At 44.2% G+C, this 57,671-nt stretch carries 45 protein-coding genes and 3 pseudogenes (2 of these 48 cut by a window edge); 13 read left to right on the plus strand and 35 right to left on the minus strand.

Annotation, left to right across the window (positions count from 1 at the left end):
- Both L1D60_RS21505 and L1D60_RS21510 read left to right on the plus strand, forming a co-directional pair.
- Positions 1-2,535 carry the 3' portion of a VCBS domain-containing protein gene (locus L1D60_RS21505; RefSeq protein ID WP_275665798.1) on the plus strand. The gene continues 582 nt to the left of window position 1, outside the view, so 2,535 of the gene's 3,117 nt are visible here — the last part of the coding sequence; its start codon lies beyond the left edge, outside the window; its stop codon occupies positions 2,533-2,535.
- Positions 2,536-2,554: 19 nt separating this feature from the next.
- A complete protein-coding gene (locus L1D60_RS21510) occupies positions 2,555-3,640 on the plus strand; it encodes a VCBS domain-containing protein (RefSeq protein WP_239842956.1) in 1,086 nt (361 codons plus the stop codon).
- On the opposite strand, the gene L1D60_RS21515 is transcribed toward L1D60_RS21510, so the two are convergent.
- The gene (locus L1D60_RS21515) at positions 3,608-3,808 is read right to left on the minus strand and encodes a hypothetical protein (RefSeq protein WP_239842904.1); all 201 of its coding nucleotides are present in this window, start codon (positions 3,806-3,808) and stop codon (positions 3,608-3,610) included. The two genes, L1D60_RS21510 and L1D60_RS21515, sit on opposite strands and share 33 nt — an antisense overlap.
- Between L1D60_RS21515 and L1D60_RS21520 the strand changes: the two genes are divergently transcribed.
- Genes L1D60_RS21520 through L1D60_RS21535 form a run of 3 tightly spaced genes read left to right on the plus strand, consistent with a single transcriptional unit; the run spans position 3,765 to position 12,921 of the window.
- Positions 3,765-4,349: a VCBS domain-containing protein gene (locus L1D60_RS21520; RefSeq protein WP_239842957.1), complete on the plus strand. Its 585-nt coding sequence runs from the start codon at positions 3,765-3,767 to the stop codon at positions 4,347-4,349. The genes L1D60_RS21515 and L1D60_RS21520 overlap by 44 nt on opposite strands.
- Positions 4,350-4,351: 2 nt before the next feature.
- Complete coding sequence (locus L1D60_RS21525; protein WP_239842958.1) at positions 4,352-5,044, plus strand: VCBS domain-containing protein; 693 nt, start codon at positions 4,352-4,354, stop codon at positions 5,042-5,044.
- 38 nt (positions 5,045-5,082) lie between these two features.
- On the plus strand, positions 5,083-12,921 hold the full coding sequence (locus L1D60_RS21535) for a VCBS domain-containing protein (RefSeq protein WP_239842959.1): 7,839 nt from the start codon (positions 5,083-5,085) through the stop codon (positions 12,919-12,921).
- Between the two features lie 136 nt (positions 12,922-13,057).
- Here L1D60_RS21535 and L1D60_RS21540 read toward each other — a convergent pair whose 3' ends face one another.
- The 6 genes and pseudogenes from L1D60_RS21540 to L1D60_RS21565 form a co-directional block, all read right to left on the minus strand.
- Positions 13,058-14,371 carry an HlyD family type I secretion periplasmic adaptor subunit gene (locus L1D60_RS21540; protein ID WP_039975270.1) on the minus strand — a complete coding sequence of 438 codons (1,314 nt, stop codon included), beginning with the start codon at positions 14,369-14,371 and terminating at the stop codon, positions 13,058-13,060.
- Positions 14,364-16,514, minus strand: coding sequence for an ABC transporter transmembrane domain-containing protein (locus L1D60_RS21545; RefSeq protein WP_239842905.1), 2,151 nt, complete (start codon positions 16,512-16,514; stop codon positions 14,364-14,366). Before L1D60_RS21545 ends, L1D60_RS21540 begins: the two co-directional genes overlap by 8 nt.
- A complete protein-coding gene (locus L1D60_RS21550; RefSeq protein WP_239842906.1) occupies positions 16,511-18,148 on the minus strand; it encodes an ABC transporter transmembrane domain-containing protein in 1,638 nt (545 codons plus the stop codon). Before L1D60_RS21550 ends, L1D60_RS21545 begins: the two co-directional genes overlap by 4 nt.
- A 104-nt stretch (positions 18,149-18,252) precedes the next feature.
- A complete protein-coding gene (locus L1D60_RS21555) occupies positions 18,253-21,105 on the minus strand; it encodes an HD domain-containing phosphohydrolase (RefSeq protein WP_239842907.1) in 2,853 nt (950 codons plus the stop codon).
- Between the two features lie 104 nt (positions 21,106-21,209).
- Positions 21,210-21,338, minus strand: a pseudogene (locus L1D60_RS21560) (biphenyl 2,3-dioxygenase); the annotation flags it as partial.
- Positions 21,339-21,363: 25 nt separating this feature from the next.
- Positions 21,364-21,537 (minus strand): annotated as a pseudogene (locus L1D60_RS21565) (LysR family transcriptional regulator); the annotation flags it as partial.
- 77 nt (positions 21,538-21,614) lie between these two features.
- Here L1D60_RS21565 and L1D60_RS21570 point away from each other — a divergent pair.
- Positions 21,615-21,800: pseudogene (locus L1D60_RS21570) on the plus strand (zinc-binding alcohol dehydrogenase family protein); the annotation flags it as partial.
- A 286-nt stretch (positions 21,801-22,086) separates the two neighbouring features.
- On the opposite strand, the gene L1D60_RS21575 reads toward L1D60_RS21570, so the two are convergent.
- The 18 genes from L1D60_RS21575 to L1D60_RS21660 all read right to left on the minus strand — a co-directional run bounded on the left by L1D60_RS21575 (position 22,087) and on the right by L1D60_RS21660 (position 33,325).
- Entirely contained in the window at positions 22,087-22,503 is a 417-nt protein-coding gene (locus tag L1D60_RS21575; RefSeq protein WP_239842960.1) for a GNAT family N-acetyltransferase, read from the minus strand.
- Positions 22,504-22,628: 125 nt separating this feature from the next.
- A complete protein-coding gene (locus L1D60_RS21580) occupies positions 22,629-23,594 on the minus strand; it encodes a D-2-hydroxyacid dehydrogenase family protein (RefSeq protein ID WP_239842908.1) in 966 nt (321 codons plus the stop codon).
- 81 nt (positions 23,595-23,675) lie between these two features.
- The gene (locus tag L1D60_RS21585) at positions 23,676-24,101 is read right to left on the minus strand and encodes a bifunctional diaminohydroxyphosphoribosylaminopyrimidine deaminase/5-amino-6-(5-phosphoribosylamino)uracil reductase RibD (protein ID WP_239842909.1); all 426 of its coding nucleotides are present in this window, start codon (positions 24,099-24,101) and stop codon (positions 23,676-23,678) included.
- A gap of 115 nt (positions 24,102-24,216) precedes the next feature.
- Positions 24,217-24,714: a GNAT family N-acetyltransferase gene (locus L1D60_RS21590; protein WP_239842910.1), complete on the minus strand. Its 498-nt coding sequence runs from the start codon at positions 24,712-24,714 to the stop codon at positions 24,217-24,219.
- A 69-nt stretch (positions 24,715-24,783) separates the two neighbouring features.
- Positions 24,784-25,155, minus strand: coding sequence for a VOC family protein (locus L1D60_RS21595; RefSeq protein ID WP_239842911.1), 372 nt, complete (start codon positions 25,153-25,155; stop codon positions 24,784-24,786).
- An 81-nt stretch (positions 25,156-25,236) separates the two neighbouring features.
- Positions 25,237-25,773: a GNAT family protein gene (locus L1D60_RS21600; protein WP_239842912.1), complete on the minus strand. Its 537-nt coding sequence runs from the start codon at positions 25,771-25,773 to the stop codon at positions 25,237-25,239.
- Entirely contained in the window at positions 25,766-26,329 is a 564-nt protein-coding gene (locus L1D60_RS21605; RefSeq protein ID WP_239842913.1) for a nucleotidyltransferase family protein, read from the minus strand. The genes L1D60_RS21600 and L1D60_RS21605 overlap by 8 nt, the downstream gene beginning before the upstream one ends.
- A 95-nt stretch (positions 26,330-26,424) precedes the next feature.
- A complete protein-coding gene (locus L1D60_RS21610) occupies positions 26,425-26,823 on the minus strand; it encodes an ACT domain-containing protein (RefSeq protein ID WP_239842914.1) in 399 nt (132 codons plus the stop codon).
- A gap of 28 nt (positions 26,824-26,851) precedes the next feature.
- The gene (cutA, locus tag L1D60_RS21615; protein ID WP_239842915.1) at positions 26,852-27,175 is read right to left on the minus strand and encodes a divalent cation tolerance protein CutA; all 324 of its coding nucleotides are present in this window, start codon (positions 27,173-27,175) and stop codon (positions 26,852-26,854) included.
- 64 nt (positions 27,176-27,239) lie between these two features.
- Positions 27,240-27,755 (minus strand): adenylate kinase, encoded by a 516-nt coding sequence (locus L1D60_RS21620; RefSeq protein ID WP_239842916.1) that lies wholly within the window; start codon positions 27,753-27,755, stop codon positions 27,240-27,242.
- Between the two features lie 241 nt (positions 27,756-27,996).
- Positions 27,997-28,446, minus strand: a complete 450-nt coding sequence (locus L1D60_RS21625; RefSeq protein ID WP_239842917.1) for a YHS domain-containing (seleno)protein — start codon at positions 28,444-28,446, stop codon at positions 27,997-27,999.
- Positions 28,447-28,522: 76 nt separating this feature from the next.
- Complete coding sequence (locus tag L1D60_RS21630; protein ID WP_239842961.1) at positions 28,523-28,915, minus strand: lysozyme inhibitor LprI family protein; 393 nt, start codon at positions 28,913-28,915, stop codon at positions 28,523-28,525.
- A gap of 54 nt (positions 28,916-28,969) precedes the next feature.
- Positions 28,970-29,449: a GNAT family N-acetyltransferase gene (locus L1D60_RS21635; protein ID WP_239842918.1), complete on the minus strand. Its 480-nt coding sequence runs from the start codon at positions 29,447-29,449 to the stop codon at positions 28,970-28,972.
- 35 nt (positions 29,450-29,484) lie between these two features.
- Positions 29,485-29,898 (minus strand): VOC family protein, encoded by a 414-nt coding sequence (locus L1D60_RS21640; RefSeq protein WP_239842919.1) that lies wholly within the window; start codon positions 29,896-29,898, stop codon positions 29,485-29,487.
- Positions 29,899-30,009: 111 nt separating this feature from the next.
- Complete coding sequence (locus L1D60_RS21645) at positions 30,010-30,591, minus strand: HD domain-containing protein (protein ID WP_239842962.1); 582 nt, start codon at positions 30,589-30,591, stop codon at positions 30,010-30,012.
- Between the two features lie 72 nt (positions 30,592-30,663).
- Positions 30,664-31,428: a carbon-nitrogen hydrolase family protein gene (locus L1D60_RS21650; RefSeq protein WP_239842920.1), complete on the minus strand. Its 765-nt coding sequence runs from the start codon at positions 31,426-31,428 to the stop codon at positions 30,664-30,666.
- Positions 31,429-31,564: 136 nt separating this feature from the next.
- Positions 31,565-32,332 carry a nucleotidyltransferase domain-containing protein gene (locus tag L1D60_RS21655; RefSeq protein WP_239842921.1) on the minus strand — a complete coding sequence of 256 codons (768 nt, stop codon included), beginning with the start codon at positions 32,330-32,332 and terminating at the stop codon, positions 31,565-31,567.
- A gap of 147 nt (positions 32,333-32,479) precedes the next feature.
- Positions 32,480-33,325 (minus strand): enoyl-CoA hydratase/isomerase family protein, encoded by an 846-nt coding sequence (locus L1D60_RS21660; RefSeq protein ID WP_239842922.1) that lies wholly within the window; start codon positions 33,323-33,325, stop codon positions 32,480-32,482.
- 213 nt (positions 33,326-33,538) lie between these two features.
- Here L1D60_RS21660 and L1D60_RS21665 point away from each other — a divergent pair, with 213 nt between their 5' ends.
- A complete protein-coding gene (locus tag L1D60_RS21665; protein WP_239842923.1) occupies positions 33,539-34,429 on the plus strand; it encodes a LysR family transcriptional regulator in 891 nt (296 codons plus the stop codon).
- Between the two features lie 191 nt (positions 34,430-34,620).
- Positions 34,621-35,655: a metal-dependent hydrolase gene (locus tag L1D60_RS21670; RefSeq protein WP_239842924.1), complete on the plus strand. Its 1,035-nt coding sequence runs from the start codon at positions 34,621-34,623 to the stop codon at positions 35,653-35,655.
- A gap of 63 nt (positions 35,656-35,718) precedes the next feature.
- On the opposite strand, the gene L1D60_RS21675 is transcribed toward L1D60_RS21670, so the two are convergent.
- Positions 35,719-36,243 carry a GNAT family protein gene (locus L1D60_RS21675; protein WP_239842925.1) on the minus strand — a complete coding sequence of 175 codons (525 nt, stop codon included), beginning with the start codon at positions 36,241-36,243 and terminating at the stop codon, positions 35,719-35,721.
- A gap of 131 nt (positions 36,244-36,374) precedes the next feature.
- Between L1D60_RS21675 and L1D60_RS21680 the strand changes: the two genes are divergently transcribed.
- A complete protein-coding gene (locus L1D60_RS21680) occupies positions 36,375-37,925 on the plus strand; it encodes a glutamate synthase-related protein (RefSeq protein WP_239842926.1) in 1,551 nt (516 codons plus the stop codon).
- Between the two features lie 85 nt (positions 37,926-38,010).
- On the opposite strand, the gene L1D60_RS21685 is transcribed toward L1D60_RS21680, so the two are convergent.
- A complete protein-coding gene (locus L1D60_RS21685) occupies positions 38,011-38,436 on the minus strand; it encodes a DMT family transporter (RefSeq protein WP_239842927.1) in 426 nt (141 codons plus the stop codon).
- Positions 38,433-38,894: a DMT family transporter gene (locus tag L1D60_RS21690; RefSeq protein WP_239842928.1), complete on the minus strand. Its 462-nt coding sequence runs from the start codon at positions 38,892-38,894 to the stop codon at positions 38,433-38,435. Before L1D60_RS21690 ends, L1D60_RS21685 begins: the two co-directional genes overlap by 4 nt.
- Before the next feature lie 93 nt (positions 38,895-38,987).
- On the opposite strand from L1D60_RS21690, the gene L1D60_RS21695 reads away from it, so the two are divergent.
- Together L1D60_RS21695 and L1D60_RS21700 are read left to right on the plus strand one after the other, a co-directional pair.
- On the plus strand, positions 38,988-39,881 hold the full coding sequence (locus L1D60_RS21695; RefSeq protein ID WP_239842929.1) for a LysR family transcriptional regulator: 894 nt from the start codon (positions 38,988-38,990) through the stop codon (positions 39,879-39,881).
- Between the two features lie 152 nt (positions 39,882-40,033).
- Positions 40,034-40,504, plus strand: a complete 471-nt coding sequence (locus L1D60_RS21700) for a Dps family protein (protein WP_239842930.1) — start codon at positions 40,034-40,036, stop codon at positions 40,502-40,504.
- 255 nt (positions 40,505-40,759) lie between these two features.
- Here L1D60_RS21700 and L1D60_RS21705 read toward each other — a convergent pair whose 3' ends face one another.
- On the minus strand, positions 40,760-43,402 hold the full coding sequence (locus L1D60_RS21705; RefSeq protein ID WP_239842931.1) for a hypothetical protein: 2,643 nt from the start codon (positions 43,400-43,402) through the stop codon (positions 40,760-40,762).
- Positions 43,403-43,779: 377 nt separating this feature from the next.
- Here L1D60_RS21705 and L1D60_RS21710 point away from each other — a divergent pair, with 377 nt between their 5' ends.
- Complete coding sequence (locus L1D60_RS21710) at positions 43,780-45,045, plus strand: flagellin (protein ID WP_239842932.1); 1,266 nt, start codon at positions 43,780-43,782, stop codon at positions 45,043-45,045.
- Positions 45,046-45,150: 105 nt separating this feature from the next.
- Here L1D60_RS21710 and L1D60_RS21715 read toward each other — a convergent pair whose 3' ends face one another.
- From L1D60_RS21715 to L1D60_RS21725, 3 genes are all read right to left on the minus strand, one after another.
- The gene (locus tag L1D60_RS21715; RefSeq protein ID WP_239842933.1) at positions 45,151-46,203 is read right to left on the minus strand and encodes a hypothetical protein; all 1,053 of its coding nucleotides are present in this window, start codon (positions 46,201-46,203) and stop codon (positions 45,151-45,153) included.
- Positions 46,204-46,430: 227 nt separating this feature from the next.
- On the minus strand, positions 46,431-47,951 hold the full coding sequence (locus L1D60_RS21720) for an MFS transporter (RefSeq protein ID WP_239842934.1): 1,521 nt from the start codon (positions 47,949-47,951) through the stop codon (positions 46,431-46,433).
- Positions 47,952-48,110: 159 nt separating this feature from the next.
- The gene (locus L1D60_RS21725) at positions 48,111-51,284 is read right to left on the minus strand and encodes a hypothetical protein (RefSeq protein WP_239842935.1); all 3,174 of its coding nucleotides are present in this window, start codon (positions 51,282-51,284) and stop codon (positions 48,111-48,113) included.
- A 504-nt stretch (positions 51,285-51,788) separates the two neighbouring features.
- Between L1D60_RS21725 and L1D60_RS21730 the strand changes: the two genes are divergently transcribed.
- Positions 51,789-52,805 (plus strand): LacI family DNA-binding transcriptional regulator, encoded by a 1,017-nt coding sequence (locus L1D60_RS21730; protein ID WP_239842936.1) that lies wholly within the window; start codon positions 51,789-51,791, stop codon positions 52,803-52,805.
- A 79-nt stretch (positions 52,806-52,884) separates the two neighbouring features.
- Here the strand turns inward: L1D60_RS21730 and L1D60_RS21735 are convergent, their stop codons facing one another.
- The 3 genes in view from L1D60_RS21735 to L1D60_RS21745 are tightly spaced (at most 59 nt apart) and all read right to left on the minus strand, a layout consistent with a single transcriptional unit that may run on beyond the window.
- The gene (locus tag L1D60_RS21735; RefSeq protein ID WP_239842937.1) at positions 52,885-56,337 is read right to left on the minus strand and encodes a hypothetical protein; all 3,453 of its coding nucleotides are present in this window, start codon (positions 56,335-56,337) and stop codon (positions 52,885-52,887) included.
- 59 nt (positions 56,338-56,396) lie between these two features.
- Complete coding sequence (locus L1D60_RS21740) at positions 56,397-57,401, minus strand: ABC transporter ATP-binding protein (protein WP_239842938.1); 1,005 nt, start codon at positions 57,399-57,401, stop codon at positions 56,397-56,399.
- Positions 57,391-57,671: the end of an ABC transporter ATP-binding protein gene (locus L1D60_RS21745; protein WP_239842939.1), read on the minus strand. It continues 694 nt past the right edge of the window; the window shows 281 of its 975 coding nt (coding positions 695-975); its start codon lies off the right edge, out of view; it ends in the stop codon at positions 57,391-57,393. Before L1D60_RS21745 ends, L1D60_RS21740 begins: the two co-directional genes overlap by 11 nt.

A 57,671-nucleotide genomic window follows, 5' to 3' on the forward strand; every position in this document is an offset into this window, starting at 1 on the left:
GTCGACAACCCAGATAACACCTTTACGCCAGATTCAATCAATGGAACTCACGGTGACCTAACTATTGATGCCAATGGTCATTGGGTGTTCACTGCCAACAGCGCCTTTAACCARCTCAATGTCGGCGATAARGTCGAAGARACATTCACRGTAACGTCTRTTGATGGCACWCCATCCACGATCAAGGTGACCATTAACGGCACTAACGATGCCGCRACCGTCAGCAGTGCAACTGTCGCTGTCGATGAAACGGATTCTGCCATCACGACTTCAGGCACCCTAACCAGCACGGACGTCGATAATCCTGACAACACCTTTACGCCAGAGTCCATCACAGGCACACACGGCGACCTAACCATTGATGCCAATGGGCATTGGGTCTTYACYGCCAACARTGCATTCAACCAACTCAATGTYGGCGATAAGGTCGAAGARACATTCACRGTRACGTCTGTYGATGGCACWCCATCCACGATCAAGGTAACCATTAACGGTACTAATGACGCGGCGACGGTGAGCAGTGCTACTGTCTCCGTTGACGAGACAGATAAAGCAATTACGACTTCGGGCTCTCTTTCCAGTGTTGATGTCGATAATCCAGACAACGCCTTTACGCCAGATTCAATAACTGGAACTCACGGTGACCTAACCATTGATGCCAATGGGCATTGGGTGTTTACCGCCAACAGTGCCTTCAACCAACTCAATGTCGGCGATAAGGTCGAAGAGACATTCACGGTCACGTCTGTTGATGGCACACCATCCACCATAAAAGTCACTATCAACGGCACTAACGATGCAGCAACCGTTAGTAGTGCAACTGTCTCCGTTGACGAGACTGATAAAGCAACAACCACTTCGGGCACCCTAACCAGTACCGATGTCGATAACCCAGACAACGCCTTTACACCGGATTCGATCACTGGCGCACACGGTGACCTAACCATTGATGCTAATGGTCATTGGGTATTTACCGCCAACAGCGCCTTCAACCAACTCAATGTTGGCGATAAGGTCGAAGAGACNGATTCGATCACTGGCGCACACGGTGACCTAACCATTGATGCTAATGGTCATTGGGTATTTACCGCCAACAGCGCCTTCAACCAACTCAATGTTGGCGATAAGGTCGAAGAGACATTCACAGTAACGTCTGTCGATGGCACACCATCCACCATAAAGGTGATCATTAACGGTACTAATGACGCGGCGACGGTGAGCAGCGCATCTGTCGCTGTCGATGAAACAAACAAAGCTGTGACAACGTCTGGCACCCTAACCAGTACCGATGTCGATAATCCTGACAACGCCTTTACACCGGATTCAATCACAGGTACACATGGTGATTTAACCATTAATGCCAATGGGCATTGGGTATTTACTGCCAACAGTGCATTCAACCARCTCAATGTTGGCGACAAAGTCGAAGAGACATTCACGGTCACGTCTGTTGATGGCACACCGTCCACGATCAAGGTAACGATTAACGGCACTAACGATGCCGCAACCGTCAGCAGTGCAACTGTGGCTGTTGATGAAACTGACTCTGCGGTAACGACCTCTGGCACCCTAACCAGCACCGATGTCGATAATCCAGATAATGCCTTTACACAAGATTCGATCACGGGCACACACGGCGACCTAACCATTGATGCCAATGGGCATTGGGTGTTTACTGCTAACAGTGCATTCAACCAACTCAATGTTGGCGACAAGGTCGAAGAGACATTTACAGTAACGTCTGTTGATGGCACTCCATCCACGATCAAGGTAACCATTAACGGCACTAACGATACCGCGACGGTCAGCACTGCATCTGTCGCTGTCGATGAAACGGATTCTGCCATCACGACTTCAGGCACCCTAACCAGCACGGACGTCGATAATCCTGACAACACCTTTACGCCAGAGTCCATCACAGGCACTCACGGCGACCTAACCATTGATGCCAATGGGCATTNTGCATCTGTCGCTGTCGATGAAACGGATTCTGCCATCACGACTTCAGGCACCCTAACCAGCACGGACGTCGATAATCCTGACAACACCTTTACGCCAGAGTCCATCACAGGCACTCACGGCGACCTAACCATTGATGCCAATGGGCATTGGGTATTTACCGCCAACAGTGCATTCAACCAACTCAATGTCGGCGATAAGGTCGAAGAGACATTCACGGTAACGTCTGTTGATGGCACTCAGTCCACTGTTAAAGTGACTATCAATGGCACCAATGACGCCGCCACCGTCAGCAGTGCAACTATATCCGTTGACGAAACTGACTCAGCGGTGACAACATCAGGCACCCTAACCAGCACCGACGTCGACAACGCAGATAACGCCTTTACACCGGATTCGATCACGGGCACACACGGCGACCTAACCATTGATGCCAACGGTCACTGGGTATTCACCGCCAACAGCGCCTTTAACCAGCTCAATGTCGGCGACAAAGTCGAAGAGACATTCACAGTAACGTCTGTTGATGGCACACCATCCACCATAAAAGTCACTATCNGTCGACAACCCAGATAACACCTTTACGCCAGATTCAATCAATGGAACTCACGGTGACCTAACTATTGATGCCAATGGTCATTGGGTGTTCACTGCCAACAGCGCCTTTAACCAGCTCAATGTCGGCGATAAAGTCGAAGAGACATTCACGGTRACGTCTGTTGATGGCACACCGTCCACGATCAAGGTAACGATTAACGGCACTAACGATGCCGCGACCGTCRGCAGYGCATCTGTCGCTGTCGATGAAACAAACAAAGCTGTGACAACGTCTGGCACCCTAASCAGTACCGATGTCGATAATCCGGATAGCACCTTTACGCCAGAKTCCATCACAGGYACACATGGTGATTTAAYCATTRATKCYAATGGGCATTGGGTATTTACCGCCAACAGCGCATTCAACCAACTCAATGTCGGCGATAAGGTCGAAGAGACATTCACGGTGACGTCTGTTGATGGCACACCGTCCACGATCAAGGTAACGATTAACGGCACTAACGATGCCGCAACCGTCAGCAGTGCAACTGTCTCCGTTGACGAGACTGATAAAGCAACAACCACTTCGGGCACCCTAACCAGTACCGATGTCGATAACCCAGATAACGCCTTTACGCCAGATTCAATCAAGGGAGCTAACGGCGACCTAACTATTGATGCGAATGGTCATTGGGTGTTCACCGCCAACAGCGCCTTTAACCAACTCAATGTCGGCGACAAAGTCGAAGAGACATTCACAGTAACGTCTGTTGATGGCACTCCATCCACGATCAAGGTAACCATTAACGGTACTAATGATGCGGCGACGGTGAGCAGTGCTACTGTCTCCGTTGACGAGACTGATAAAGCAATCACCACTTCAGGCACACTAACCAATACCGATGTCGATAACTCAGATAACACCTTCACGCCAGGTTCGTTCACTGGTGCACACGGCGACCTAACCATTGATGCCAACGGTCACTGGGTATTCACCGCCAACAGCGCCTTTAACCAGCTCAATGTCGGCGACAAAGTCGAAGAGACATTCACAGTAACGTCTGTTGATGGCACACCATCCACCATAAAAGTCACTATCNGATGCCAATGGTCACTGGGTATTCACCGCCAACAGCGCCTTTAACCAGCTCAATGTCGGCGACAAAGTCGAAGAGACATTCACAGTAACGTCTGTTGATGGCACACCATCCACCATAAAAGTCACTATCAATGGCACCAATGACGCCGCCACCGTCAGCAGTGCAACTATATCCGTTGACGAAACTGACTCAGCGGTGACAACATCAGGCACCCTAACCAGCACCGATATCGATAATCCAGATAATGCCTTTACACCAGATTCGATCACGGGCACACACGGCGACCTAACCATTGATGCCAACGGTCACTGGGTATTCACCGCCAACAGCGCCTTTAACCAGCTCAATGTTGGCGATAAGGTCGAAGAGACATTTACAGTAACGTCTGTTGATGGCACTCCATCCACGATCAAGGTAACCATTAACGGTACTAATGATGCGGCGACGGTGAGCAGTGCAACTGTCTCCGTTGACGAGACTGATAAAGCAATCACCACTTCAGGCACACTAACCAATACCGATGTCGATAACTCAGATAACACCTTCACGCCAGGTTCGTTCACTGGTGCACACGGCGACCTAACTATTGATGCCAATGGTCATTGGGTATTCACCGCCAACAGCGCCTTTAACCAGCTCAATGTCGGCGACAAAGTCGAAGAGACATTCACAGTAACGTCTGTTGATGGCACACCATCCACCATAAAAGTCACTATCAATGGCACCAATGACGCCGCNCACACGGCGACCTAACCATTGATGCCAACGGTCAYTGGGTRTTCACYGCCAACAGCGCCTTTAACCAGCTCAATGTCGGCGAYAAAGTCGAAGAGACATTCACAGTAACGTCTRTTGATGGCACACCATCCACCATAAAAGTCACTATCAATGGCACCAATGACGCCGCGACCGTCAGCACTGCAACTGTATCTGTTGATGAAACGGATTCTGCCATCACAACTTCGGGCACCCTAACCAGTACCGATGTCGACAACCCAGATAACACCTTTACGCCAGATTCAATCAATGGAACTCACGGTGACCTAACTATTGATGCCAATGGTCATTGGGTGTTCACTGCCAACAGCGCCTTTAACCARCTCAATGTCGGCGATAAAGTCGAAGAGACATTCACGGTGACGTCTGTTGATGGCACACCGTCCACGATCAAGGTAACGATTAACGGCACTAACGATGCCGCAACCGTCAGCAGTGCAACTGTGGCTATTGATGAAACTGACTCAGCAGTGACAACATCAGGCACCCTCATCAGCACCGATGTCGATAACCCAGACAACGCCTTTACACCGGATTCGATCACTGGCGCACACGGTGACCTAACCATTGATGCTAATGGTCATTGGGTATTTACCGCCAACAGCGCCTTCAACCAACTCAATGTTGGCGATAAGGTCGAAGAGACAAGGTCGAAGAGACATTCACAGTAACGTCTGTCGATGGCACACCATCCACGATCAAGGTGACCATTAACGGCACTAACGATGCCGCGACCGTAAGCAGTGCCAGTGTCGCTGTTGATGAAACTGACTCAGCGGTGACAACATCAGGCACCCTAACCAGCACCGATGTCGATAACCCAGATAACGCCTTTACGCCAGATTCAATCAAGGGAGTTAACGGCGACCTAACTATTGATGCGAATGGTCATTGGGTGTTTACTGCTAACAGTGCATTCAACCAACTCAATGTCGGCGACAAAGTCGAAGAGACATTTACAGTAACATCTATTGATGGCACACCATCCACGATCAAGGTGACTATTAACGGAACTAACGATGCCGCGACCGTCAGCAGTGCCACTGTGGCTGTTGATGAAACTGACTCTGCGGTAACGACCTCTGGCACCCTAACCAGCACCGATATCGATAATCCAGATAATGCCTTTACACCAGATTCGATCACGGGCACACACGGCGACCTAACCATTGATGCCAATGGTCACTGGGTATTCACCGCCAAGAGCGCCTTTAACCAGCTCAATGTCGGCGACAAAGTCGAAGAGACATTCACAGTAACGTCTGTTGATGGAACTCCATCTACCATCAAAGTTACAATCAACGGTACCAATGACCGCCCTACTATCTCCGGTACCTCAAGTGGCGCTGTCATCGAACAGGGCTTAAACACTGCTGGAACACCAGATGCGACAGGTTCTCTAACAGCAACCGATTTAGATAAATCTGACACCGTCACATGGGCAATCAATCAGCCCCAAGGCCAATGGGGAACACTGTCGATTGATCAGAATGGACATTGGCACTATCAGCTAGACAATTCGACCGGAGGTGCCGCGGATAAGCTCGCAGCTGGTGAGCATCAGTCTGAATCATTCTGGATCACCGCTACCGATTCAGCAGGAGCAACAGTCCCTCATAAAATAGTTATCGATGTGCAAGGAAGTAACGACAAACCGATTGTCAGTGCGTGGACTCAGCTCCCTGCGGGAAAAGAAGATCAACCTGTAACCATAAAAGCTTCTGATTTACTAACGCATGCAAGCGATGTGGATGGTAGCGATGTATTGCATGTGACAAATTTGCAAGCCACACACGGTAGCCTGACTGATAATAAAGATGGCACTTATACCTTCACGCCAGACAAAGATTTCAATGGTGAAATTCGACTGACCTATGATGTAGTTGATGGTCATGGTGGTAGCGTTAGTACTCAAGCTAAGTTTGACCTTACCGCAGCTCCGGATAACGCGATTATTACCGACGCACAAACCAATGCAGGTTTACGGGGAGTGACTGAAGATCGTGGCTATATAGATACCCACTACCAACTGCATTACGACGGCAAGTTAAACATCCAAGACCCTGATGCGGGTGAAGCTCAATTTGATCCAAATATTGGCCCACAAACCTATCAAGGTATCGGCTATGACACCAAATTAGGAGGTCACATACTGCTCATGCGCGACGGTCACTACACCTATACGCTCGACAACCGCAACATACAGAACTTAGCACAAGGTGAAGTTAAACACGATTCAGCCGTTATACGCTCAGCAGATGGTACAACGCATACAATAGAGCTCACGGTTCATGGTACCAACGATGCCCCAACCATCAATGCACAGTCGCACTCAGTGACTGAAGGTGGAAGCGTTCTAAATGGACAAATGATTGGCCACGATATAGATACAGGTGCGGCCTTGACTTACAGCGCACCGCAAACTGATGGGTTGCTAATGAACCCTGATGGCAGTTATAGCTTTGACCCTAGACACTCCAGCTATCAGTCACTTGCATCTGGTGCCTCAAAAACACTGACTATCCCCGTAACAGTCACAGATGAACATCATGCATCAAGTACGCAGCCGTTAACTATCACTATTACTGGTACCAACAATCTTCCTGTTATCGGGGGAGTCGATTTTGGTGATATTAATGAAAATCAAGCTGGTGTTGACCGCTCCCCTGTTTATGCGCATCCCGGAGACCCTAAATTATTCAACGATTTGTTAACGGTATCAGGCGATTTAACCATAAATGATGCAGACTCCGGTGAGTCTCACTTTCAACATTTAAATGGAGGTACCCCCCAATTTAATGGTACCTATGGGCACCTATATATCCAAGAAAATGGTCACTGGGTGTACGTCGTAAATGTTGGCGATTCAGGTCCAGGAAGAGCGATCGATGCGCTAGGCAAAGGCGATAAACTGACAGACACAATTACAGTTCATACCCAGGATGGTACATCCCATGACATTGTCATTACCATTCATGGCGATAACGACCGCCCGTACTGTTCTTCTGAAGTGCAACTCAACAGCGGGAAAGAAGATCTCGCACAAACCATCACAACAGCCGATTTACTAGCTAATACTGTCGATGTTGACGCCAATGACTCAGGTAAGCTCACTATCGCCAACCTGCATGCCAATCATGGTTCGATTCAGGACAACCAAGATGGTACCTTCACCTTCACGCCTGACAAAGACTATAACGGCCAAGTTCATTTCACTTATGATGTGCAAGACGCGCATGGAGGTACTACCCACACTGGCGCGAATACCACTCTCGCTGCGACCCCAGACAAAGCCATTATCTCTGAAGTGACCACCGGTAGTGTTATTGAGGATGGACCACATGCAACGCACAACAACGGCACAACAACTGAACTCGCTAACGGGCAACTACAAGTTATAGATCCAGACAGCGGTGAAGACAAATTCCAGTACAGCCAATTTGGTGAAACAGCCGTTCACGATCCATTCGGTGGAATGTTACGAATAGACAGTGTGGGTAATTGGGGATATAGCGTCGATAACGCCGTTCTTCAGCACCTAGCACAAGGACAAGTTGAAACGGTGACCTATCGAGTACACAGCTTCGATGGTACCGCTTATGACTTAAATATTGACGTCGTCGGAACCAATGACGCTCCGACAGTCGCCAAGGTGGTTCTCAGCAACGGCACGGAAGATACAAATTATCAAATGCAGACGAGTCAGTTCGGATTCACCGACGTCGATACAGGCGATACGCTGCACTCAATCGCGATCACTGGCCTGCCACCAGCGGCTCAAGGTAAGTTTATACTCGATGGACACGACATCACCGCTGGTCAGAGCATTGCAGCCTCCGATATCGCGAAGCTTCAGTTCATCCCTACTCAAGATTTTAACGGTGATGTTCAATTTAAATTTACGGTTAATGACGGACATGTTGACTCACAAGAAGCAACCAACACACTGCATATCGACGCAGTTGGTGATGAAGCAATAATCACAGGAATATCAACAGGTGATGTTGATGAAGGTCACGGTACCTATCATGACCGCTCGCCAAACTACGCACAGCCTGGGATGGCTAAGTTAACCAATGATCCGCTATACGCTGATGGTAAGTTAGAGATTATTGACCCAGATACTGGCGAAGCACAATTTGACACAAAAGGCGGGGTCTACTCCTACCATGGTACCTATGGCAATTTATTATTAAACGCCGACGGTAATTGGCATTACATGGTTACCGTTGGTAGCAACCAACATAATACAGCAACAAAGATAGACCAATTAGGTGATGGTCAAGAATTAACGGATACAATTACCGTCTACTCTAAAGATGGTACAGCTAAGGACATAGTTATTACCATCCATGGCGATAACGACAGACCCTACATCAGTTCAGAAGTTACGCTGAATACTGGCACTGAAGATAAAGCACTTACCTTCACCAAAGCCGATTTACTTGCTAACACGGTTGATGTTGATGCCAATGATGCAGGTAAACTTTCCATTGCGAATCTATTAGTCGATCATGGCTCTGTTATCGATAACAAAGACGGCACATACACTTTTACTCCAACCAAAGACTATAACGGCCAAGTGCATTTCACTTATGACGTCAAAGATGCTCATGGTGGCGTTACTCATACTGGCGCGTCTACCACGCTGTTACCGAGCAATGATGCTGCCACACTGCAACCGACACTCGCCTCCAACTTTGTAACTGAAGATCATCTCAAATCGGGAACAAGCAGCAATGAGTTATGGTCAGGTTGGAAAAACCTCGATATTCAGGATATTGACTCGCCATCAGAAGCGAAAGTTACTCAAATAGAGGTCAACGGCGTTAAGCATACGGTACCAGCAAACTTCGCGATGAATCTTGCAGGCGTCCATGGTACCTTCAACTTCACTCATTCAACCGATGGCCACGATAAATGGAGCTACAGTGCGGACAATAGTCACGCTGAAGTTCAATCACTGAGTCATGGCGACTCTCTGACTGATACGATCACTCTAATCACCGCAGATGGAACACGAATCCCGCTGACAGCCAAAATCTTAGGCACCGATGATCATGTGATTATTGATACGCCTGACGCATTAACAGCCGCATTAGGAACGGCCGTTGAAGACAAGGTTACCTCTATTTCAGGCACCCTACTCGCACACGATTCCGACAGTAAAGATTCAGTAACCTTTACCGCAGGTAACTCTGTTGGCGCTTACGGTACGCTTCATGTGGATAGCAATGGGCAATGGCATTATGACCTAGACCACTCAAAGGCCAATGCGCTACAACAAGGTGAGACCAAGGCAGAAGGTTTTGATATCACAGCGATATCTACTGATGGCTCAACCGCAACCAAACATATTGAAGTGCTCGTTCAAGGGAGTAATGACAAGGCAACGATATCCGTCACCTCAAATCCAGATGTGTATGAAGATCGCTCTTCAACGTCTGTCGAGATCATATCAGGTAAGCTGAATGCCCTTGATCCTGACCACGACCAATCTGCATTCTCAACGGATGTGGGTAAACGTCATGATCCATTTAACAGTGGCGTTCACGGTGGTCTTCATATATCCAAAGATGGTTCTTGGACGTATACCGTTAACAACAGTCAAATTCAGCAATTAGCTGCAGGGCAAGAGGAGCATGTCCAATACAACGTGCATACTGTCGGTGGTGATTATCATATTATTGATATTAAGATCGTAGGAACTAACGATATACCAACCGTATCGGCAACTACTCTTGCCCATGGCACGGAAGATACACACTATCAAATGCAGGCGAGTCAGTTCGGTTTCAATGATGTCGACACTGGCGATACGCTTCATTCAATCGCGATCACAGATCTGCCACCAACGGCTCAAGGTAAGTTTGTACTCGATGGGCACGATATCACTGCTGGTCAAAGTATCGCGACTGCCGATATCGCTAAACTTCAGTTTGTTCCAGCCACTGACTTTAACGGTGATGTGCAATTTAAATTCACGGTTAATGACGGACATGCTAGCTCTGCAGAAGCAACTAATACAATACATATCGATGCGGTAGGAGATGCTGCAATCATCACCGGTATAGATAGAGGATCTGTAACAGAAGATTTTCATCCACATGCATCTGTTCAAGGTAACTATGCTTATAAAATCGAAACCCGTGGAACTCTATCGGCAATCGATCCCGATTCAGGTGAAAGTGGCTTTGATTTTAAAACACTTATAACAGCTCAAACACACCCCGAGTGGGCTCCCTATACTTCTCCATTAGGTGGACTATTGACTATTGATGCGAATGGTGAATGGGTTTACTACATTGATAACCGTAAGCCGGAACTACAACACCTTGGCCAAGGGCAAACGCTGACTGATACTGTAACCTTACATTCAAAAGACGGTACGACTCATGATATTGTTATTACTATTTATGGTACAAACGATGTTCCTACCGTATCAGGTGAAGTTCAACTCAATTCGGGGAGAGAGGACCTTGCCCAAATCATCTCAACAGCCAAGTTATTGGCAAACACCTTAGATGTTGATGCCAACGATGTGGGTAGGCTAACTGTCGCTAATTTACACGCAGATCACGGCACCATCGTGGACAACAAAGATGGTACATACACCTTCACTCCAAGTCATAATTACAATGGTCCAGTCCACTTTACGTATGATGTGACCGATGCGCATGGAGGATCAACCCACACAGGAGCTTCCACGACATTAGCCGCAATCAATGACGCACCGACGGTCGTCGCTACTTCTTCACAAACTACTGAAGATATCTCTGGTGGAATAGTCATTACTAAAAATCAATTACTCTCTGGGGCTCATGATGCTGATGGGAATTTACTGTCTATTGTTTCAATAAGTGTTGATCCTTCACAGGGGACCATTACCGATAACAAAGACGGTACTTGGACATTTAATCCAGCGCACAACTTTAAAGGTGATGCTGACATTCAGTACAAAGTAAGTGATGGAACCCAAAGCGTTAATAATCATATGACTATGACCGTCACCTCAGTCACTGATGACGCTCAAATAAGTCTAGATTTAAGTACAGAACAAAATGTTATGCAGTTTGCACCGAATAAAGCCGGAGGCGTAACCAACAACGGTGCTTTACAAACCCATGGTGACATTACAGACCTTGCCGTTGAATTTAATATAATTGGAGGTCCAACTGCTCCACCAATAGGCCACAATGGTCCAACTCTAATCAGCTATGGTACAACAAATAACCCAAATGAATTTTATGTTTGGGACCCAACAAATCTTACTATTCGTATTCATGGCCATGAATATAAAACGGGTATAGCGGCAACAGATGGTCATACTCACCGCTATAGCGTACTTTGGTCTTCATCTACCGGAGATTTAGAACTGCTTGTTGATGGTGTTCCTGCCTGGACTAACCCCAGCCCAGTTGGAAAGGGGGCATCTATACCTGGAGGAGGCATTTTAGCTATTGGTAACGACCAAGATAGTTTCCACCTTGAGACAGGAAGTCATACAGACCATGGCTTTAGCACCAGTGATGCTTTCAGCGGACAAATGTTCAGTGTCTCACTAGCTACTACGCATGTTACTGCAAATCAACTTGCCAATGCCCCTCTTTCAATGGTCGTTGATGCACAACACGGCCTAGTCATAGATATGAGAGTTGATGCTACAGGCCAGTTTATCGATACCACTGGCCATCACCAAATTACACCAACTATCGATGTTCATTCGCATTCTAGTATGGTTGATACAGCTGTCGCTATTCCCAATTCTGATGCCCTCATCCATTTGCGTCCGACAATCACGACACCGACAGATTCGAGTGATACTATCACTAAAGTCGCTTTATCGGGCCTTGTAAGCGGAACAGAGGTATCTGATGCCCATGGACATACGCATTTGATTACCGATACAACTGACATTGTTGATATTAAGGACTGGGATTTAGCATCGCTGACAGCAAGGTTACCTGGTGGCACTGCTCACAACATGAATATTGGCATAACTGTAACCACCGAAGGCCCTGATGGTGTTACTGCAACGCAATCGATATATCAAACTTTAGTACTTGACCCGACTCAGGCAATACCTAGCCATACAGTCTTACATGATGAGCCCTTACAACAAGTCCATGATGAGTCTTCCATTATTTTATTAGATGATGCTCCTACTATGGCAGAAGACCCTACAACACAATTTAGTGACGTTAATTCGGGGCAAGGAATGGAGACAACTCTTGGCCAACTTGGCGCTCAATCAAAGACTCTTCAGAACCAGCATGACAACAACCACCAAGGAACTGCAGCGGCTTACTTGGATGCCCTAGGTATTCAGCCAAATGCATCGCCTACCACCGGGCATGATCAACCTGCAGACATGGACATCGTGCTTGCACAAGTCGACCAGCAACATGCCGTAGGTTACGATCAAGCACATTTGGATATGTCGGATGCACTTGAACATCATGATGCAGCCAATAACCATAACCAAGATGATGAACACCATCATCACAACGACGTAGATGGACTACCAGACATAGATCCAAATAACTAATGATTGGTCGTTAGTCATTAGTCATTAGTCATTAGTCATTAGTGAAATAAAACAAAAGGGAGCACGCCATGTGCTCCCTTTTTAGTGATTGTTTCTTGTATCGTTCTGAACAAAGAGAGGGTTGTGACTCTTTGAGTTACCTTTCTCCAAATGCAACACTGATATTGGTATAGATCGGCTTCCAAAGGTATTGAAACACCGACTTCTCGCCCGTCGTGATGTCTACCTCACCCGTCATACCAGGAAGAATGGAAAAGCTTTCAGGGTTATCACGAAAGTATGGCGTTTCCACAGACACCACCACTTCATAATAGATTTCACCTCGTTCACTTTGGCTTGTGGTCGGTGAAATACTCTCAACCTCCCCTTTTAAAGCACCAAAACGGCTGTAATCAAACGCATCAATCTTGATTCGAGTTGGCTGACCCACGTTCACAAAACCAATATCCCTCGGAGATAAGCGAGCTTTAAAATCGGCTTTACCGCCGACAGGAACAATCTCAACCACAGTGCCACCTGGCTGAATAACACCACCGTTTTGCGTGCTTGGCAGGCTTTGTACCAAGCCTTGTAGCGGTGACACTAACATGGTGTTCGTCAATTTCGCTTGGCTTGAACGCACCCGAGCGTTAAGTGCAGACAAATCTGATACCGCTTTGGATCGATCGTCACTGACTTTTGCTTTGGCCTCCGCAAGAAGTTGCTCAATTTTTTGCTCATTGCTGTCTGCCTGCTTAATCAGAACCGACTTCTTGCCGCGAGCCTCTTCAATTTTCTGCTCTATGCTCGCCAACTTTTGGCGCATTTCAAGCACGCGTAAACGAGAGATGTTCCCGGCTTTATAACCTTTTTCCAAGATGTTTAGCTCTTGCTTAGTGGCACTTAGCTCTTTGTCATAGCTAGGTAGAGACTTTTCTACGACACGAAGCTGCTCTGCTATCTGCTCACTGTCCTTTTCCAGTACAATGCGTTTTTGATAGTAGAGCCCTTTTTGAGCATTTAACTGAGCTTTTTGTTGGCTAACGATCTCCGGGAAATCAATTTCAAACTCCCCAAAATTCGGCTCACGGTTATCCAATAACGCGTTCATACGTTCGATACTCGCAAGCAAGGTTACTTGTTGAGATTTCAACTCTTCGAGAGCCGTGCGCTGGAAGGTAGCGTCAAATTCAACAAGTGGCTGACCTTTCTCTACCAATTGCCCTTCTTTAACAAGAATTTGCTTTAACTTACCACCAATGGCACTTTGTAATACTTGCTTTTCCCCTTCAGGAATCACCGCACCCTTTGCCTTTGCGATTTCATCCACTTGAGTGACCACAGACCACGTGACAAAAGCGATAACACACAAGGCAACTGACCATGTCGCCAGCGCCAATGTTCGAGCTGTATTTTGTGATTCAACAAGCTCGCCGTAACGCTTGCCAGTCTCGATAGATTTTTTAGCCATTAGCGACTCCTTGCTTTGACTCTACTTTTTGCTTTGGTAACTCTTGTGTGTCAGATAACTGCTGCTCTTGAGACTCTGATGGCTGCTCGAGAGGACCTGCATAAACCACAGCGCCCTCGTCTAACACCACGACTTTATCAGCGAGCTTAATCAAGTCAGGATCATGCGACGTATAGATCACCGTTGCTTTTCCTTTCTTCATCGCCAAGAACTCACCGAATACACGTTTAGCATTGGGATGGCCATCAGGCACCGGATTATCCATTAGGAACATCGGGTAATCATAAACCAAAGCTTTCGCGTCAATAAGGATCTGAGCGACAGTGCCTGACAACATATCAAACAGGCTATCCGGTTGGATGCTACTGATAGAGGTATCCAACCCATCTGGTAGTGTGGAGAACCAGCGCTTGCCGCCTACCATATCAATGGCTGAGATCATTTTCTGCTCTTCAACTTTATGCCCATCGCTCAGCCACTCTCGAATACTCAATGTAAGTAAGTCGGGGTAAGCGGCGCGAATGAAACACCAGTGACGATAGAGCTGCGGGTCGTATTGAACGAGGTTAACGCCTTCAAGCTCGACCATACCGTTTTGGATAGGCTGTAAACCAGACAACACTTCAATTAATGTCGATTTACCACTGCCTGAAGGGCCTGTAATCGCCACAATATCGCCCGCTTCGACATCAAAACTTACCCCATTCAATGCAGGGCGACTCTGTTTAGGGTAACGGAGAGTCACTTGATCTAACTTCAAGTTCGGAGCAACCGTTGGCAATGGATGATGTTGGTAACTGAATTCACGTTCAGACGGCTGAGACAGAATACGATTTACCTGCAGCTTAGATTGATTAAAGCTATTAAAACGCATCGCACTGTTTGCCAACACCTGCGCAGGCCCAGTCACTTTAGATATCAGCATCATTGATGCAATCAAGCCACCGGGCGTCATCACTTGTTCGAAAATAAGTCCAATTCCTAAGCCCATAACAGCCAATGTTGAGCCCACTCCGATAAAGTAATAAATCGAGGTGTATCGACTTTGGAGAACCGATTGATTGAACGTCACTGTAGAGGCAAGCAGATTGGCCTTTTGGAAACGTTGGATCCAGTGCTCTGAAAACCCAGCACTACGAATAAAGGCGAGCTTGGACGACAACTCATTAGTCATATTTTGACGATTAGTGCCCGCTACCGTCGATTGCATTGAGCGCTTACTACTCGAACGTATCGAGCGCTTAGCTAACAGGTAATACAGAACCAAAGAGACAATTGGAACCAATACCAGCCAGCCACCTAGCACACCTATCGCAAGGACAAAAATGGCAATGAAAGGCAAATCAAACAACGCATTACCGAGTGGTCCTGATAACACACCTGAAATACGCTCAGATAACATCACTTGGTTCTGTTGACTAGACGAGGCCGTTTGCTGGTTTTGCGCATAGCTATTTCTTAGTAGTCGTTGCACAAGGGATTGAGATATCTCGCGGCTAACTCGGTTAGACACAGAAGCAAACACTCGACTACGCAATGTTCTTAACCAGCCCATCATCACAAACAACAAGGCGGCACCAATAGCGATACCTTGCAGTTCGTGCCCAGCATCGCCACCAATAACATGGTCATAGATCGACATCGTGATGAATGGCACTGCGAGAGCAAATAAATTGGTGATAAAGCTGACTAAGAGCAATTTAGGAATGATAGGACGAAAAGCATGTAACCGTTCACCAACCCAATCCGGAGAAGCCTTCTCCAATGGAGCCCCTTCAATCACAATGCAAAATTGAGGAATGTCTGAAACGTCTTCATTGCCATCAACGGCAACAAACTGTTTTGACTCCAAGTGACCAGAAACCAATTCATTTTCACCGAGAACCAGCAGAACTAATTTGTGATCGCCTACTTCATCTAGGTTGGCAACCAAGCGATATGGCAATGCAAGCCTATCAAACAGGGCAAACATATCATCAATCGATTCAATGCCGTTCTCATCAACCCATTGGCGAGCGAACAGTTGGATATTCGCATTAACTTCCAACTCCTTGAGCACAGAAAGGCTTTCAGTTTCCAGTCGGTTCATCGGCTCATGTTGACCGTCTGTTTCGCCATGGCGATTACTATCTAAACGATTCATGCAATGACCTCCCCCTGATTAGTACTGTCTTCGGCAATCGAACCGTTTTCTACTGTAATTGTTCGACTCGCTAGTTCGCGAAGTTTTGCATGATAGCTCACCACCAATATGGTGCGCCCTGCCAAGACTTCTTCTTCCAACACCTTAAGCAGGTTACCGAGAGCATTGAGGTCTAGCGAGGAATCCGGTCTCTCTAGCATGATAACGGGCTTGCCACTCGCCAATTGAGTCGCAATATTGAGCATCTTAATGTTGCCCATACTCAACAAAGAAGCACTCGTATGACCAATTTGTGTTTCTAACCCATCAGGTAAACGCGTAATTTCTTTGGTTAATCCTAAGCGCACAGCGTAATCATTGGCGCTTTGTGTTCTCTCAGGATCAAATCCACACAAATTATCCAGAATCGTACCTGAGACTAACTGCCCTTTAACCCCGCAGTAAGCTGTAGCTTGAGCAACAGATGCAATTGAAACGGCTTCACCATTAATGAAGCACTCACCCGCGGCTAAATCATCAATCCCTGCAATCGAAGACAGCAAGTGACTATTGGTGTGGCGATCTTCACTCTCTAACAGCACCAGTTCGCCTTTATTTAGCGTCACATCCGCCCTAGCGAGTTCACCATATCTTTCAACGGTAGCTTGCTTGACTTCTAAAGTCTCAAAGTCAGAGAAACTAAGCTCAGAACTAGCAGAATCAGACAGTGATAAGTCTCCTAACTTTTCTATTGCCTGATTAGCACTATGGATTGAATTGAGCTTGATTCGAACCCCAACCAGAGCACTCAGAGGCGCCACAGCTCTACCTGACAAGATGGAGCATGCTGCTAACCCACCCGTGGTTAATTGACCATCCAATACCCACAAGCTCCCGGTAATCACCAACAGAACAGAAGTCGCGAGTGCAGCAAGCTGAATACATTCTTGAGCGAAGGCGTTCTGTTCTTCTTCTTTGGCTTTGGATTGAGAGCGGACATTATTAAGCGATTTAAACTGATTAAAAATTCGAGACTCAACAGCCTGACGTTTAATACCCTGAATGGTTTGGCTAAGAAGAATCAAGAAGGCTTTTCTCTCCTTCTCATCTTTAGAAGCTTCTTCACTTAAACTTTTCACGCGGATAGAAGACAGCCAAACAATACTAAGCGTAATGAGCCAAACTGCCACAGGTATCGCCACTAATTCACCGCCGATATAAGCCACCAGCCCTAGAAAGATCAATGCAAAAGGCAAATCGATAAATCCAGAGATTATTCCACCAGAATACCAATCTTTAACTTTGGATACAGAGCCGAGCCCTTCTTCTACACCACCAACACCTAAATGACGAAGATGACTTGATGAAGCATTAGTCACCCTTTCCACCAAGGTTTGATAGGTTGCTTTCTCGGTATTGCTGGCCGCCGCAGACAAAAGCCAAGTGCGAACAAAACGTATGAGTGCTTCCATGGCTACGGCTAGTGTCGCTCCGGCTAAAAGCAGCGTGGCCGTACCATAACTTTGATTGGGGAGAATGCGATCGTAGATCTGGAGAACCGTTAATGGAACGGCTAATGACAAGAGGTTAATAAGTAAAGAAGGCAGCAAGACTTTCCTTACTACCCCTTTGTTTTTTACTGACGTTACTGGCATACACAATCCTTATCCATGCTTATGAAATAAGATTGGTACATACTTTCATCTTCTGCAAGGTAACAAGCTGAATTTAATATAGAAAAACTAAGTACATCACCACTCTATTTGCGGATATATTGCTGAATATCGAACGTATCAATCTGGCTTTCATCCATAAATTCATCCGCAAACCGCTTATAGACGCCTGAGGTAAGGAATAACTCAAACAGATCTCGATCTAGATGATTATCTTTAACCATAAAGCTCATAATTCGAATCGATTCAGACAATGACTTGGCTTGCTTATATGGTCGGTCCGAGCTTGTTAGTGCTTCAAACACATCTGCGATGGCCATAATTTTAGCCGTAATCGGCATTTCTTCACCTTTGAGCCCCATTGGGTAGCCCGTCCCATCGATTTTTTCATGATGTCCACCAGCGATCTTCGCCACATTACGCATGTGTTTGGGGAAAGGAAGGGACTCAAGGATTTGGATCGTTTGAATGATATGGTCATTGATAATGAACCTTTCCTCATTGGTTAAAGTCCCTCGCTGGATCGATAGGTTGTACACCTCGCCGATATTAGCTTGGTAAGCTGTAGGCTTGAGAGTAAACCGCTCTTCGTTAGTTGGACGAAAATCCCATGGAATCAAGTGTTCAGGGCGGTCACTTAATAACGGTTCACAGACAGGAAGTTCAACATCTTCTTCATAACGTTGTTTCTCAACCCAAGAAATACCTGCAGTTTTACTTAAGGTTCGAGTCCATGTCTTGTTAGCAATTTCTTCTAGACGTTTGAGCGCTTCATCATCCACAAACTCACTTCCCAGGTTAAGGTTGGCGATAAACTCAAAGTCATCATCAATTTCTTCGTGGCGTTGAGCTAGTTGCTCATGAAATTCATTTGGTAAGTGAGAGATGTTTTGCTTGAGTAAGCCGATTTCACTCTCCCTTTTTAGGACTTCAAAGCGCATTCGGACTTCATGGATACGATCGTAAATGGTTTCTAGCTTTGTTGCCTTATCAACAACATGCTCTGGGGTCGTTATTTTGCCGCAGTCGTGCAACCAACTGGCCATCTTTAACTCGTCCCATTGCTTTGAGTTAAGCCTGAAGTGACCAAATACTTCACTTTCAGACTCTTGTGCTGCCTGCGTTAACCACTGTGTAATGATCGGGACTCTTTGACAGTGATTCCCAGTATATGGGGATTTTTTATCTAAAGACCCTGCAATCACCTGAATAAAGGATTCTAACAATGCTTTTTGATCATCAAGCATATTGTGTGTCTCGATAGTCACTGAAGTAAAACCTAACAGCGTGTTCAAGTAGTTAGCGTATTGCTCATAATACTCTTCCGCATTGTCATTCTCATACAATAGACCAAAAGAGCCGATAACTTCTCCTGAGCGAGATGCCAGCGGAATGAAAATCACTTCTCCGTCACCCACTCCATTCGTTTGAAATGTAATACGAGGAAGCTCATCCACACTAAAGACCGTTGGTTTTTTTGCTACAAAAACCTCTTGAATAAATCGACTCGCATCTGCAACCGGAATGTCCTTAGCTTGTAAATTGTCATTCTCAATGCCTTCCCACCAGACAAACTTCGGGACCAAGGTTTTTTCTTCGACATCCAGTAAGTAAAGTAAGACCCCATTAGCTTCAACAGCGTGAGCGGTATCTCGACATACTAAACTAAGCATGTCATCTAGATTTTCTTGTCTAGCAATATTATTAGTTAATGAAATAAACTGCTTAATCGTTTCTTGAGTCGACATTTGAGCGTAGTTAAGATCATGAATCTCTCTGATAAAACTATCTTCCAAGAAAGTATCATCAAATCTAAAACGTTCTATGTCTAACGCTCTTTTTGTTACTCGTTGTATAGGTTTGGATATATAAGTGGATACCAAATAAATGACTGGCAACATAAGAATGAAGATGAGCAGAGACGCGTAAATTGTTTGGTTTTTGACTAACAAACCGCTATCAAACAGATCCGCAGTTTTGGTCGCCATTAGCAAATGAATATGCTCACTGTTCAAAGGCTTGATTGTCACAACCTTTCCGATCCAACTCTCTCCTTCAAATTCGAACTTTCCCAGTATCCCTTTATCTTGCTCTCTATTTTCATCAAGTAGCTTTAAAAGCAAATCGCTCTTCAGGTCTGTCTTATTTGGATTATCAGGTTCATCTACGTTTTGATTAGCAATCATCGCATAAACATCACCTTCATCATTATATAATGCCCTTAAAGATGAATTAGTCATGAGCGTATCTTTCAAAGATGATTGTAGATCCTCCAAGAGCACTCCTGCACTCACAACGGTGCCATCATTACTCTTTCTAAAAACAGTAATGCCAAGTGAGCCTTCCCCTAAAATAGGAGTCGGTTTTGATACCTTATTTGCATCACGGGTTGCCAAGTGTTCCCATTTAGAAATATTGCTTAATAACGGCTCGATATTTAAGTCTTTGACGTATACTTCTCGAAACTCACTATCCAAGCCTTTGGTATAGAGACTGTCACCCATAGTATGTATCAGCAAATACTGAGTTTTAGGATCTACAGTGAACTGCTTACGAACCGCTATTTTCTCAAGGTGAATGACTTTGAATAAATCGCCGGATGGATAATGAAAGGAGTAGGAGACGATATGTGGGAACTGTTCTAAGAGGTAGGTGATCTTTGGCAGCAATTCTTCTCTGCCCTCTAGAGTCGCTGCTTGGTTTTTCTCACTATGAGCGAAGGAACTTAAAGCAGAAAAAGCAGTACTGTAATGGCTATTGAGTTTGTACCGAGTTTCAAGCTCAATACGATCAAACAGTTTACTGTTAGCTTCTAGTATGAGTGTAGATAAACCTTTATTGGTAACGAAAATCTGAACGCTTGATGCAATAACGACAATCAAAATGATGATTACCGTTAAATGTATGTGTATTGGTAACGCTTTTGTGTTCTGTCTCATTATCGCTTACCCAACTAGATGGTTATCTACATATAAAAACATAGTCTCTAATTTGATTAAGCGTGTAGTTTCTTAGTTACCTTATCTATTGAAACCCAAGCTATTTACAGCTTTTTCGTAAGAAACGACAGCGATGAATCCAATGGGTAATTTTCTAATACCATTTGGCATTCATAGTGGTGTTTTTCGTAAAACGGCCGTGCTTGAAAGCTTAACGTATCAACCAGCGACGCGGCTATCGTCACGATGAAACCTCTACTAAATCGCGCCTTGCTGGGCCAGTTTGCTAAGAATGTTTCTGGTCTTCTCTCTGAACAAATCTCTCAACAGTCGAACGGTGGGAGTGATAGATTGGCGACTTGGACATACTAGCCAAAGTTCAGTAGGAGTAGGTTTGTAGTCTTTCATGACACTGACCACCCTTCCCGTGATATTGAATGGGCCAAATTGAGTTGATCACGACTTAAAAATTAGGTTGAAGTCACTCCGCCCAGTCAAAAGGAAGCACCATGACAGCACCAATAAAAATGAAAGCAATAGGGTTTACTCAATCACTTCCGATCACAGACCAAGACAGTCTGTTTGAGTTTGAAACCGATATTCCAGAAGTAAAAGACAACGACCTACTCGTTAAGGTGAGTGCCACTTCTACTAATCCGGCAGATGCCAAAATCCGTATTCGTAATGCCAAAGATGCGCACCAACGTATCGAAAGTAGTGCTTCAATCGGCAAAACTGCGATCAAGTATTAGGGTATTGTAAGTAATAACCAAGCCCCATTCCTCTGCGTTAGAAATGTCCAAATACGCAAAGAGCCACTCAATTGTGGCTCTTTTATTTGTCACTAGGCTTACGCTATGAACTCAGCCTCATAACCACGCCACTACGCCTGACAACGTCACTTAAATATAACGTTCGGAGCGACGTTTAAGCTAAAGTTCGATACACAAATCACGCCCGACCTTTTTGACATTTAGCTATCTAAATATTGCCTACCGTCGATGCATTAAATGAAAACATACGCACCTCATCACGTGGGTACCAACCTATATTTTCATAAAACGCTTGTGCATTCAGATTATCGTTGATGACAAACAAGTGGGTTTTAGCAATGCCAATGGATGACAAGGCATCCACTGCGTTTGATATAAGCTTCGCGCCAATCCCCTGACCACGACAAGCCTTCGATACGGCTAAATGTTGGATATACCCACGACGACCATCTGTTCCCACCAAAATCGCCCCAACGATCTGCTCGCCTTGCACAGCAACAAAACTCAGGTTTGGGTTACGCTCGAGATACTTTCCGATATTTTCTTCGGAGTCTGCTTCCCTTAATCGCATACCTTCCGTTTCAGACCAAAGGTTCATGACCTGCTGATAGTCTGAGATTTCCATTTCTCGTAACACGACTTATTTCCTTACTTAAACCTAAACACCTTACAAAAGTGCCAAATATAATGAATCTATAAATGCTAAATCTATTCGCAGTTAAGTTATTCAAACTTAATCATGTGACTCCATCAATCGCACGCTTCTTTAAGCGCTCTATTCTGAGAGATATATGCCATAAGATTTTCGAACGCAATTTTAAAATAGAGCTCGTAGCTTCCTTGCTCTACATATCCTAAATGAGGGGTCGCAGTAACGTTAGGTAGAGAAAGCAGAGGCTCTGTGCTTTTAGTTGCGGGCTCACAATCAAAAACATCGACAGCCGCTCGTTTGCTCGGATTGGATTTAAGTTCGTTAAACAGTGCATCAGTCTCGACAAGCTCTGAACGACTGGTATTCACAAACAAGGAATCTGACTTCATTGTTCTTAGATCTTCAGCCGTAACACACCCTCGCGTTACCTCATTCAAACGCAGATGAAGAGACAGAACATCCACTTCTTGAAAAAAGGCGCGTTTGGATTCAGAGGCCTCAAAGCCATGTGATTTTGCCAAGTCTCGCGAAGCTTGGCTTCCCCATACTACGACTGACATTTCAAACGCTTTCGCATATAGAGCAATTCGTTGTCCTATCTTCCCATAGCCCCAAATACCCAGCTTCAGCCCTTTTAAGGTTCGCCCAAGCCCTAAGCTACCTGAACTTTGCCACTGGTCATTTGCAAGATTCGATGTGTAACTAGGAATATGTCGGCTTGCTGCCATTATTAGTGCCCAACAGAGTTCTGAAGGGGCAACTGGCGAACCGCGACCCTCTAGTACTTTCACTCCGTATTTTTCACAAAGCTGTACATCAATATGATTGCTTACCTTGCCCGTTTGACTGATCACTTCAAGGTTCGGGAGTTTAGATAAGAGCGATTCCGTTATCTGGGTACGTTCTCGAATCAGAACTAGAGCTTGGACATTCACCAACTTCTCAACCAATTCTTGTTCTGAGTAGGTCTCATTAAAGACAGTGACATCTTGCCCTTCTAGCAAACCAAAACAATCAAGATCTTGAACTGCATTTTGATAATCATCCAATACTGATATTTTCACGGTTTTCTCCTTATCGTTATAATTCTTTTTCTACTAACGCTAGCCACTGAGGGATGTTGTTTTGATAAGACTGTGGGATTCCTAAGACTGGTTGAGATAAGGCCCGAGGTGAGCTGCGACCTGTTCTGCGCAAATACCGATGACAACATCGACACCAGCTTGTTTTAATATTTCAATTCCACGTCCGTTATTTCGAGGATCTGGATCCAACATACCCACGACGACTTTCTTAATACCAAACTTCGCTAATGTACGGGCACAAGCAGGAGTGCGACCTACGAATGAGCATGGCTCTAATGTAACGTAGGCAGTCACACCTTCTGCCGAGCCTTGATAAGCGTTAAGAGCTTCAACTTCGGCATGGTTACCACCCACGGCTTGTGTGTAACCTTCAGCAACAATCTTGTCATTTTTAACTAGAACGCAACCTACGGGCGGGTTAGGAATACACATCGGCAGGGCTTGCTTAGAAATCTGTAACGCTCTAAGCATGTACGTTTCGTCCATTAGATTCTGCGCCTCTCAGTATTCAAATTGCTCTCGATGAGAGCTAATCTAACACATTGAGTTGTAATTAAAATCTCGACTTTCCCTTTTTAACCAACTTCGAATCGCCATCGAATTATTCATCAAATATCTTTTCTAACCACATCGAGCTTATGTACTCACCGTTCTTCTTTGCATATTCATTAAAGACACCCACTTCTCTAAAACCAAAACGCTTATGTAGCGCTATTGAAGCCTCATTCGGCAAGGCGACACCTGATAAAACCCGATGAACACCATGAGCTTGGATGGCGCTAAATAGTTTCTCATAAAGCTTAGAACCAACCCCTTTCCCCTGAATAAACGGCGCCAGATAAACCGTTACCTCTACAGTTTCATCAAAGGCAGCCATACCTCTATATGGTTGGGAACAAGCGAACCCTATAAGCTTACCGTTATCGCTCGCCACATAGATTTGATGTCTACTGTCTGGCTCAAACTGGGAGAACCACTTCAATCGATTGTCTAATGACAGCGGGGACTCCTCAAAGCGAGCATTAGAATGTTCAATGTAATAATTGAAAATATCCGTAATGCTCAAAACATCATTTAACTTCCCTGTTCTAATTTCCATGGTCACTACTTCTTACTTTTTAATTTATGGTGCTTATTATGAAATTATGTCTATGGCGAAGTTTCTTTATTACTGCAGGAATACAGCCTCTAACTTGTTCCCGTCAGGATCTCGCACAAACGCCGCAAAGTAAGTTTCACCATATTCAGGTCTAGGGCCAGGCTGTCCTTCACATCGCCCCCCTAAATCAAGAGCCGTTTTATAGAAGCGCATGACTGCGTCTTTGGATGGCGCATTCAATGCGACATGCACACCATTACCCGACGTCACCCTACCTTCAATTGGATACCCTATCCAAAACTCAAAACGTTCACCGTAAGCGGCGGCAGCATTCTCAATATAATGCGTTCGATTTATAGAGAGAGTCTCAAGAACAGCGTCATAGAAGGAAACCGCTTTTTCGAGGTCAGAAACACCAATAGAGATATGATTTAAGATCATCGTGTACTACTCCTTTTTTAGGATAGGATACATAACAATGCTGTATATAAAAACAGTGCAGGTGAATTATCTGAACTTTGGTTAAAAATCACACCACTCACTGTACAGTACCCCCATAATGACAGTGTCCCACCACTGCCCTTTAAAGAAACGATGCTCTTTTAAATGCGCCTCTTTACGCATGCCTAAGCGACGACAAAGGTTTATCGCAGCCAAATTACGACTGATGGTCTCAGCGTAAATACGATGAACACCCAATTCCTTAAAACCGAAATCAGCGAGTTTAAATGCCGCTTCTTGAGCTAGCTGACTTCCTTGTGAAGTTCGAGAGAAAGCACAGCCCATAGAGGCTTGCCGGTCTTGCTCTAATCTCAAACAAACCGTACCTATAAACTCATTGGTGCTCTTTAGTTCAACAGCGAGTTGATAAGCTTGCCTTGGGCTTTCCGTTGACTGTGCCACAAATAGTTCAGTGAGTTGCTTATATTTATTTGGATCACAATCATTTTCATCATAGAAACGTTGATACTTTGCGTCTTGAGACATTGCGACAAAAGCATCTTGATCATCGAGTGTCATGTCTCTCAGAATTAGTCGCTCTGTTTCCAATTTAAACATCTTGCGATTCCTTTGCACTGCCATAAACCACTTTGAGCGATGGCCATAAAACGAGCCAGTTCTTTGCGTATACTCGTTGATCAAATAGCGAACGCGGTCTTTTCGGGTTATACGTGATGTGTCCATTGAATAGAGATTCAAAACCGAAGGCAGAAACACACTCGTAATCTTTGTTTGCCGTGACTCTAACACCAACAGCCGTCTCTTTTTCAGGCCAATAACTCATGGCATCGAGCGTGCTTTTATAAGGTTGGTCGTTGTTTCTGTGATGCATCAAAACTTGGTTGCGAACCTGCCAATTAAACTGTGGCATTTGTATATTGAGCCAAGCCTCATGCTTGAAACAGGCATTGGGGTCCACTTCATCATCATCGAAATAGACAACATCAATATCATTCAAAGGCGTTGGTTTAGTCCTGTTATGCAGGGCATCCCAAACCAAATTTCGTAGAAATCCCGCGGCAATGTAGCACTGAGGCAGTTCTAACCTCTTAACACAATGCAAGGCTTGTACTCTCATTGGGTCTTGTTTCAAAAGGTGAACGATTTTATCCAAATCTTTTTCGTTATTTATACTCATAAACCTATATTAGCGTTTCACCACTACCATTGAATAGCTGCGCCAAATCTCAGTGTTAGTATCCATGCTCATCACTCAACGGAAAACTCTTCTAATGCCAATAGCGCAGCAGTGGCTTTATCCTTTTGTACAAAAATATGGTCGTGGTAGTAAGCAGCAATAACGTTAGCGCTGATCCCTTTAGACGCGAGCTTGGATGCAACAGCTGCAGTAAGCCCAACCGCATCCAGACTTGAATGAACGGTTAGGGTGATCTGTTGGTAGATACCTTCAAATGCCAAGCCCTCTTTCTCGGCTCGCGACTTTTCAAGAACCAGAGTCAGCCCTTCTGATTCGATAAACGTGGCTACAGGCTCTAACTTGAGATAATCAGCTAAGGCACCAGAAGTCGTGCAGAACACAAACTCTGTTGGCATTAATTCAGGGCGCATATAACGCAGAAGTTCATCTAGATCGGTAATTCCTGACATAAATACAATCCTTGTTTCAGTATCGAGTCTAATTAAATTCGTGATTATAAAGAGGGAGAATGTTAATAGCGGGCTCTTCATAAGGATGTACCGCTCGCACAGTATCGAGTGCCGCTTGAACGCGCTCCCTTTTACAACGAACGTCTATGCGAACCTCTTCACCAAAGTTGATCTGGCCTTTTGCTCCCGTGACGGGCTTAGATTGTGAGTTTGGACGCCAAAATCCCGATATTTTCACTATCGAGATGACACTGTCATAGTTGCCCACAACGCCAGCGCCCGCAGAGTTCAGAGCCTCTCGAATTGCAATAATCTCTGATTCTGGGGCGTATATTTCAAGTTTGAATTCCATCTTTACTCCATTGACAGACAGTTCAAAGTATCAATCTATTCAAACAATTAACACCAGCCCATTGCTATTGTGAGAATTGAGTAAGTAGATTATCGAGTTCAGCGGTACTCTTAACAACATGCAGTTGTTTACCTTCTGAGATCTGAGACAGTCGAGACATAAACTCATCATTCCAAAATCCCGGGCAGAGTTTAAGCATCTTGTAGCTATTGAGTGTGCCTTTGATGACTGAACTGCCATCTGGCCACCCTTCTGGCTTTGCGAACAACCCTTTCAGGCAGCGTTTAGTGACGAACCAATAGCTTACGAAATAAGGCAAATCGATGTAGATAAGGGTATCTGCAGACTCTAAACGCTGATGAAATGCACCAAGAGGGCCAAGACCATCAATGATCCACGCGTCTTCACGCAAGATCTTGTCATGAGCTTGGTTAAAAACGTCTTTGGAAACTGGCTCGCCATTCGCTTGATAGACGATAGAGTCCAGTTGATGCAACGGTACACCTGCTGATCGGCTTAATGCTTTGCTGAAGGTAGATTTGCCACTACCGGGCTTACCAAAAACGGCGATTTTTTTCATGTGAGTTCCTCCAAGAACACGGCCCGGAAGATAGAAAAAGAAAACCCACCTTACCGGGTGGGTTAGCTTTTCTCAGTACAACAAGTTCCCACCATTCTTATAGAATGATGATAATTCGTTGGTTGAGTGTTGTTCGATTACATTTCATACAGCCAATGTCATATATATCCGTTCGAGTGTCAACTGAATTTATAAATACAATCAATGATTAGTTGTTTCAGAAAATCGACACTTGGTTCGTTTACTCATTCAGCAATCTTGGCCAGTTGGCGTCTGCGTTTTCAATGTTTCCAGCGATATCACCCTGCCAAGTTTGCTGTACCGATTTACTGTAATTTAGGTAAAGCTTGCCATCGACGATATTCCAAGCTCGCGGGTCAATTTTGGCGGTATAGCCTTTACTGACCGCCCAAGCACAGTATCCGCCGTATTGAGGGGCGTATTGTTCAGGGTCCGCTTTGAATAAATCGAGATGTCGTTGTGAGGAAAATCGCCATTCAGCACCATTCCATTCGTAGCGGTAATTATCGCTTCCTTCCACAGCTTTACTTTGAGTGAAGTACGCAACGGGATCATAGCCTCTGATCGCCTTGCCGAAAAAGTCACTGTATATCGGTTCAAGAGCAAAAGAAGGGGCGGCAATCCCCAACCAAAAGACAAGTGTTAGAACAATTTTGGCAAGATACTTCATAACGTTTCTCCTCATGTTATCTATACAGAGAGGATAAACGCGGCAAAAATTTCAAGATGCACAAATCCAAAATACGCTAATCGCTGCTAACCTTTGGCTCAGGTAAAACGGGCGGTGTGCTATCCATATAGGTTAAGAAATTGGCCCAGATTTGATGGGTTCTGTCTTTGGTTAACTCAGTTTTGCAAGAAAGTGCCATAACCCCACGAATAGAGCCACCTCGCCATTGCGTGTAGATAGCATCACAATGAGCAGTCATATACGTCGACCAATCTACTTGCGATCGCTTAATCGCGTCTACCAAGATTGGATCTTCAGCGTTATGTTCAAAGCTTGCTTGAAGATAAGTCTCCAATTTCTGTTCAGCGGTTTGTAACTCTATTGCTGCACATTGATTGATTTCTAAGGTGTTCATCGCGTTTTCGCAGTCGATTTCATCTTGTTGAGCGAGCGAAGTTGTCGGTAACATCGCCAAGGAAACGAGTAACACAGCTTTAGCTTTCATTTGATGTTCCTAAAGTTATTAATTGTAGTGTTTTTCCATTAGCAACAAATCCCACAACTCGCCATCAAAACTGCGCGTTCCAGACTCACGAGATGTCACCACGAAACCAAGAGATTCATAGCAACCTTTGGCAACGACATTTCGCTCAAACACAGCTAGCGTTAAAACCTGTGCCTTGTATTCTACTCGAGCTTTCTCAATGAGCTGTTTAAGCATGATCTTAGCCAGCCCCTGCCCTCGAAAATCGTTCGTGACAAACACTCGGCAAATACGATATTGAGAATCTGACACTTTGAACAACTCAACATAGCCCGCTTCCTCTCCATTTGAAATGAAGATAAATGGCAGCACCTCGGGTTTCACGCAATGGTGTTCGAGTTGCTTGTGGTCTAATGGAAAATCAAAGTTCGCGCCGCCCCACTGATAGTTGAGCCGTTCTGAGTCTATCCAATGAATCAGGGTATTGTAGTCTTCCTGTCTAAATTGTCTCAGTTCCATCTATACCTCCTGATTGCGGTCGACGGTTATGCCCGCTAGTTTCCGCTTCGATTTAGCTGCAGCAGATCCCACTTATTTCCGTACAGATCCTGAAACACAACCACAGTTCCATACTCTTCGACTCTAGGCTCTTCGTTAAACGTCACACCCTTGGCTTTCATGGATTCATAATCACGCCAAAAGTCGTTGGTTTGAAGAAACAAAAACACGCGACCACCCGTTTGGTTACCGATGGCTTGTGTTTGAGATTCGGTACTCGCTTGAGCGAGCAAAAGGTTGGTGCCGTTAGAATTGGGAGGAGCGACCTGAACCCAGCGTTTACCACCGCCTAAATCGGTATCCTCAACTAGCGTAAATTGAAGTTTCTGAGTATAAAACTCAATAGCATCATCATAGTTTTCGACAACAAGTGCGATGTTTCCGATCTGCTGTCGTACTGCTTTAGTCATGGCGGCCCCTAACGTCAAAACACCGATTCTACATGACTCCCCCCGTGACGAAAGCTCTCAATGCCACTCAAAGCAGAATGATTATGCTTAATTGAAGAGCTAACTGGATGACTAGGTTAGAATCCCATCGGAGATAGCTTGTCGTAGTTTAGCTTCGACGCCTTCCCATATCTTCTCTCCACCAGCTGAGATTCTTTGCTGGTTGAAGTTGAGAACCTTCTCTTTAGGAATATTGTGCTTCTTCCAACCGTAGCCATCGTCATTGATGTTGTGGAGAAGCGGAGGGATGCGGTCGATGGCTTTTGCATATTTTGCATCGGCACTTTCACCAAGTTCAAATTCTTCCCACAGTGCCAAATATTCTTCACCTTGTTGGTTTGGCAGTATATCGAGTACTCGTTTAACCCCTTTCCACTCTTTATTCTTTTGTTCTGCGGTTTCTGATTCATAAACGATTTTGTCACCGGCGTCGATCTCACCCAGATCGTGAATCAACAGCATTTTGATCACACGGTCGATGTTAATGGTCTCGTCTGCATAATCTTTTAACATCAGAGCACTAATGCACACATGCCAACTGTGCTCACCGGAGTTTTCATGCCGCTTCAAGCCAACGGGTCTCGATTTTCTCAATACACCTTTGAGCTTTTCAATTTCGACCATGAAATCGAGTATTTGAGTAACTTCTTTCAACATCTGACTCCTATCTTGTAGAGAACAAGCCCTATATTCAAAAACTGATCATATTAGCAAGTGGTTTACGAGTTACGCCAATGCCGTTCCCTTAACACAGTGAGCTTCGATGCGTCCGTTATCAATGGTACATAACACCACGCATTCCTCTTTGGTATTCGACAACATTACTCTATTACCATTAACTCCCCAGATAGAGTTTTTGCCACATGTATCCCAGCCGCCAGTCACAGATATATGGTTACTTAGCAGCACAGGAAATTTATGTGTTGAGGCAATATCAGATAGCAACTTAGAATCTGGGGCAAAGCCCATCTCTGAAATGAGCGCGCTCACCAGATAAACATCTGCGCCCATGGCCTTCGCTCGCGTAGAGTGCAATGGCTCTATAAAATCCGCACAGATAGCAAGCGCGATCTGATTGCCATTGAGTTGGAAATAATAATCTTGCTCTCCTCTCGAACAGAATACCTCTTCACCAGAATGGAGATATTGTTTGGAGTAAAACTCAACCCTTCCATCAGGAAAGCAAATTACAGAACCGATCGTAGGCTTTGAAGTTTCAGAGGATTTTAAAGGGCAACCCGCGATCACGATAACATGATGTGTAATGGCTGCTTGCGACAGTTCTTTGAAAGCTGAAGGTTCTGGGTCAAACGCCAATTCAGCAGCAAGCTCAGGCTCGTAACCAGTAAGAGATAACTCAGGAAAGACGACAACGTCTGCATTATGCTGAGAGGATATTTCAATCGCACTGATGTGATGCTTCAAGTTAGCAGATACATCGCCCTTCATTACAGGTACCTGCGGCAAGCTAATGGTAATACTACTCTGCACGTTTCTACTCCCAAGATAACTTTCAAAATGATCGCTGAAGAGTATAGAAATCCGTCAATGAGCTCCAGAATAGGCACTTCACCTTTTGATTTAGCGCACAATGAAATTGCCAAGAGTTATGATTCAGATGAAGCGCTTAAGTCGCCACTTCATTAATCTTGCCACTTAATCGCTGGTAGAGTTCTAACGCGTCTGCTTTTGATGTGAGCTTTCCACGTGCGAATAAGTACGCAAGCCCAATATCCTCTTGTTGGTCAGGGTAGTACTTTTTCGCAGCTTGAGCACATTGAGATAAATCGATGTACCAACTCTCATCTTTTGCTGCGATAAAATAGTACGCTGCCCTCACTAACTTCTTGCCGAGTATCTTCGCAACCGCTTTGTCGTCCATTTTAGAGAAGCTATCGGCCATTTGTTCCAAGAACGCAGGTAAGTCTCCATTGAGCGCAAAAGCTATCTCTAAGTTGGGCTTATGTTTGACGAAGGAAACCGCTCTGTCGTTACCCCATACACAGCAACAACAGTGTTTAAGCCAGAACTGCCAGTGATAAAGCTCTTGTGGGTTTTGAATGATATTGAGATAACCCGGATCGATATCGATCTTACTGATCTCCGGGTGAATATCGGGAATTGCATTGCTTATCTCTTGGAATATCCGCTCTAATGATTCTGTAATTGGCGTATTGAGAATAATAGATATATCCAGATCTGAGCGGCCTACGACAGCTGTGCCCCTTGGCACACTGCCATACAAATAAATTCCATCAATTTGCGCTGGGAGTCGTTGCGTTAGTTGCTGAACCACACTGTCGACGACAGGTTTAAACTCAGGTTGAATCTTATCAACCGAATAATTATTGCGGATAAACCCCAGCTCATCGAGCCCATTATTTGTCAGCTGCATACCTGCTTATCTTACCCTTCAATCAAACACTATCTTGATCACTATTGCCTTGACGATAAAACACACGTGACACCAATTCAAGAACCAACGCCATATAAAAAGCTCCTGAATATCAGGAGCTTTTCGTCATTTGAGTGACCAATAATCTTAGTTAATGTCTTGAACCTTCATCACTAACTCTTCCCAGTTGCGCTGGTTTTCCATATCGTGCTCTAGACCTTGATCGTCTGCAATCTGGAAACGCTTAACGGCTGCTGTCTTACTTGTCGCTTGGTATAACCAGTATGCCTCTGCTTTTAACGCTTCATCAATAGGCTTATCAATTGATTCATACACCATTTGTTTACAAGCATTGATAGATTCCGCAGGGAATTTAGAAATGCGCTGCGCGAGTGCGTCAACGTAAGGGCCAATTTCGTCTGGTTCTAAAGCCTTGTTAATGGTGCCATAAGCTTCTGCCTCATCAGCATCAAAATCGCGGGCACTAAGCACAATCTCAAGCGCGCGACCTAGGCCGACCTGACGTGCCATACGTGATGCGCCACCACCACAAGGTAGAATCCCCATACCGACTTCCATCTGCATGAACTTGAATTTTCCACGGGCAGCGAAGCGCATATCTAGCGCAAGGGCTAGCTCATGACCGCCCCCACGAGCAAAACCTTCTAACTTAGCTATTGTGGCTTGCGGCACTTTACTGATTCGCTCACATACAGACTGTAGGTCGAGAAGCTGAGCTTCTTCACGTGAAACCGCTTCAGTCGACATGTCTTTTAGCAATTCCGTATCGTAGTGGCAAACCCAGACTTCAGGGTTTGCTGATTGGAAAACAACAACTTTAGTGTTGCGGTCACGCTCTAGTCTCATTGCCAGAATATTTAAGTCTGCAAGCATCTCTTGCCCTTGAACATTTACCGTACCGAAATCGAACGTAACGGTTAGAATTCCGTCTTTCTGTTCTGTTGTAAACGTTTGAAATCCTGAATATTTCATAATGTACTCTCCATTGATTATCTTTAATATGAATGGCAAAAAGTGTGTCACCCAATAAATCCTATGGCGTTATTTCTCACACAACAATCAACAAGAATTACAATCTGTATTAACGATAATTAAATAATTTATTTGTCATTTTAGGCTTAGTATATGAATACCTAAGAGCTAGCCTCACCCGCTCGCTTCATTGAAATATAAGGATTGTACTGAATGAATTTAGAGCATCTACGGTTGTTTGTGCGAATTGCTTGCACACACAATATTAGTCAAGCAGGTAAGGAATTGGGCTTGTCTGCTCCAGTCGCTAGTATGCACATAAATAAGCTTGAGGAGAGCATAGGGGCTAGGCTGATTCATCGCACGACACGCAAGGTTTCTCTCACAGAAGAAGGGGAAGCACTTTTACCCTATGCGGAAGAGATCATCAGTGGTGTCGATGCTGCTCAAGCCAATGTAGGAACAGGAAAAGCCTGCCCTAAAGGTACAATTAGAATTACGGCTCCCGCTTCGTTTGGCCGTATGCACTTGATCCCCGCTTTAAAAGGCTTTTTGGCAAAGTATCCGGATCTCTCCGTTGATATACGACTAACAGATTCTATGGTGGATCTGATTGAAGGAGGGTTCGATATTGCAATTCGTAATGCAGATTTAAAAGACTCAACCTTAATTGCAAAAAAGCTCGCCACAGACAAACGAATCATGGTCGCCTCTCCCGACTATATCGCCGAGTATGGAACGCCCAAGCACCCATCTGAACTCAAAAACCACCAGTGCATCAATCAGACAGGCCTTGAGTCTTGGGCTTTCGACACTCTAGAAGGCGTGCAACATATTAAGGTCAAAGGCAAGATCAAAGTCGATCACGGAGAGGCTGTGCGAGATGCTGCAATTGATGGAATGGGGATAGCTAAGTGCGCGACTTGGATTGCCTATCAACAGCTACGTGACGGCAGTCTGATCCAGGTATTAGAAGATTACACTCTATTAGACAACTCTGACGTTTGGGCGGTGTATCCAAGTTCCAGACTATTAGCACCGAAAGTGCGGGCCTTTATAGACTACTTCTCTAACTACTATGGGACACCGCCTTACTGGGATTAAACTCAATTCATACCATTATGCTGTCTATCCGTTTAGCGCAAACACACCAAATTTGGAACGATGTACAAGGCCACAATTATGTAAAAGTAAGTAAATTAGGACTTAAGGACACATTAGATGTTTGACTCGCCAACGTCTTCAATTTACTTTCTGAATCAACGTAATCTTTCAATAACATTAATACGGGCGATATGGATTCTGTCACTCAAGCAGCACTAGGCGCAACCGTCGCTGGTGCGATTGCTGGAAAGCGCTGTAACGCGAAAGTTCTACTAGCGGGAGCTGCCTTGGGCACACTACCTGATTTAGATGTCATTCTGGATTACGGTGACGCAGTTCAAAACACCATTAAGCACAGAGGCTTTAGCCACTCGTTACTGACTCTTCCACCTTTAGCTTTGCTGATTTCATGGTTGTATTGCCTTCGATACTCTGACTCTTTCTGGACACTGTCGAGAGTGTTCTTTCTAACTGTCAGCGTATTAGTGACGCATACTTTTTTGGATGCGATGACTACCTATGGCACTCAGCTAATCTGGCCATTTGAAGGGTATTTCGAGCTTCGCAACGTATTCATTATCGACCCTTTATACACCCTACCCTTGCTACTGGGGATTGGCTTTGCATTGATGTCTAAGCACAAAGGAGGACGATGGTGCCAAAGTGTTGTATTGCTATCCACTCTCTATTTAGGATGGGGCTATGTGTCACAGCAAGTCATCTCTGAACGTGTTGAACAAAACTTACTCGCTCAAAAACTCCCTAGCCAACAAGTGCTGATTACTCCGACGGCGTTTAACACCTTGTTATGGCGCGTAGTTGTTATGGACGATGGACAGTACTGGGAGGGGCTGGCTTCAGTTTTAGATAAAGACAAACACATTGATTTTATCGCTCGTCCACTCGGGCATTGGCCTCTGAAAGAGAAACCAAACACATTAAAGGGACTCAACGCATTTTCTCATGGTTACTTAAACTATAGAGTGGAAGAAGACGCCTTAATTGTATCTGACTTACGTTTAGGGATGGCGGATAACCTATCATTTGAGTTCGTCTTTGCGGAGAAAGACGGCAATGGTGAGTGGAGATTGCTTGAAGCCACTCAACGTTACCCAAGTGAACGAAGCTTGGATTTACTTGCTCCCCTTTGGCAGCGATTAAAAGGCGATCAGAGCATTGATGCTAATTTAAAGACCATGAAAATGAGCTACAATCCGCAGCAATAATTGACTGCCAGTGGTTTGAACTAAAGGTTTTCACCACTGGCTGTTACTAGAAAAGTGACAGCATCACCCTTCCCACTCAGATCGAAGCACACCATATTTCACTGAGTCATAGTATTCGCCCTCAAAGTAGCGCACTTTGCGCAACCTCGCTTCTTGTTGGAAGCCAAGCTTTGACGCAAGCGACATCATTCGTGGGTTACCCGACCATGTAGTTAGGCCCACTCTCTCAATCTCTTTGGTCGCAAATAGATAAGAAACCCAGAGTGAGACAGCGAGTGCAGCAATGCCCTGTCCCCAATAATCGGCATCATAAATAACCACGCCAGCCTCGAGCCAACGTGTTTCTTCACACTCCCAATAACAGTTAACGGTTCCAATTGGGATATCGTCTGCAGTAATAAGTTGCAAGTCAGTCCCCTCAAGAAGCCGCTTGAAAAACGATGCTTCAAACCGCTCTAACGTTGGGTGTGAATATGAAAAATAAGGCCCATTGTACTTAGTCCATTCATTGTTAGAGGTAACCAAAGCATGTACCTCAAGCAATTCACTGGATCTAGCAGGTCTTATATTTATACGTTTTTGTTCCACTCTATATCCCTATTCTTTTATCCATTCTATGGAAAGCCCTACCGCCGAGCTTAATTGCAATATTCGCGATGTCCATCTTTACTTTAGCCTGATAGCAAACCATAAAAAATGAATAATATATGGATGTGATGATGAGCAAACCAATAGTCGCAAATAACAAACCTATTAAGGTTGAACTGAAGGCTAACCAAGAGTACTACTTTTGTACTTGTGGACGGTCAAAAAGCCAACCTTTCTGTGACGGTTCTCATGCGGGAACTGATTTTAAACCCAAAGCTTTTGCAGCCGAAGAGAACGGTGACAGTTATCTCTGCCAATGCAAACACTCCCAAAACCTTCCATTCTGTGATGGCTCCCATAAGCAATTTTCTGCCTCAAACATAGGAACTGAAGGCCCAGGCGTACAAATCCAAACTGTCGATGCTATGCCAGTAGCGACGGCTACCAAGGTTGAACCTACAGTGGAATTTATCCATCAGTTAGCACGGGAAGGATTATCTAAGATGGGACATCATGGCCCTATGACTTCCATGGGCGTACCGAGGCACTTACTTCCCCATTGGGACGATATTCAGGTCATGGTCGCTCAAATGGCCACTAAACCACTAATGGAGGATGTTCCTGTTTCCACAGAATTAGTCATCGGCCCTAAGGCGAAAAAGCCGCTTAGACTCAACATACCCTTGTTCGTGTCCGACATGAGTTTTGGCTCACTCTCTGAAGAAGCCAAAGTATCACTGGCCACTGGTGCTGAGCTTGCAGGAACAGGGATCTGCTCAGGCGAAGGAGGCATGCTTCCAGAAGAGCAGGCTGCCAATAGCCGATACTTTTACGAACTAGCCAGTGCTGGGTTTGGATTTGAAGAGTCTAAGTTGAAAAACGTCCAAGCCTTTCACTTCAAAGGAGGACAAGGTGCAAAAACAGGGACTGGAGGGCACTTACCCGGAGCCAAAAACATCGGAAAAATAGCGGAGGTGCGAGGCATTGAAGCTGGTACTTCGGCGATTTCTCCCCCAACATTCAAAGACCTGAATACCGTTGACGACTTTAAAAAGTTTGCCAACCGCGTACGAGAAGTGACAGGTGGAATACCGATTGGTTTTAAGTTAAGCGCCAATCATATTGAAAAAGACATCCAGTTCGCACTTGATGCAACAGCAGACTATATCATTCTTGATGGTCGTGGCGGCGGTACAGGGGCGGCCCCAGAGATGTTTAGAGATCACATTAGTGTACCCACAATACCAGCCTTGGCGAGAGCTCGAGCGTACTTGGATAAAGCGGGGGCATCAGATCGCGTAACACTCATCATCACTGGTGGCCTTCGTGTACCTATGGACTTTGTTAAAGCTATGGCATTGGGAGCCGATGGCGTCGCGATATCCAACAGTGCAATGCAGTCCATCGGCTGTGTCGCGGCAAGAATGTGTAATACCAATAACTGCCCGGCAGGTATTGCAACCCAAAAAGCCGATTTAAGGCAGCGTCTGAATATAGAAAAGGCTTCTAACCAATTAAAGAACTTCTTCGAAGCATCGACTGCGCTAATGACGGTAATGGCGAGAGCCTGTGGTCACAATCATCTCAATCAATTTAACCCCAACGATCTCGCGACTTGGAATCGCGAAATGGCTCACCTCTCAGGTATCAAATACTCTGGCTATACCTTAACGGGTCAGTAGGCAAATCGGGCAGTTTCATGCTGCCCGTTATCAATCACAGTTCAGGCACTTAATCGAGGTATAGAACAGCAGATTAAGTACACCATCACGAAGTGCGTCCTTTCGAGATTACACCAAATATCACCAGCCCTGCTCCAATAATTTGCATTTCTAAAAACGCGAGATCTTTGGTGTACACCTCCATCAAAAGGCCAAACAACATCTGTCCACATACCACCAATACGATGGAATTTGTCGAACCCAATCTCGCCATGACGAAGCTGTTAACTGCGACATACAAAGCTCCTATTGCGCCACCAAGATATAATTCTGGTTCGTTTGGCATAGTATGCAAAGGGTCTAATAATGAAACCGACACCGTGAACAGCAGTAACGACAAAAACAGGAAACCCACAACATGGTTAACTAGGGACGCATGAAACGCGCCGTATTTCGTGGAAAGCTGCCCATTAAAAACCCGGCTCAAAGTGATACAGAAGCCATTTAATAGTCCAATTAACACAAAAATCATTGGCCGCCCACCTTACCGTAAATGATCAACAGCGCCCCTGCTGTTACCAGAAAGATAGGAACTAGATTGGCAACCGACAGCCTTACCGTCGGTTGATTGAACAGACCAAAGTGCTCGATGATAAGTGACAATGCAAATTGTCCGATTAACGCTAGGGCTAAGGTTCCAGTGAGGCCAATCTCACTCTGCACCGTTATCGAAGCTAAAACCACGGTAAAAGCACCTGGTATTCCGCCAAACCAATATCGGCTCTTTAACGCAACCTTTTCGGAGGACTTACCACGGCTCCTAAATATCAAATACAGAACACTCGCAACAACGCCGCCGACACCATGAGCAATCCAGGACGCTTGAAAAGCAGAAGTTGTAACGGCCAACTCACTATTCACATTAATCATCAAAGCCAATAACACACCGCTGAATACGGCCAAAAAGCTCAAACTCAATTTCTCTAACATAATCTACCCTCTCAAAGTTGGCATGATTATAATTAGGTAACTAAATGAGTATAATAGTCAGTTGATAACAACTAAGTTGAGTAAAATTCAACAATGAGAGATATATTTTCAGCCATACCTATTTTTGTCGCCGTCGTTGAATCCGGCTCTTTTTCTGCAGCGGCTGAGCGCTTGAGTATGACAAAATCCGCCGTCAGCAAACGTATTTCAACTTTGGAAGATAATCTCGGTACACGTTTATTTCACCGGAGTACGCGCAAACTCACGCTGACGGAAGCCGGAGAGCAATTCTCTGACTATGCGCGCAACTCATTGTTCATCGCTCAACAAGGGATTAATGCAACCACGCTCCATCAGGGAAAACCTAAAGGCACACTGAAAATCAATGCCCCAATGACGTTTTCCAGATTACACCTAGTGCCATTGTTAAAAGAGTTTCTCGATCTCTATCCGGACATCAAAGTCATATTGAATATGGATGACAAAATCGTGGATATGATTGAAGGCGGTTACGATGTCGGTATTCGCATTGGTGAGCTCAAAGACTCATCTCTGATTGCCAAAAAGCTGGCTAAATGTGATAGCGTTGTGTGTGCCTCGCCAGAATACCTGACCGAATATGGGATTCCGAAAACACCCTCTGATTTAAAAGATCGCAATTGTATCTATTACAGCCTATTCCAAGCGGGTGTTGAGTGGACCTTCTTTCGTGACAACGAGAAGTCAAAAGTAGAGCCGAAAGGTAACTTCGTGGTGAACAACAGTGATGCAATTGGCGAGATGTTGTTACAAGGGCTTGGCATTTGCCAGATGCCAACGTTCATAGTCCGAAAATACCTCGATTCAGGGCAATTAATTGAAGTGCTCGATGACTACAACCTACCTCAACACAACATCTATGCTGTCTACCCTGAACGTCGACACGTCCCAGAAAAAGTCAGAGTTTTTCTTGACTTTTTAGAGAACAGATTGAGCTCGGTCTACTGAAAGCCACGGCAAGCCATGCTATTTCAACACCCAAAATTTCGATAGTTTTTACCTATCAAAAACATAGAAAATGTCCATTTTTCTTAGTTATCGGTACGACATAAACTGTATCCAACAAAACAAAATAACCTAACAAGAACAAGGTATACGAAATGACTAAGAATTTTATTGGACTAGATAACCAACAATCACAACAACTTGCACATGAACTCAATTCGCTACTTGCTCACTACCAAGTCCTGTATATGAATGCGCGTGGATACCATTGGAATATTAAAGGCGAATCTTTCTTTGAACTACACGTGAAATTTGAAGAGATCTACACTGACCTTCAAACCAAAATTGATGAAATCGCAGAACGTATCCTTACGCTAGGTCACACACCCGATCACGCGTTTAGCCGCTACCTTGAAGCAAGTTCAATCAATGAACATCAAAATGCCACTCAAGGTAAAAACTGCGTAACTGGACTTGTAAGTGGCTTCAGCGAGCTATTGGTCAAACAACGCGATATTCTTGAACAAGCAGGTGACGCATCTGATGAAGGTACAGCAGCTCTTATGGGTGACTACATCCGTGAGCAAGAAAAGCTAATGTGGATGCTTAACGCTTACCTTCAGTGATTCCGTGAAGTCCTACATAACAATAGAAAATTTGCCTGAACCTGAAGGTGATGGGTTAACCACGTAACCAAATCAGCTCAGCCTGAAGGAATGGAATCAACCGGTTAGTTTTGTTTAATATGGCCCCGTCACCATACCTAAAGCTTAGGTGACTTTGATTGAATTGATTAGAATGATTCGCTAAAAAATCCGAGTGTATAACCAACACTCGGATTTATATTTCAATAGACAGATTTATCGAAATTGTAAGGGAATTTAATGCTCTGCACCTACAACAATCACATAAACATCAGATGAAACACTGCCATGTGTTGTCCACTCACCTAGGCCAAGCGAGTCGTAGCTTTGCTCTTGCAGCAAACTTTTAACTGCAACACCTAGATTGTCATACCTCCAAGACGTCATTGCAATCGTCTCTTTAAGGTTAATAGGCGTGTTATTAGCATCTTTAGCATTGGAAATGACAATATTACCATCCACATAATCCCAAGTGCCAATGCCAACACTTTGTGAGCCCTCTTTCACATTAACGCTACGCTCGCCATTTGGCTGCTCGTAGAAGACGTAGCTTTGGCTTAGATTTTTCAATGTGAAATGTTTCACAGGCTTGTTTAATAGCAGATTAGTAATTGCCGATTCGATGTTCGTAACTGTGTTACTCGCCGCTTTACAGTCAGTAATCGCTGATTGATACTGTTCAATGCTAGATAGAGACGTGGGTGTGTCATTTGCCCCCCATGAGTCGTCGTCTATGGTACAAGATTGAACACCTTGATGCTCGATACGCATCGCAAGAGGCGCCATCTTATCCGAAAACGCCGGAGCAAGGTCTGCGCTAATGGTGTAAAACTTACCATTGGCTAAATTGTCTTCCCCAGTACCAGAAAGACTATTGAATTGAACCGTTGGTTGATTTGTATCGCTACTAGTAACACATTCAGTCGATAGCGCTGTAGCGCGATTTTCGTTAGACAAATAGAAGGTCGGGTAGACACTCATAACATCTTCACACGTTAATACTGATGCAAAAGATACGCTCGCAACTGGTTGATTATTCAGAGCATTTAGGCCATTTAGCATCACGCTTGTTACTGGGTCTATATAACCATTATTATGCCAGAAGAAGGAGCGGTAAATGGTACCAGATGAGCGCATGTTTAGCGTACTTTCCACATGTTTATTGGTAACGAAAAAATCGCGAAGCCAAACAGTAGCTGCGCCGTTGGTTTGACTAGTTTGTGAAGTAGCTTTGATCAGGTAACCTTGACTGGAGTCATACGCTTTAACAATAGAAATATCGTCAACTTCATCTGAAGCCCCCTCATTGACCACAGCCCTGATAATATCTCCTTCAACACTGTATGTTCCCCCTTGAAGGCTCGGCTCAGAACAAATGTAGTCGGTACTAATATCAGAGAAATAAAGGACGTTATTTTCAAACTTGATCGAGTGACAGCCTAGCTGCGGATGTTCAGTCGAACCCGAGTTATCAATGGAGTAAAGTACTTTGTTTTCAAGTGGGTGAGTCACCGCAACATCTGATGGCTTGATAGTATAGAAGATATTAACTCTGGCTTGGTCTTGGTTAACTGCATCCTGTGCCCACACCACCAAATTAAATTCACCATCAACCGCTGGCGTTCCTTTAATGACCAGCTGACCATTATTAATTGTCGCACTCATTCCTCGGGCATCGGTATCAGCATTTATGGTTAAGGCTGCAACATCTTCGTCAATGAATAAGCCATCTAAACTGAAGGCCTGCTCTGGGAATTCAATCCCTTTGGTAAACTCGATCGCTTTAATGGTTTCCACAAATGTCGCTTTAGTCTCTTCGTCGATACTTGGTGCTAGGTCTTGTGAGGTAAAGGTAACTTTCAGCTCCACCGGGTTGGATCGTGCACCATGAGAATCGATGGCAAAGATATAAAAAGTATAAACCCCTGCTTTATCATGTTTGATATTGGAGAGCACACCTTCATTACTTAGACTCGCTCCATTTTGATATTCAGAATCAGTGGATACCTTAAGGGTGAATGAGTCACCACTATCGACGTCCTCAAACGCTAAACCATATTGTGAAGCGAGATGGATACTAGTAGTGCCACCGACAGAGATTTCAGTCTTGAAGGTAAGAGCTTTCGAGCCAGTACTCTTCGGTCGATGGTTAACTATGATTGGATCAACACTACCATCTTCCTTGATATCGCCGACAACCGGATTAAAACCTTCAAGCTCTTCAGCACTGGTTTTGTCCTTAACTTCCGCCGCCACTTGCTTAACAATCGCCAGTTTAGACTCAGGATTGATGTTAGGCTTATCGTGGTTATCGACCAGTACTTCACCAATCACTTCAAGCTGCTTATTCTTCAATGCATCTTGTGGTGAATTGGTGGTAGAAAGGTAATCTCCAAACGCATCATCATTATCGACAGTGATCCCACTCTCAACTAACGCATCAACAACACTTTTTTGCGCAGCAGCTAAGTCTAACGTTGAGTCGTTTTCTAGTTTTTCTACCACTAAGTTTGTTAGTGGGTTAACAACAACTGCACCCGCTGGTGCCTTCAATGTGAAGGCACTTTCAACAATACCGCGGGTCATATCCACCGTCGTGCCAGCTGTTGCTGTCACGCACAGAGGTTTATCTTTATATTGACCGTCGACCTTCAATTGGCCTTTTTCATCTGTCACACCCAGATCGGTTTCACAAACGCCATTGTTATCGTTATCTACTTTAACGCTTGCTTTATGCAAATAGCCATCTAAAGCCGTGACTGTAAAGCCTGTTATTGGTGTAGGGCTAGATGAATCTGAACCACCACCACAACCTGTAACTAGCGCAGCTGTAACTGCCGCAGTCACCGTTTTCTTGTTGTTCAACCAACGTTTTTTCATTTGATCTTATCCATGATTACATTAAATGAGTTGCTCAATACGATTGTTTGTTATACTCAAAGCTTAATACGCAACATTGCGATATGAAACTACATTAAATCATTCACATTTAATATAATATCGATCAAAAAATCCACATCTCGTAAAACGCTTGTCTTCAGTAATTCGACCTAGCGTCATACAAATGAATTGAAAAAGAGCTTAAAGCGATTGCTTTAAGCTCTTTTCGTATTGCCGGCAAAACTTTGCCGAAAATCAAAAACATAACTCAAGGCAATTACTTTAAACCCTAAAAGCCACCCCAAATAAGCAACCGAAAGCATGGCATCCATGTTGCATATATAGGAAATAAAATAACCAATAATCTATAAATTGTCATGGCTTTAACCGTTCAAAGTAATTATGTCGCAGCAGAAGCACGAAACAGACTCAGAAGTTCAGAACAAGGATTAGCTTCCTCCATGGAGAAGTTGAGCTCTGGACAAAAGATTAATCAAGCCAAAGATGACTCAGCTGGATTACAAATATCCAATCGCCTGAGCACACAAAGCCGTGGGCTAGATGTTTCTATGCGGAATGCAAATGATGCAGTATCAATATTGCAAGTTGCCGAAGGGGCGATCTCAGAGTACACATCGAGTATTCAGCAAATCAGAGATCTCGCTCTTCAATCTGTAAATGGCACAAATACCCCAGAAGACATTGAAGCAATTGAGAAAGAAATTCGAGCACTGGGTGATGAGCTACACCGTATCACTCAAACCGGCCATTACGGAGGATTGAACCTGCTCAATGGCTCAAAAGAAAGCTTACGTTTTCAAATAGGATCTAAAACAGGTGAAACAATGCTTTTCGGGTTACCAAATTTAGAAGCATTAAACGAAGAGCGAATTATTCGAACTACCCCTTCATCTTACACTGGGGATCCTATCCCTTTAGATTGGCGTACCGAAAAAGGAGATTACATTGACTTTCTTTTTGTTAAAAATAGTGGGGAGAGAAAAACACGGATAGAAATCCCTGAAGGACAAAATATTGAAGGTGTAGTCAACTACCTCAACAATCAGTTTGACGAAAAAGTGAGATTTTTCATCACAGATCTTGAAGATGATGATGGTGTAGAACAAAGCATCTTAGCTTATGCCTATGAAAAAGGCTCTGAGTATTCCAATGGAGAAATATTTGGAATATCAGGTGAACACTTTGCCAATTTAACCAAGCCAGATGGTTCTAGAAGTTATTTACTTAAAGGAGGAAATCCATTTGTCGCTTTTGGCTTGGACCGGAGCCTGACTGAGTTGATTCAACATGACTTCGAACACATAGAAGATTATGAACCGAATGAGACAGACTACATTAATGACCGTAATGCTTTGATTTACACGTGTGACCTAATCCTTCATCAAGTTAATAAGCTTCAAGGAAATATCGGGAGTACACAAAATCGGTTAGATAAAGCAATCAATAACTTGTCCAACCAAGAGATCAACATTAATGAAAGCAATAGTCGCATAAAAGACACTGATTTTGCTAAAGAAACAACAAACATGCTCAAAGAGAAAATACGCACAACGTCAACAACTAGCATGCTTGCTCAGGCAAATAACATACCTAAAAGCATCACTTCACTACTAACAAGCTGACGCTAGCTTCCCACCCCAAACAATAAAGTTATCGTATCCCCTAACCCAACATAGAGTCAGGGGCATTCTCATATCTATGTTTTGCGATTAGTACAACAGAGCTAATTAACTCTTTACATTATCAAAACAAGAAAGAACATCTTGCTCAAAGTACGGCTCTTGATTAACCCAGAACATGTAGTCGACCTTCAAAAACTTTTCGGCAAACGAGACCAAACTTGGCACCAAGTTTTCACGTTTATTTTCCAGATCCGTGTTGTTTGTTTTGCCGATGTAATTACCGTCTTGAATAGCGATGCTTAACGGCACCGTGTAACTGCCCTCATGCATCATCGCAAGCGCGTGGTTTAGTTGTCCCTTACGCTTCGGCATAAGGTCAGGGGCGCCAAGACCAACACCAATTGCCTCACCATATTCGTAAATAGACTTGAGATAACCTTCATCTTCCCAAGGCAACCACTCACCAGGCATAAAATTCGCGTACTGGATGGTAGCAGAATGTTCAAAGCCGACACTCAGTGCATCCATATCCGACTTCAATGCTGATACATAAGCTTCATTACTGAAGTCTGGATATAGGTCACTTGTCACACCGATCGCGGATTCTTGAAGGTTAATACCCTCAATACGACCATCAAATGCCTTACCCAAGGCAATAATCAGTTTCGCGAAGCGCTCATTGACGTCTTTGTTCCATCTTTTTGCTACCCAACCTTCATGTACACCGTCGTCGGTAATCTGCTTAACGACACCACCGTCATACTTTTCAGTGAGTAGATAGTCTGGAACGCCTTTGAAGGTTGTTGTAAACGTTGCGTCCTGAAGTTGAATAAATAGCTTCTTATTATGTGCCTCAAGATATTTTAGATCCGCCTCGATTAAAGAAAAATCATACTCTCCTTCTACAGGCTCCAACTCGGCCCATGGATACATGATCTGAGCGCCAGCAAAGTTATCGGACTTTAACAAAGGGTGATTTTTAATGCCGGCTCTGTCTCTTGCAAAGTAGACAAAGTGGCGAATGTTGCTCTTTTCGATAGGACAAACCGCACTTTCATGCTTCTTATATTCATTCATATACCTCTCGCTGGGTTTGACCCATTCAGCGTGAGTACTTGCAGCAAAACAAAGAAGTGCAGCTAGAGTTATTTTCTTCATCAATGGTCTCTAATTCAATCATTTAGCGCCATATTAATAGACTAACAGGCACCTATAAACGACGGTATTGTGCCATACATGCCTATGTATATAAGGGCAAATAACAACTTAAATCAGAATAACCGAGACACTGGTTCATACTTTAAACATACTGTTCTCAAAAACAACAAAAAAGCCAGTAGCGATAACTACTGGCTAAAAGGCAGGGTTTAAATTTAAAAAGCGCTTTAATTCAATTTGCCGCGGCGGCGCTCCAATTCCTCTCGCACCTCGTTGGCTTTTTGTTCAGTGAAGTCGTAGCGATACATCACGATGATCGCTAGCAATGCCGTGCACACTGGAATGAAAATGTCTGACAGTCTCATTAAATTAATAATCTCGACAGCTTCAGGCATATTTAACAGAGCCTCTCCACCAGAAAGTGAGTTTCTGATTTCCTCTAGTCGGCTATAACCGATTGAACTCAACACCCAACCAGACATCAACGTTGCTATCGCTGTACCCAGTTTTACAAACCACCAATAAACGGCACCGAAGACACCTTCACGACGTTCGCCCGTATTCAGCTCATCTAAATCACAAACATCAGCCGTCATAGACATCATTAGCGTAAATAGGCCACCAATACCAAACGCCATCAGCGGTAATGAAACAAACATCATCCAATGAGTACTTGGGTTTAGCGCTTGTTCAAATGCCCACCAACGTAACGCATAACCGACGATCGAAATCAGTGTCGCGATAATAAAGGCATTTTTCTTCCCAAACTTTTGCGATAGCTTTGTAATTGCAGGGATAACCAACAAACAAGTACATAAAGAACTGATGGTACCAAACCAAGCCGGCCACGTTCCTGCTGCACCTTGGTCGCCGTTGAATACGTAAAATACGATAATGAAGAAAGAGAACTGAGCCACAGTTTGGAAACCGTTAAAAACCAAGAATGTCGCTGTGCATAGTTTGACAAATGGTAGACATTTAAAAGTTTGCCAAATCCCTTTGAAAAAATTACCAAAAGTAGCCTTAAATGATGACAGAGACAGCTGCTCAGTCGCTTGGTCAACCAACGCACGTTCTTTACAAAATACTGCGGGAATAACACCAAATACCAAACATAATAGACCAACCCAAATGGCAAGATCACGACTACCAACCGCGGCGGATTCATACAGATTTGGGTTGTAGATCATCACCCAGAACCACGGCGCAATGACCCACGCCAACTGTCCGATCCATTGTGAGACAGCCATAATGCGAGTTCTCTCATGGAAATCCGGACTCATCTCATAACCAAGGGCGACAAGTGGGGTCGCGAAAATCGTATAACCAAGATAAAACAGTAAAGACAGCACGAGGAAGTAGACGAAATTGTATGTCTCACCATTTTCAGGGTAGATTTGCCACATCGTCATAAATGCGACACCTGTAATGATTGCACCCACAAAGATATACGGACGTCGGCGTCCCCAACGTGTCCTAGAGTTATCGGAAATATACCCCATCAGTGGGTCAGTAATCGCATCAAAAAGCCGAGGTACCGCTCCTAAGATCCCCACAAGTAGCGGGTCCATGCCTAACCCCATCACCAATACGATCATAAACACGCCTAATGCTGCAGCAAAAAGCTGATTCGCAAGAGACCCGACACCAAACGCAACCTTCTGGTACAAGGGCACAGTACCTTCAACCTTCGGTTCAGAGCCCTGGTTTAAACTCACTTGGCTTGCTGGCTGATTCGCTTCACTCATAGTAATACCTTTAATCCATCAATAGGTTTTAGCCCAAGCTACAGACAAAACTTATTATAAAAATTCATAACACAATTTTATGTTTATTGATTGCGTACTGGCCTCGTCAATCTCAGCCAATACGCTAAACACCAAAAGTGTCTTCTCGTTATTGGCTCGTTATTTCATTGTCACAATAAGTTGTGCTACTCGCCCCTCTCGAATAGCTTCAGCATGTTCGCCCTTGACCTCTGTTAACTTGGCGGAGCTGCCATTCAAATAAGTGATTTCGTATTCGGATACCAAGAAGTCATCGTATGTATTGAGACGTGAATGATTCACATACGTCACTTTAGTGTTACCCATGAAAGTAAAAGACACCTGGTTATGTTCATCGAAAAAGTCTGCTGGCAGCGCTGGTTTCAAATTGAGCGCCAGCATGTCATCCTCAACGACGAACGGTTTGTCACCAAACATCATCATCGTCCACATATGAAGCATCTCTACCGTAGAGCCTGATAACCTCGCTACAAAACCTTGCCCATGCGTATTCGGATCAGGATTGCATGTTGGAGCAATAAATGACGAGTTCTCAAGAATGCTTCTTCCATACACTTCAGGATCCATAAAACAGACCAAATTAGTGCGTATTTCACTGAAATACTGGTCGTACATGCCAGCCTTCAATAAGCCGAGCAAGTACTTATAGTTCATATGTAAGAAATTCGATTCACGTTCAAGCCACCCTTTAGTGAAGGCTCGTGCTCGACCAATTTCCAAGCTCATATCGTCTAAGCATTCACTCGTTTTAAACTGACCCAGATCCGCATCGTAGATCTCTGTTGATTTAATGCTGTTGTAATCGAGCAAGTTGCTCTGCGTGTCGTCACTGACTTTCATAAAGCGCGCAGGCGCCTCTAAAAACGCAGGCAACACATGCAACTTAAACGCTTTTGCTTTAACAAGAGGAAGTTTGTAGTGACCAATTTTTGGTTTCCCTTCCTCTAAAATATCTTCGTAGTCGGTTACTTCATAATGTAAGAAAGTAGGTAGTACGCCATCACCTAGCGACTTCGCCTTATCTAAGCCTAATTCTACTTTCGTGATCATTTGACCAATCAATGTCATAACATCGGAAACATTCAATTGTTCAGAGTTTGATGCCACATTGAACCTTACTGCGTTACGATAATCTTCACGAAGAGATGAGACCTGATCCCAATATTGGAAACCGCTAACGCCGGAGTTAAGAACTGAATGAACTCCAAATACATAGTCGGTAAACTCTGGCGGCAATCGCATTGAGCCAGAAAACTCACGTGCACCATTTAGGAATTTCAGCAAACGTAAAAGTTCTACGGTCTCCGAAACACCAGATCCAAACAAACCAGGTAAACCATTCATGGCGTCGTTCCAACCAGGTTTGTCAGATTCCATTTCGATACCGATACCCTCAGGGTCCAATGTACAAAACTTGTTGAAGGCCAAAGTAAACAGCTTAGTAAAGAGATTGGTTTTGATGACATCCCCATTTAAGTCAACAGCCCAATTCGAGCCTTTAACATCCATGGCTAGCTGTTCAACTTTCTCCTCATCGTTATGCAGCAAAGAGCCATAACGCCTTACCTTTCCTTCCGAGGTAAGTACTGTTTTTTCATCTCTTGGTAACACCGTCACAGGTGACGAGTAGTACTTATAATCATAGCTATCAAACAGAAATGCTTTCTTAGTTTCCGGATAAACGGCAAGGTAAGACTCAACGAGGTCGAGAATGTAAGTCCAATGATCGACCCAAAAACCCTCTCCAAAGCTTGCTTCAATGTTTTGCTCTGAATGCTTCAAAATAGCCGATAGCAACGCCATATCATCTTTTGAAGAGGTGATCTCTTCGTTCGACATCAGGTTAATAATAGTCCCCGGTGTGAATTTGTTACGAAGAACAGATTCCATTACGTCGTGCTTGTTATCGAAGTTCTCTTTAACCAAAGATTTAATATCTACATGACTGTTAAGCTGAAATGTGGAGCCATTAACTTCCAACGGGTTGTAACCATCAAGCTGAATCAGAGAAGCAAATAGTTTTACGTTGTGATCACCGATTTGAGGGTTAAATAGCGAGTCCACACGACGATTTTGACAAACATCTCGGAAATTTCCGTTTCCTTGAGAGAAGAACTCAGGAGCAACGTTGAAAAAGTTGTAGTCGCGCTCAAGATCGCCATGCTTGCGGGAGAAGACATGATAAACATGATTAGTTTTATTGCCTTCAAAGGTTAGCGGGTAGCCACCTCGTAAAATGTTATCTAAGTAATTTTGCTTGATGTACTGATCGAAAACAGGGTTTGCAGTCTTACAATCTACTTCTTGAACCAACTCATTAATTACAGATGCAGACTCTAGCTCTTTGGCATCAAAGTATTGGCTAGATACCATTTCAGTCACTTTGTGGTTGAGCTGATCTACGTCGTTAACGTGGCCAATGATTGTTCTCAAGACAAAAGTATCATTCGCTTTCAGTTCTAGTGAGACAGGTGTGAATCCAACAGGAATCTTATTGGCCGTTATTTGTGGCTTTCGTTGCAGGTCTTCAATACTGTGTTCTTGGAACGAAACAGGCGTAGACATTGAAGTATCGTGACCAAAGATAAGTGCACCATCAACGATTGGGCGAATAATTTGGTCATTAGCAAAAGATAAGTAGAAGTTCCCTTTATCCAGAGTCCCGACTTCCGCACTGTCAGATGTTGTCGAACGCATCTTAAAAAATGGGACATCATTTTCTAAGTTGTAAACGTCCATCCAACTTCTTAATAGATTCGACATCTCTTTAAACAGGGTGTTTGGCGTGCCAAAAGGAAGGATTTGAGAAAGCCCATCAATCAGTTCAATATTGCGCGCTGTATCAGTCAGATCTTTAATCTCGACTTTTCTCATCATTGCAGCGAGGTTATCGTTAGGTAAACCAAAATACGTAACGGTCACCTTCATACCAAGCTCTTGATTTACTTCAGATACCTTGAATTGATCACGCTTTATGTACATTTTTCTCTGAGTGCTTTTTGAACGCTCAGAACCAAAAAACTCATACACTTCGCCACTGATTTTCACAAAAGTGCGAAAGCCTACACGACTAACATTCTGGTACGCAGTGACCGCAGGTGAAAACTCTAAAATAGGATTATCTTTATTCTCTACACCGAACGAGCATAAGCCTTGCCCTCTGTTGACATAAAACGCCCACAGCGGAATGCCCTTCTTCCCTGCTAAACCTGGCAAAAATGAAGAAAATGTCTTCTTCAAGTCATAGTCGTTAATCACGAACTCTTCATTTTCCAGATAATACTCTTTATTCATGGTCACTCTACCTACCTAAACTCTTGCATCCCGACACGAGAAAAAATCAATGAAGTACTTTCTATGGCTACCTGATGTTTTGGTTCAGGCTTTGGTGAAATATTCAGTAAACCACTCGACACACCAAAAGAAAGCGCTTTCTTTTATGTTTGTAAGATACATTCACTCAATCGGATAAGTCTACGAAAAATTAAAATGTCATCAAAAAACGTGACCTCCCCCCTCAATTAACGCGCAGTTATTGGTGGATGACTCTCTTGAACCACATTTTTTTAAACGGATTTGACACGCTTCAGAACGAGATATTGTTGCTTTTGTTACACGGGTACAATTTTGAAACGCTTTCTTCTGTACCTCAACAAACAAGGAGTATAAAATTGAATATACAAGTAAAAAGATAAAGTAGAATCAACAACTTGCATCAGTCGGCATTGTGATAGCATCGAGCTTTACCTTTCTCATTGACATACATCACCAATTAAACACGGAAATTTTCGACCAATTATGCAGAAACAAGTCATCACCATTAAAGAAGTCGCTGAATACGCCAATGTCTCACAAGCTACTGTTTCTCGTGTGATAAACGGTCAGAACTCTGTGAAAGAGAAAAACTTAGAGAAGGTAAAAAAAGCCATCGCTGAACTTGGATATACACCAAACTCAGCCGCGAAAGCTTTAGCCAGTAATCGCTCCAATAGTATCGGTATGTTAGTCGGAAGCTTGGATGGCCCATTTTATGGACCCCTGATGCACTCTGCAGAAGACACGCTTTACAAAAATGGACTTCACTTTATCGTAACGAGCGGTCAAGACGATGAAAAAAAAGAGCATGATGCACTTAACTTTTTACGCTCTAAGCAGGTAGATGGCGCCATTGTTCATGCCGATAAGGTTTCTGACGATACACTGAAGGACTTAGCCGGCGACTTTAAAGCGTTAGTGGTACTGAACCGAAAAATCACCGAACTGAAAGATCAATGCCTCTATCTCGACAATGAGCTTGGTGGCTATATTGCTACCAAACACTTGCTCGATAATGGACACAAAAACATTGCGTGTATCACCGGACCTATGTCAAAGCAGGATGCTAGAGACCGCTTACTTGGCTACATTCGCGCTCTTGCTGAACATGGTGTGGCGTACGATCCAAACCTAACTATTGAAGCGCGTTTTGATCATGATGGAAACTTTGATACCGCTTCGAAGCTTCTCGACCGAGACAGTAATATCACTGCAATATTCTGCCAAAACGACAACATCGCTCTGGCAGTATACGATGTTTGCGTACAGCGTAACCTGCTGATTGGTGAAGACATTTCTGTTGTTGGGTTTGATAACGATTTGCTATCCAAGCACATGCGACCACAATTAACTACCGTTGGGTTCCCGCTCTATGAAATGGGTAAAATAGCCGGAGATATGATCATAGATCAGATCAATGGTGCTGGGAAAATGACGAGTAGAAAACTCATCCCTGAGATAGTTATTCGTAACTCAGTAAAAAACATGAATGAAAAATAACGTCTAACTCGATTCCTTTGATAAAAACAATAAAAGCCATATTCAATATGGCTTTTTGTTTAATCCAACAATGAAATCATCAACCTTCAAACCGGTTTGCGGGTATAGACACGCATACTGACCGTATCACTGCAGAGCGTTCAAATAGCCACTGAGTCAATTCAGCTGAAAGTTGATTGCCTACACACGCCACTGTTTTACCGTCCATTAACTCCACTCGAATGGCAATATCGGCAACGCTTTTATCAAGTTGATACACAAAAGGGACCTGACAATAAGTAAACGCTATACAGTCCCCTTCTAACTTCAACTCTTGAGGTTCACCTTCAGTATCAACGTAGTTAAACGTCTCACGCTTAGTGATAAAATCCGACGATTTCAAAAGCGTAGGAGAGATTGTTAGTTGCGATTGTTCAACCTCGATTCCTAACTCACCAAAACGGGTAATGATCTCTTCTTTCACTTGACCCGTCATGCCTGGTTGCTGTGCTCCCGCTTGCTTTGGCGTGTGTGAATATGGGTCTGTAGGAAACGCACCATAGCTTTGAGGTGACTTGTTAAAGCCAATGCCTTCACGAATGCGGTAATAATAGTCATCAAGCTTTATTGTAGAAGGGCTCATTCCAGTATCACGATATGAGGCCTGATAAGTTTCTTGCACCGCCAAAAGCAACTTCGACACCATGTGCCAGTAAATACAGCCAAGCCCCTCATAGCCAAACATAGTGCCTGAACGACCAGTAAATGCGCTGTGCTCAAAAACATCTTCGTATAGATCCAATACGGCTTGCCAATCATTATCCGTAAAGCTTGGATAGTCCGCTTTAACCTGCTCTATTCGTTCAGAAAGAACACCAGCATTTTCAAGATCAGCATGAAAATGATACTTCTGCTCAAGATCCTTAGACAAGATGCGCGTATCGTTTCTAAGTAGCATATGTCCTAACAAAGTACTCGATTGAACAGAGAACGGGTCAATACAGTTCTTGTCCATAAAGCCTTTTAGTGTGCGGTCTGGATACAACATAAAGGTTTGTTGATCAGATCGATACATATCGCTATTAAACAGATTATCTAATAAATCAACGCTCTGCTTTCCATCTAACACGCCTGAGCTTAATACCGCGACTTGCCCTTCTAACATCGGATAAAGCTCATCGACGTAAGCACCATCACCTTTCAAATCCAGTATGTTATAGGCGTTGTATAGGCCATCTTTGCGTTTATTGTTCTCAATCGTTTTATCGATCAGTGACTGCACAGTACGCATGAAGTCTTGGATGTAATGGCTGTCTACCGATGTTTTTTCCGATAAACCATCTCGATAGACCTTGTTGCGATACCTTTCACCTTCGCTGGCTAAATCAGCCAACAACGACATACGAAATTGAGGAGTCACTGGATCATGTTTTAATACATTGGATGCGGCCTCCAAAATGCAGAAGCTACGATTTAACCATTCACTGACCTCTTTTGAGACGGAGAGGCTTTTTGGCGCACGCTCCAATAACTGAGTCATAAATGCGATATAACGACGCATGTAGTAAAGGGTGACCATGGATAAACCACTACCCACAATGGCATTGTTTGCATCGTTCCATTCAGGGCGTTGCGTGTTAAGCCAGATGCCTCCGTCGAGAACAAAATTGCTCAATTTCGCCAACAGCGGCACCAGCAACTTCTCCATTAAAGAGACCAGATAGACACTATTATTGTCGCCCAATAAAAGGCGCCCATCACTCCCGAGTTGAGCGCAACGTTGGTCGATGACCTTCTGCTTTTCAGTGTTGAAGGTAACCGTGTCTTTGGGATTTTTGAACGTCTGCGCTGCACCAACAATTTCGTAAGGAACGTTGGCGTAACTGAAGTGCTCTTCATTCAGCCATCCAATTAGCTCTGAGCTTTGATACTTATCTGCAAGTTCAAGTAACTTGAGCAGATAAATTATTTGATGATCGCCCCAATAGCCGATATTGCTCCATGGGTTGTCAGGTTCTAACATTTCCCAATCGATCCCTTCTTTTGTGATTCGATAAGGGTTATAGCCATCGACAGTCGAAGCATTGACGAACTTGGTCATAAAGGAGCCAATGAACTTCGGGTAGCTCAAGGCTAGCGCTTCCCAGTTTTGGAAAATGTCACGCCAATTTCCTTGGTAACCCAAGAGGCGGTTTCCTTCTTCGTCTCTTACATTTATCTCATAGTGATTCCACGGTCGGCTTGGATCGCCATGTCGACGACCAAACGTTAATGGCAAATACTCGTACGCGAGACGAATCAACTGTTCATCACCCGTCTCTCGGGCCAAAGCAACAAGTTCAGGGTGACTCAATTTAGCAGGCAAGGCATTCAGTAAATCATAGTGCTTAGCGACCACTTTCTTGTTAATACGCGAGAACGTATCTCTAACATCACGACTGTCTAGTTCGTAACCATCGACAAAAACACCTCCGCGCATGCTATTGAAGAGAACATTGGCATAATGGTGAACATCTGTCTCTTCAGACGAGGTAAGTTGCCACGCATCCCCACCCGACATCAGATTGACTAAGTCCTTTTGATTGGCTTGAATATCCGCCTTTATTTGAGTGTAGAACGAACGATTTTCCAGAAGCAGCGCTTTTGTCTCTTCTATGTCCTTGTGGGTTTGGTCTATGTCAGCGACAATCAACCAATGCTGTTTCTGACTCGGTTTTAATTCAAACTCTTGATGCACAAAATAAGCCCCACGCTCACCTCGCACTAAGCGTTGAGCATTCACCTCTCCGCCTTTTCGAAAACGTGTTAACTCTTTCGAACTCAGTAATACCTGATGATCGTTCTCAACAAGCGCGAAAACCGAGGTCGCACGTAAAGACTCCGCGGGATCAGCACGATCACTCAACTTGGCATACAAGCTATACAGCGCCAACGGTAAGCTACCAACGCGCTCGTTCCATTTGTATGCATCTACCAGCGCACTACTGGTTTGCATTACTGTTTTAGGTACCTCTGGAGGGAGTATATTTTGAACCCCATCAATGACCTCAACCCGTTTTGATTGAGGATCCAAGTTAGTCACTTCGGTCTCTCGAACAAAACCAAATCGATCAGAGGTCTGCCAACTATATTGATAACTTAAGCCAAGAGAGTAGTTCACCTCTTGGAAAACAATTTTGTCTCCAGTGATGTTCTTATAAATATTGCGTTCCACATCGAATTTACCATCATGGTGTGGATTAAACGGTTCCCAAGAAACGATGTCCCCTTGCGCTTGTGTGACTTTTAAAATCGCTTTTGAACCCGTGTTTTCTGCATTCTCGTGAATGTAATCAACCGATCGGTAAGGAAAAAGGGCATTTTCAGGTCGAATTCGACCCGCAGATAAACACCCGGTAGACGAGATAAAGAGCCAATGATTACTTGACGACACAACACTAATGAAGAATGGTGCCATTGCGTCTACGTTGCTGATTTTGTAGTAACGTTCACCATCTAAATCAACGAATTGACCTCGAACTTCTTGAGCTTCGCCATTTATAATATTTGTCATAATAATAAACCAATCAATGTAAGCGCTTACTTTTGCGCTCAAATAAAAATAGAGTCGAATTATTTGTTCGGTACATGATGACAACGAACAAAATGACCACTTGTTACTTGTGTAACCGTCGGCATTACTTTTCCGCATTTATCACTAGCGTGAAGGCAGCGAGAGGTAAAAGGACAGCCTTGACTGCTTGGTTTCCAAAGCGGTATCTCCCCTTTTTTAGCACCTAGCTCTCGCTTCCCTGCATTACCAACTTCAGGTACCGCAGACAACAAAAGCTGTGAATACGGATGCTGCGGGTTTTGTGTCACACTGTCACTATCCCCCCACTCCACCATATGCCCGACATACATCACCGCGGTTTTCTCCGCAAAATAGCGAGCCGTCGCGATGTCATGAGTGATGTACATAAATGAAATACCGTGCTTGTCTTTTAAGTCAGCCATAAGGTTTAAAATACCCAGACGAACTGACACATCGAGCATTGAAATAGGCTCGTCAGCAAGAATAACTTCAGGACTAACGGCTATTGCTCTCGCTATCGCGACACGTTGTCTTTGCCCACCACTTAACTCATGGGGGTATTTTTCTGCGGTCTCTTTCACTGGCGATAGCCCGACCATATCAAGCAGCTCATAGACGAGTTGTGGGATAGCTTCTTTGTCAGCTCGCTTATGTATCAACAGCGGACGCGCAATGTGATGATAGATAGTGTGAACAGGGTTTAGAGATCCAAAAGGGTCTTGGAAGATCATTTGCACTTGGCGGGCATACTCAAGCTCGCCATTTTTGTCGATATAATCCGCTAATGGCTCACCTTTAAATTCGATGTCACCTGCAGTTTTATCATAAATTCGAGTCAACACTCGCGCGCCGGTACTCTTACCAGACCCGGATTCACCAACGATCGCGAGCGCTTCACCTCGACGCAGTTCGAAAGAAACGTCATTCACTGCACGCATCACATTGTTCTTACTCGCTTGTCCTACAGGGAAATCTTTGACCAGATTTCTAACCTCAAGTATCACTTCTTTATTGCGATTAACGATTGTTTGTTCAGTATCCATGTTGGTTTCCTTCAACTAAGTGACAAGCGACACGATGAGTATTTGCTACTGAAATGAGGTTCGGCTCTGTAACGGAACAAGTGGCGATACATTCGCTACAGCGCTCTTGAAAGTTACATCCATCAGGGATATTTAATAGATTGACAGGGTTACCCGGTATGCCATGTAGTCGCTCTTTCGGGCCATGAATCGTTGGAAAAGATGAGATCAAACCTTTGGTGTATGGGTGTTTCGGGTGCGTGAATACTGTTTTTGCATCACCTAACTCAA

Source organism: Vibrio sp. Isolate30 (assembly GCF_022397975.1).
GTDB lineage: Bacteria > Pseudomonadota > Gammaproteobacteria > Enterobacterales > Vibrionaceae > Vibrio > Vibrio fortis.

Coding starts and splice junctions, on each gene's coding strand:
- L1D60_RS21540 (WP_039975270.1), bottom strand. CDS start 14,371: ATGGCTAAAAAATCTATCGAGACTGGCAAGCGTTACGGCGAGCTTGTT.
- L1D60_RS21545 (WP_239842905.1), bottom strand. CDS start 16,514: ATGAATCGTTTAGATAGTAATCGCCATGGCGAAACAGACGGTCAACAT.
- L1D60_RS21550 (WP_239842906.1), bottom strand. CDS start 18,148: ATGCCAGTAACGTCAGTAAAAAACAAAGGGGTAGTAAGGAAAGTCTTG.
- L1D60_RS21555 (WP_239842907.1), bottom strand. CDS start 21,105: ATGAGACAGAACACAAAAGCGTTACCAATACACATACATTTAACGGTA.
- L1D60_RS21575 (WP_239842960.1), bottom strand. CDS start 22,503: ATGGAAATCTCAGACTATCAGCAGGTCATGAACCTTTGGTCTGAAACG.
- L1D60_RS21585 (WP_239842909.1), bottom strand. CDS start 24,101: ATGGACGAAACGTACATGCTTAGAGCGTTACAGATTTCTAAGCAAGCC.
- L1D60_RS21590 (WP_239842910.1), bottom strand. CDS start 24,714: ATGGAAATTAGAACAGGGAAGTTAAATGATGTTTTGAGCATTACGGAT.
- L1D60_RS21595 (WP_239842911.1), bottom strand. CDS start 25,155: ATGATCTTAAATCATATCTCTATTGGTGTTTCTGACCTCGAAAAAGCG.
- L1D60_RS21600 (WP_239842912.1), bottom strand. CDS start 25,773: ATGTTTAAATTGGAAACAGAGCGACTAATTCTGAGAGACATGACACTC.
- L1D60_RS21610 (WP_239842914.1), bottom strand. CDS start 26,823: ATGTCAGGAATTACCGATCTAGATGAACTTCTGCGTTATATGCGCCCT.
- cutA (WP_239842915.1), bottom strand. CDS start 27,175: ATGGAATTCAAACTTGAAATATACGCCCCAGAATCAGAGATTATTGCA.
- L1D60_RS21620 (WP_239842916.1), bottom strand. CDS start 27,755: ATGAAAAAAATCGCCGTTTTTGGTAAGCCCGGTAGTGGCAAATCTACC.
- L1D60_RS21625 (WP_239842917.1), bottom strand. CDS start 28,446: ATGAAGTATCTTGCCAAAATTGTTCTAACACTTGTCTTTTGGTTGGGG.
- L1D60_RS21630 (WP_239842961.1), bottom strand. CDS start 28,915: ATGTTACCGACAACTTCGCTCGCTCAACAAGATGAAATCGACTGCGAA.
- L1D60_RS21635 (WP_239842918.1), bottom strand. CDS start 29,449: ATGGAACTGAGACAATTTAGACAGGAAGACTACAATACCCTGATTCAT.
- L1D60_RS21640 (WP_239842919.1), bottom strand. CDS start 29,898: ATGACTAAAGCAGTACGACAGCAGATCGGAAACATCGCACTTGTTGTC.
- L1D60_RS21655 (WP_239842921.1), bottom strand. CDS start 32,332: ATGCAGCTGACAAATAATGGGCTCGATGAGCTGGGGTTTATCCGCAAT.
- L1D60_RS21660 (WP_239842922.1), bottom strand. CDS start 33,325: ATGAAATATTCAGGATTTCAAACGTTTACAACAGAACAGAAAGACGGA.
- L1D60_RS21665 (WP_239842923.1), top strand. CDS start 33,539: ATGAATTTAGAGCATCTACGGTTGTTTGTGCGAATTGCTTGCACACAC.
- L1D60_RS21670 (WP_239842924.1), top strand. CDS start 34,621: ATGGATTCTGTCACTCAAGCAGCACTAGGCGCAACCGTCGCTGGTGCG.
- L1D60_RS21680 (WP_239842926.1), top strand. CDS start 36,375: ATGAGCAAACCAATAGTCGCAAATAACAAACCTATTAAGGTTGAACTG.
- L1D60_RS21685 (WP_239842927.1), bottom strand. CDS start 38,436: ATGATTTTTGTGTTAATTGGACTATTAAATGGCTTCTGTATCACTTTG.
- L1D60_RS21690 (WP_239842928.1), bottom strand. CDS start 38,894: ATGTTAGAGAAATTGAGTTTGAGCTTTTTGGCCGTATTCAGCGGTGTG.
- L1D60_RS21695 (WP_239842929.1), top strand. CDS start 38,988: ATGAGAGATATATTTTCAGCCATACCTATTTTTGTCGCCGTCGTTGAA.
- L1D60_RS21700 (WP_239842930.1), top strand. CDS start 40,034: ATGACTAAGAATTTTATTGGACTAGATAACCAACAATCACAACAACTT.
- L1D60_RS21705 (WP_239842931.1), bottom strand. CDS start 43,402: ATGAAAAAACGTTGGTTGAACAACAAGAAAACGGTGACTGCGGCAGTT.
- L1D60_RS21710 (WP_239842932.1), top strand. CDS start 43,780: ATGGCTTTAACCGTTCAAAGTAATTATGTCGCAGCAGAAGCACGAAAC.
- L1D60_RS21715 (WP_239842933.1), bottom strand. CDS start 46,203: ATGAAGAAAATAACTCTAGCTGCACTTCTTTGTTTTGCTGCAAGTACT.
- L1D60_RS21720 (WP_239842934.1), bottom strand. CDS start 47,951: ATGAGTGAAGCGAATCAGCCAGCAAGCCAAGTGAGTTTAAACCAGGGC.
- L1D60_RS21725 (WP_239842935.1), bottom strand. CDS start 51,284: ATGAATAAAGAGTATTATCTGGAAAATGAAGAGTTCGTGATTAACGAC.
- L1D60_RS21730 (WP_239842936.1), top strand. CDS start 51,789: ATGCAGAAACAAGTCATCACCATTAAAGAAGTCGCTGAATACGCCAAT.
- L1D60_RS21735 (WP_239842937.1), bottom strand. CDS start 56,337: ATGACAAATATTATAAATGGCGAAGCTCAAGAAGTTCGAGGTCAATTC.
- L1D60_RS21740 (WP_239842938.1), bottom strand. CDS start 57,401: ATGGATACTGAACAAACAATCGTTAATCGCAATAAAGAAGTGATACTT.